General features: G+C 65.7%; 48 protein-coding genes and 8 pseudogenes (1 of these 56 only partly in view). 39 read left to right on the top strand and 17 right to left on the bottom strand.

Annotated elements, in window-relative coordinates:
* Nucleotides 1–447: the start of an acyl-CoA dehydrogenase family protein gene (locus ACG83_RS30600; protein WP_054569734.1), read on the bottom strand. 705 nt of this gene lie to the left of the window's left edge; only the first 447 of its 1,152 coding nucleotides appear in the window; its start codon is at nucleotides 445–447; its stop codon lies off the left edge, out of view.
* A 305-nt stretch (nucleotides 448–752) separates the two neighbouring features.
* Here ACG83_RS30600 and ACG83_RS30595 point away from each other — a divergent pair, with 305 nt between their 5' ends.
* The 9 genes from ACG83_RS30595 (at nucleotide 753) to ACG83_RS30555 (ending at nucleotide 10,043) form a co-directional block, all read left to right on the top strand.
* Entirely contained in the window at nucleotides 753–2,195 is a 1,443-nt protein-coding gene (locus ACG83_RS30595; protein ID WP_054569733.1) for an aldehyde dehydrogenase, read from the top strand.
* A 17-nt stretch (nucleotides 2,196–2,212) separates the two neighbouring features.
* Nucleotides 2,213–2,611 (top strand): MaoC family dehydratase N-terminal domain-containing protein, encoded by a 399-nt coding sequence (locus tag ACG83_RS30590; protein ID WP_083473764.1) that lies wholly within the window; start codon nucleotides 2,213–2,215, stop codon nucleotides 2,609–2,611.
* Nucleotides 2,608–3,012 (top strand): MaoC/PaaZ C-terminal domain-containing protein, encoded by a 405-nt coding sequence (locus ACG83_RS30585; protein ID WP_054569731.1) that lies wholly within the window; start codon nucleotides 2,608–2,610, stop codon nucleotides 3,010–3,012. Before ACG83_RS30590 ends, ACG83_RS30585 begins: the two co-directional genes overlap by 4 nt.
* 13 nt (nucleotides 3,013–3,025) lie before the next feature.
* Nucleotides 3,026–4,201 (top strand): acyl-CoA dehydrogenase family protein, encoded by a 1,176-nt coding sequence (locus ACG83_RS30580; protein WP_054569730.1) that lies wholly within the window; start codon nucleotides 3,026–3,028, stop codon nucleotides 4,199–4,201.
* 165 nt (nucleotides 4,202–4,366) lie between these two features.
* Complete coding sequence (locus tag ACG83_RS30575; protein WP_054569729.1) at nucleotides 4,367–5,773, top strand: OB-fold domain-containing protein; 1,407 nt, start codon at nucleotides 4,367–4,369, stop codon at nucleotides 5,771–5,773.
* A complete protein-coding gene (locus ACG83_RS30570) occupies nucleotides 5,773–6,972 on the top strand; it encodes an acetyl-CoA acetyltransferase (protein WP_054569728.1) in 1,200 nt (399 codons plus the stop codon). Before ACG83_RS30575 ends, ACG83_RS30570 begins: the two co-directional genes overlap by 1 nt.
* Entirely contained in the window at nucleotides 6,969–8,768 is a 1,800-nt protein-coding gene (locus ACG83_RS30565; RefSeq protein WP_054569727.1) for an NAD(P)/FAD-dependent oxidoreductase, read from the top strand. Before ACG83_RS30570 ends, ACG83_RS30565 begins: the two co-directional genes overlap by 4 nt.
* 6 nt (nucleotides 8,769–8,774) lie before the next feature.
* Nucleotides 8,775–9,608: a mycofactocin-coupled SDR family oxidoreductase gene (locus tag ACG83_RS30560; RefSeq protein WP_054569726.1), complete on the top strand. Its 834-nt coding sequence runs from the start codon at nucleotides 8,775–8,777 to the stop codon at nucleotides 9,606–9,608.
* A 216-nt stretch (nucleotides 9,609–9,824) separates the two neighbouring features.
* A complete protein-coding gene (locus ACG83_RS30555; RefSeq protein WP_152991569.1) occupies nucleotides 9,825–10,043 on the top strand; it encodes a hypothetical protein in 219 nt (72 codons plus the stop codon).
* 333 nt (nucleotides 10,044–10,376) lie between these two features.
* Here ACG83_RS30555 and ACG83_RS47665 read toward each other — a convergent pair whose 3' ends face one another.
* Entirely contained in the window at nucleotides 10,377–10,505 is a 129-nt protein-coding gene (locus tag ACG83_RS47665; protein ID WP_255354792.1) for a hypothetical protein, read from the bottom strand.
* Between the two features lie 536 nt (nucleotides 10,506–11,041).
* Here ACG83_RS47665 and ACG83_RS30545 point away from each other — a divergent pair.
* From ACG83_RS30545 to ACG83_RS45570, 8 genes and pseudogenes are all read left to right on the top strand, one after another.
* Entirely contained in the window at nucleotides 11,042–11,341 is a 300-nt protein-coding gene (locus ACG83_RS30545; protein ID WP_054569723.1) for a hypothetical protein, read from the top strand.
* A 26-nt stretch (nucleotides 11,342–11,367) separates the two neighbouring features.
* Complete coding sequence (locus ACG83_RS30540) at nucleotides 11,368–12,012, top strand: TetR/AcrR family transcriptional regulator (protein WP_161934812.1); 645 nt, start codon at nucleotides 11,368–11,370, stop codon at nucleotides 12,010–12,012.
* 231 nt (nucleotides 12,013–12,243) lie between these two features.
* Nucleotides 12,244–13,452: an amidohydrolase family protein gene (locus tag ACG83_RS30535; protein WP_054569721.1), complete on the top strand. Its 1,209-nt coding sequence runs from the start codon at nucleotides 12,244–12,246 to the stop codon at nucleotides 13,450–13,452.
* A gap of 12 nt (nucleotides 13,453–13,464) precedes the next feature.
* Entirely contained in the window at nucleotides 13,465–14,652 is a 1,188-nt protein-coding gene (locus tag ACG83_RS30530; protein WP_054569720.1) for a thiolase family protein, read from the top strand.
* Between the two features lie 25 nt (nucleotides 14,653–14,677).
* Nucleotides 14,678–15,142: a Zn-ribbon domain-containing OB-fold protein gene (locus tag ACG83_RS30525; RefSeq protein WP_054569719.1), complete on the top strand. Its 465-nt coding sequence runs from the start codon at nucleotides 14,678–14,680 to the stop codon at nucleotides 15,140–15,142.
* Between the two features lie 113 nt (nucleotides 15,143–15,255).
* Nucleotides 15,256–15,514: pseudogene (locus ACG83_RS47105) on the top strand (IS630 family transposase); the annotation flags it as partial.
* Nucleotides 15,484–17,583 carry an acetate--CoA ligase gene (gene acs / locus ACG83_RS30520; protein WP_083473710.1) on the top strand — a complete coding sequence of 700 codons (2,100 nt, stop codon included), beginning with the start codon at nucleotides 15,484–15,486 and terminating at the stop codon, nucleotides 17,581–17,583. The pseudogene ACG83_RS47105 and the gene acs, both read left to right, overlap by 31 nt.
* Before the next feature lie 484 nt (nucleotides 17,584–18,067).
* Nucleotides 18,068–18,217 (top strand): hypothetical protein, encoded by a 150-nt coding sequence (locus ACG83_RS45570; protein WP_161934811.1) that lies wholly within the window; start codon nucleotides 18,068–18,070, stop codon nucleotides 18,215–18,217.
* A gap of 659 nt (nucleotides 18,218–18,876) precedes the next feature.
* Here the strand turns inward: ACG83_RS45570 and ACG83_RS30515 are convergent.
* The 3 genes from ACG83_RS30515 to ACG83_RS30505 form a co-directional block, all read right to left on the bottom strand.
* Nucleotides 18,877–20,637, bottom strand: a complete 1,761-nt coding sequence (locus tag ACG83_RS30515; RefSeq protein ID WP_235498294.1) for a diguanylate cyclase domain-containing protein — start codon at nucleotides 20,635–20,637, stop codon at nucleotides 18,877–18,879.
* 490 nt (nucleotides 20,638–21,127) lie between these two features.
* Nucleotides 21,128–21,418, bottom strand: coding sequence for a hypothetical protein (locus ACG83_RS30510; RefSeq protein ID WP_083473123.1), 291 nt, complete (start codon nucleotides 21,416–21,418; stop codon nucleotides 21,128–21,130).
* A gap of 35 nt (nucleotides 21,419–21,453) precedes the next feature.
* Nucleotides 21,454–22,353: an IS5 family transposase gene (locus ACG83_RS30505; RefSeq protein ID WP_054565812.1), complete on the bottom strand. Its 900-nt coding sequence runs from the start codon at nucleotides 22,351–22,353 to the stop codon at nucleotides 21,454–21,456.
* A gap of 426 nt (nucleotides 22,354–22,779) precedes the next feature.
* Here ACG83_RS30505 and ACG83_RS30500 point away from each other — a divergent pair.
* Nucleotides 22,780–23,281: pseudogene (locus ACG83_RS30500) on the top strand (dihydrofolate reductase family protein).
* A gap of 400 nt (nucleotides 23,282–23,681) precedes the next feature.
* On the opposite strand, the gene ACG83_RS30495 reads toward ACG83_RS30500, so the two are convergent.
* Complete coding sequence (locus tag ACG83_RS30495; RefSeq protein ID WP_083473709.1) at nucleotides 23,682–24,905, bottom strand: ABC transporter substrate-binding protein; 1,224 nt, start codon at nucleotides 24,903–24,905, stop codon at nucleotides 23,682–23,684.
* Between the two features lie 1,130 nt (nucleotides 24,906–26,035).
* Between ACG83_RS30495 and mftA the strand changes: the two genes are divergently transcribed.
* From mftA to ACG83_RS48120, 3 genes and pseudogenes are all read left to right on the top strand, one after another.
* Nucleotides 26,036–26,200: a mycofactocin precursor MftA gene (mftA, locus tag ACG83_RS46225; protein ID WP_063793256.1), complete on the top strand. Its 165-nt coding sequence runs from the start codon at nucleotides 26,036–26,038 to the stop codon at nucleotides 26,198–26,200.
* Nucleotides 26,201–26,234: 34 nt separating this feature from the next.
* A pseudogene (gene mftB, locus ACG83_RS30490) lies at nucleotides 26,235–26,516 on the top strand (mycofactocin biosynthesis chaperone MftB); the annotation flags it as partial.
* A gap of 128 nt (nucleotides 26,517–26,644) precedes the next feature.
* Nucleotides 26,645–27,031, top strand: a pseudogene (locus tag ACG83_RS48120) (alpha-hydroxy-acid oxidizing protein); the annotation flags it as partial.
* 287 nt (nucleotides 27,032–27,318) lie between these two features.
* On the opposite strand, the gene ACG83_RS30480 reads toward ACG83_RS48120, so the two are convergent.
* The gene (locus tag ACG83_RS30480; RefSeq protein ID WP_054569717.1) at nucleotides 27,319–27,519 is read right to left on the bottom strand and encodes a hypothetical protein; all 201 of its coding nucleotides are present in this window, start codon (nucleotides 27,517–27,519) and stop codon (nucleotides 27,319–27,321) included.
* 314 nt (nucleotides 27,520–27,833) lie between these two features.
* Here ACG83_RS30480 and ACG83_RS30475 point away from each other — a divergent pair, with 314 nt between their 5' ends.
* The 3 genes from ACG83_RS30475 to ACG83_RS30465 all read left to right on the top strand — a co-directional run bounded on the left by ACG83_RS30475 (nucleotide 27,834) and on the right by ACG83_RS30465 (nucleotide 30,764).
* Nucleotides 27,834–29,123, top strand: a complete 1,290-nt coding sequence (locus tag ACG83_RS30475) for an amidohydrolase family protein (RefSeq protein WP_063793255.1) — start codon at nucleotides 27,834–27,836, stop codon at nucleotides 29,121–29,123.
* A 20-nt stretch (nucleotides 29,124–29,143) separates the two neighbouring features.
* A complete protein-coding gene (locus ACG83_RS30470; RefSeq protein ID WP_054569715.1) occupies nucleotides 29,144–29,821 on the top strand; it encodes a hypothetical protein in 678 nt (225 codons plus the stop codon).
* A 61-nt stretch (nucleotides 29,822–29,882) separates the two neighbouring features.
* Nucleotides 29,883–30,764: an SDR family oxidoreductase gene (locus tag ACG83_RS30465; RefSeq protein WP_054569714.1), complete on the top strand. Its 882-nt coding sequence runs from the start codon at nucleotides 29,883–29,885 to the stop codon at nucleotides 30,762–30,764.
* A 70-nt stretch (nucleotides 30,765–30,834) separates the two neighbouring features.
* On the opposite strand, the gene ACG83_RS30460 is transcribed toward ACG83_RS30465, so the two are convergent.
* The gene (locus tag ACG83_RS30460) at nucleotides 30,835–31,464 is read right to left on the bottom strand and encodes a TetR/AcrR family transcriptional regulator (RefSeq protein WP_083473708.1); all 630 of its coding nucleotides are present in this window, start codon (nucleotides 31,462–31,464) and stop codon (nucleotides 30,835–30,837) included.
* Nucleotides 31,465–31,626: 162 nt separating this feature from the next.
* Between ACG83_RS30460 and ACG83_RS30455 the strand changes: the two genes are divergently transcribed.
* The 12 genes from ACG83_RS30455 (at nucleotide 31,627) to ACG83_RS30400 (ending at nucleotide 47,234) form a co-directional block, all read left to right on the top strand.
* Nucleotides 31,627–33,219 carry an AMP-binding protein gene (locus ACG83_RS30455; protein WP_369812932.1) on the top strand — a complete coding sequence of 531 codons (1,593 nt, stop codon included), beginning with the start codon at nucleotides 31,627–31,629 and terminating at the stop codon, nucleotides 33,217–33,219.
* 30 nt (nucleotides 33,220–33,249) lie between these two features.
* Nucleotides 33,250–34,086 carry an enoyl-CoA hydratase gene (locus tag ACG83_RS30450; protein WP_054569711.1) on the top strand — a complete coding sequence of 279 codons (837 nt, stop codon included), beginning with the start codon at nucleotides 33,250–33,252 and terminating at the stop codon, nucleotides 34,084–34,086.
* A gap of 67 nt (nucleotides 34,087–34,153) precedes the next feature.
* Nucleotides 34,154–34,636: a cupin domain-containing protein gene (locus tag ACG83_RS30445; protein WP_235498292.1), complete on the top strand. Its 483-nt coding sequence runs from the start codon at nucleotides 34,154–34,156 to the stop codon at nucleotides 34,634–34,636.
* On the top strand, nucleotides 34,636–35,475 hold the full coding sequence (locus ACG83_RS30440; RefSeq protein ID WP_054569709.1) for an enoyl-CoA hydratase-related protein: 840 nt from the start codon (nucleotides 34,636–34,638) through the stop codon (nucleotides 35,473–35,475). Before ACG83_RS30445 ends, ACG83_RS30440 begins: the two co-directional genes overlap by 1 nt.
* Before the next feature lie 641 nt (nucleotides 35,476–36,116).
* On the top strand, nucleotides 36,117–37,337 hold the full coding sequence (locus ACG83_RS30435) for an ABC transporter substrate-binding protein (protein ID WP_235498291.1): 1,221 nt from the start codon (nucleotides 36,117–36,119) through the stop codon (nucleotides 37,335–37,337).
* 497 nt (nucleotides 37,338–37,834) lie between these two features.
* Nucleotides 37,835–40,552 (top strand): branched-chain amino acid ABC transporter permease/ATP-binding protein, encoded by a 2,718-nt coding sequence (locus tag ACG83_RS30430; RefSeq protein ID WP_054569707.1) that lies wholly within the window; start codon nucleotides 37,835–37,837, stop codon nucleotides 40,550–40,552.
* 7 nt (nucleotides 40,553–40,559) lie between these two features.
* Entirely contained in the window at nucleotides 40,560–41,255 is a 696-nt protein-coding gene (locus ACG83_RS30425; RefSeq protein ID WP_054569706.1) for an ABC transporter ATP-binding protein, read from the top strand.
* Nucleotides 41,256–41,977: 722 nt separating this feature from the next.
* A complete protein-coding gene (locus tag ACG83_RS30420) occupies nucleotides 41,978–42,811 on the top strand; it encodes a mycofactocin-coupled SDR family oxidoreductase (RefSeq protein ID WP_054569705.1) in 834 nt (277 codons plus the stop codon).
* Between the two features lie 265 nt (nucleotides 42,812–43,076).
* Nucleotides 43,077–43,445 carry a nuclear transport factor 2 family protein gene (locus tag ACG83_RS30415; RefSeq protein ID WP_054569704.1) on the top strand — a complete coding sequence of 123 codons (369 nt, stop codon included), beginning with the start codon at nucleotides 43,077–43,079 and terminating at the stop codon, nucleotides 43,443–43,445.
* A 323-nt stretch (nucleotides 43,446–43,768) separates the two neighbouring features.
* On the top strand, nucleotides 43,769–45,304 hold the full coding sequence (locus tag ACG83_RS30410; protein ID WP_054569703.1) for an acyl-CoA synthetase: 1,536 nt from the start codon (nucleotides 43,769–43,771) through the stop codon (nucleotides 45,302–45,304).
* A gap of 102 nt (nucleotides 45,305–45,406) precedes the next feature.
* The gene (locus ACG83_RS30405) at nucleotides 45,407–46,372 is read left to right on the top strand and encodes an alpha/beta hydrolase fold domain-containing protein (protein WP_054569702.1); all 966 of its coding nucleotides are present in this window, start codon (nucleotides 45,407–45,409) and stop codon (nucleotides 46,370–46,372) included.
* Between the two features lie 40 nt (nucleotides 46,373–46,412).
* A complete protein-coding gene (locus ACG83_RS30400; RefSeq protein WP_054569701.1) occupies nucleotides 46,413–47,234 on the top strand; it encodes a mycofactocin-coupled SDR family oxidoreductase in 822 nt (273 codons plus the stop codon).
* A 19-nt stretch (nucleotides 47,235–47,253) separates the two neighbouring features.
* Here the strand turns inward: ACG83_RS30400 and ACG83_RS47100 are convergent.
* From ACG83_RS47100 to ACG83_RS43065, 3 genes and pseudogenes are all read right to left on the bottom strand, one after another.
* Nucleotides 47,254–47,834: pseudogene (locus ACG83_RS47100) on the bottom strand (IS5 family transposase); the annotation flags it as partial.
* 113 nt (nucleotides 47,835–47,947) lie between these two features.
* Nucleotides 47,948–48,658 carry an IS6 family transposase gene (locus ACG83_RS30390; protein WP_054569984.1) on the bottom strand — a complete coding sequence of 237 codons (711 nt, stop codon included), beginning with the start codon at nucleotides 48,656–48,658 and terminating at the stop codon, nucleotides 47,948–47,950.
* Between the two features lie 74 nt (nucleotides 48,659–48,732).
* Nucleotides 48,733–49,137 carry a MoaD/ThiS family protein gene (locus ACG83_RS43065; RefSeq protein ID WP_083473763.1) on the bottom strand — a complete coding sequence of 135 codons (405 nt, stop codon included), beginning with the start codon at nucleotides 49,135–49,137 and terminating at the stop codon, nucleotides 48,733–48,735.
* Here ACG83_RS43065 and istA point away from each other — a divergent pair.
* On the top strand, nucleotides 49,115–50,656 hold the full coding sequence (istA, locus tag ACG83_RS30385; RefSeq protein ID WP_054569983.1) for an IS21 family transposase: 1,542 nt from the start codon (nucleotides 49,115–49,117) through the stop codon (nucleotides 50,654–50,656). The genes ACG83_RS43065 and istA overlap by 23 nt on opposite strands.
* Nucleotides 50,656–51,447, top strand: a complete 792-nt coding sequence (gene istB, locus ACG83_RS30380) for an IS21-like element helper ATPase IstB (protein ID WP_054569700.1) — start codon at nucleotides 50,656–50,658, stop codon at nucleotides 51,445–51,447. The genes istA and istB overlap by 1 nt, the downstream gene beginning before the upstream one ends.
* Before the next feature lie 124 nt (nucleotides 51,448–51,571).
* Here the strand turns inward: istB and moaA are convergent, their stop codons facing one another.
* The 6 genes and pseudogenes from moaA to ACG83_RS30355 form a co-directional block, all read right to left on the bottom strand.
* Complete coding sequence (gene moaA, locus ACG83_RS30375; RefSeq protein WP_054569982.1) at nucleotides 51,572–52,636, bottom strand: GTP 3',8-cyclase MoaA; 1,065 nt, start codon at nucleotides 52,634–52,636, stop codon at nucleotides 51,572–51,574.
* A 17-nt stretch (nucleotides 52,637–52,653) separates the two neighbouring features.
* Complete coding sequence (locus ACG83_RS30370; RefSeq protein ID WP_235498289.1) at nucleotides 52,654–53,142, bottom strand: molybdenum cofactor biosynthesis protein MoaE; 489 nt, start codon at nucleotides 53,140–53,142, stop codon at nucleotides 52,654–52,656.
* A pseudogene (locus ACG83_RS43060) lies at nucleotides 53,052–53,621 on the bottom strand (aldehyde dehydrogenase family protein); the annotation flags it as partial. The pseudogene ACG83_RS43060 and the gene ACG83_RS30370, both read right to left, overlap by 91 nt.
* Nucleotides 53,622–53,838: 217 nt before the next feature.
* Nucleotides 53,839–54,179, bottom strand: a pseudogene (locus tag ACG83_RS30365) (lipoyl synthase); the annotation flags it as partial.
* A gap of 63 nt (nucleotides 54,180–54,242) precedes the next feature.
* Nucleotides 54,243–54,614, bottom strand: a complete 372-nt coding sequence (locus ACG83_RS30360; RefSeq protein WP_152991566.1) for a CBS domain-containing protein — start codon at nucleotides 54,612–54,614, stop codon at nucleotides 54,243–54,245.
* Between the two features lie 38 nt (nucleotides 54,615–54,652).
* On the bottom strand, nucleotides 54,653–56,836 hold the full coding sequence (locus ACG83_RS30355) for a molybdopterin-dependent oxidoreductase (RefSeq protein WP_054569697.1): 2,184 nt from the start codon (nucleotides 56,834–56,836) through the stop codon (nucleotides 54,653–54,655).
* A gap of 615 nt (nucleotides 56,837–57,451) precedes the next feature.
* Here ACG83_RS30355 and ACG83_RS30350 point away from each other — a divergent pair.
* A pseudogene (locus tag ACG83_RS30350) lies at nucleotides 57,452–57,631 on the top strand (IS6 family transposase); the annotation flags it as partial.
* Nucleotides 57,632–57,671 lie beyond the last annotated feature (40 nt).

Here is a 57,671-nt window from a genome sequence, read left to right as displayed (position 1 = left end):
GTACCCCGATCCGCGCGCCTCCGCAGTCACGGTGAACGTATCCGGGTCCCAGCGGTGATCCGCCTCGGCCAGGCACCACGCGGCGGTCTGCTCGCCGGTGACGAGCCCGGGCAGCACCGCATCCCGCAACTCGTCGGTGCCGAAGTTCGCGACGGCGAACGCGACGATGGCGCCCGGCAGGAACGGCCCAGGTTGTATCAGCCGGCCGAGCTCCTCGGCGATGATCGAGGCATCCCGGATCGGTTCGTCTGAACCGATCCCGCCGAACTGCTCGGCCACGAGCATCGCGGGCAGGCCAAGTTCTGCGGCGCGACGCCACGTGCCTTGATCGAATCCGGCCGGATCCTCGATCAAGGCACGTACTGCGGCAACGGAGGATTCCTTGGCCAGGAATCCGCGCGTAGTCTCCCGCAACATTGCCTGCTCGTCGCTCAGCTCGATGTGCACGACGCCTCCACTTCCAGATCAGGCGGGACGTACTGGGTCGTGCCGCGACGTACTCGGTCGTGCCGCGTGCGTCACGGACGCGTCTGGCTGACCAAGAGGGTGCGACGCGTCGTGGGTCAGGTGGTGTCCGGCTCCGGTGGGGCCGACCCGTTGACCGCCTACGAGCACCGGACTAAAGTGACATTAGCACATGTCAAATAGCTTGGTTCCGGCGGTTTTGTGTGGCGAGCCTGTACCCAGCAGCGGCCGGATCGGCCTGCGCTGCGCGGGCGTGTGCACCCCATCAACGGCTTGCAGGAGGACCCGTGGGCGAGCGCCTGATGCACCGCAAGGAGTTCTACATCGGTGGCGAGTGGGTCGCCCCGGCGGTGGACGAGCACCTGGATGTCGTCTCGCCGTGGAGCGAGAAGGTCGTCGGAAGCGTCCCGGTGGCGACCACCGAGGACATGGACCGCGCCGTCTCGGCCGCGCGCCGTGCGTTCGAAGGTTCCTGGGCGCAGACCTCGCGTGCCGACCGCGGCGAGATCCTCAAGGCTGTCGCCGAGAACGTCCGTAAGCGGGTGGTGGATCTCGTCGATGCGCAGGTCGAGGAGATGGCCATTCCGGTGGCTTCGGGCTACCAGCAGAACGAGATGATCGCGCCCCTGTTCGACTACTACGGCGAGCTGGCCGTCAACTACCCCTTCGAGCGCCACGAGATCATCGGTCCCAACAAGGCCGTCATCGTGCAGGAACCGGTCGGTGTCGTCGGCGCGATCGTCCCGTGGAACGGCCCGACATGCCTGGCAGCGTGGAAGATCGCCCCGGCGTTGGCCGCGGGCTGCACCGTGGTGCTGAAGCCTCCACCGGAGGCCCCGGTGAGCTCCCTTGTACTGGCTGAGATCCTGCACGAAGCCGGACTGCCGGCGGGTGTGCTGAACGTCGTTCCCGGCGGGCGCGAAGTCGGCGAGTACCTGGTGACCCACAAGGACACCGACAAGATCTCGTTTACGGGGTCGACCGGCGCAGGCAAGCGGATCATGTCGTTGTGCGGGGACCAGATCAAGCGGGTGTCGCTGGAGCTCGGCGGCAAGTCCGCCGCCATCTTCCTGGACGATGCGGACCTGCAGATGATCCTGCCCAGATACGTCCGCGGCGCGATGCACAACTCCGGGCAGGTGTGCGCGATGCTCAGCCGTGCGCTGGTGCCGCGTCATCTCTACGACGACGCGGCCGAACTGGCTGCACGGACAGCGGCGACCTTCAAGATCGGCGACCCGCACGACGACGACACCGTGATCGGTCCGCTGGTGGCCAAGCGGCAGCAGGACCGCGTGCTCGGCTACATCGACATCGCCACCAGCGAAGGCGCGCGGATCCTCACCGGGGGCAAGGCACCCGCCGAGATGGCGACGGGCTTCTACGTGGAGCCGACCGTGCTGGCCGGCGTCGAGCCCCACATGCGGGTCGCGCAGGAGGAAATCTTCGGTCCCGTTCTGTCCTTCATCCCCTACGGCACCGAGGAGGAAGCCGTCGCTATCGCCAACGGCACCAGCTTTGGGCTGACCGCCGCCGTGTTCGGAGGTGACCAGCAGCGGGCGATGGCTGTGGCCCGTCGGTTGCAGGCCGGCAGCGTGAGCGTCAACGGTGGCTATGGCCCCTACCCACGTACTTCCTTCGGCGGCTTCAAGGAATCTGGCCTCGGACGGGAACTGGGTACCGAAGGTCTGGGTGTCTACCTCGAGCCGAAGTCGATCGCGTACCGGTGATGACGAATCGGTTCACGATGAGCCTGGAGCGCGGCAAGATCCGTGAATTCGCCAGGGCAACCGCCAGCACCGCACCGGAATATCTCGACGATCCGGCCCCGCCGGTTCCGCCGACCTTCCTACGTACCTCGACGTTCTGGGAGCCCGAAGGCCTGCCGGCACCGACGAGCGAGCTGAACCTGGACAACAGCCGCTGCCTGCACGGCGAGGAGGAGTTCGAGTTCTTCGGCCCCCCTCCGCGTGCCGGCGCCGAACTGACCGTAGTTTCCCGGCTCGAGTCGGTGACCGAGAAGCAGGGTCGGCGCGGCGGGACGATGCGGGTGTTCGTCAGCGTCCAGGACTTCACCGACGCCGACGGACGGCTCGTCGCGCGGCGCAGGACCACCGGTATCGAGACGGGGAAGGCTCCGGAGTGACCTACGCGGAAAACGATGTCCTGCCCGAGCGTGAGTTCGGCCCGCTCACGCGTACGGACTTCGTCCGCTACCAGGGCGCCAGCGGGGACTTCAACCCGATCCACCACGATGAGCAGTACGCACGTGCGGCCGGCTTCCCTGGCGTCTTCAGCGTGGGGATGCTGCAGGCCGGCTATCTCGCCACATTCGTCACCGACGCCTTCGGCCCGGCGAACATCCGACGGTTCACGGTGCGGTTCCGCGAGCAGGTCTGGCCGGACGACGTGCTCACGTGCAGCGGGAAGGTCACCTCGATCGCCGCGGCCGATCCGGCTGGTGAGGTGCTTGCGGAGCTCGAACTCTGCGTGACGACACAGAAGGGCGCCATCGCCATCGCAGGCTCGGCGACCGTCGCCGTCTGAAACCGGAGAGATTATGGACTTCTCGCTCACCGAAGAGCAGCGCCTGGCGCGCGACTCGGTGCGGGCGTTCGTCAACAAGGAACTGATGCCGTTAGAGTCCCAGTTCCTGCGTGACGAGCGGGAAGGCCGTCGCGGGCTCACCGACGAGCACCTCGGGGAACTGCAGCAGAAGGCGAAACGATCCGGCTTCTGGGGGATCGACACGCCCGAGGAGTACGGGGGAGCGAACGTCGGTCCGATCATCAGTTCGCTGATCCGGATGGAGCTCTCCCGCACCTGCATCCCGTTCACGTTCGGGGGCCAGGCCGATCATCTGCTACTCGCGTGCAACGAGGAACAGAAGCAGGAGTACCTGATTCCGATGATCGCCGGCGACCGCATCAGCAGCTTCGGAGCCACCGAACCCGGCGCAGGCTCGGACCTTCGCCAGATGCGCACGCGTGCCGTGCGTGACGGCGACGATTGGATCATCAACGGCGAGAAGACCTTCATCACGATGGGCAACGTCGCCGATTTCGTGATCATGTTCGCTGTCACCGACCCGGACAAGGGCAGCGAGGGTGGGGTGACGTGTTTCCTGGTCGATCGCGAGATGGGCTACACCTCGGAGCAGATCTACACGATGGGACGGATGCAGCGGGCGCCCGCGACGCTGTCGTTTCAGGACGTACGCGTGCCGCACCGCAACATCCTCGGCGAGGAGGGATGGGGCTTCAACCTTGCCCAGCAGTGGATCGGCCGGGGCCGCATTTCGATCGCCTCCGATGCCATCGGGGTCTCGGAACGACTTCTGCAGATGGCGATCGACCACGCCAAGAACCGCGTCTCGATGGGGCACCCCATCGCCGAATACCAGGCCATCCAATGGCAGATCGCCGACTCACATGTCGAGATCGAAGCCCTGAAACTGCTGACCCTGCTCGCAGCATGGCGCGCTGAGGCCGGCCGGGACGCCCGACACGAGGCAGCCATGGCGAAGCTCGTCGGCGGCATCACCGCCAACCAGGTCGCCGACCGCGTCCTGCAGATACACGGCGGCATGGGCTACACCAAAGAACTGCCGATCGAAATGTGGTACCGCGAGGTGCGAGCCTGGCGGATCTACGAGGGAACCGATGAGATCCAGCGCCGCGCCATCGCACGGAATCTGTTCAAGGGCCATGTGAAACTCGGCAACATCGGCGCCTGAAAAGTTTCACAGCCCGGCTTCGATACTCCTTGACGAGCATCAAGCCGTACCTTAAAGCGACAGTGATCCATGCAGATGGCACCTCGCTGCTCGGCCGCTCTCCGGCCAACCACGCCGCGACTGCGGCCGAGGATCTACTGCAGAACAAGCGAAGCAGGAGGCAACATGGTCGGCCTGGTGGCCTATGGGGTGTATCTGCCCCGCTACCGCCTCAAGCGTTCCGAGATCGGAGCCGTGCTCGGCGCGGGCGGGGGGAAGGGCACCCGGACCGTCGCCGGTTACGACGAGGATCCGACCTCGATGGCTGTCGAGGCGGGACGTCGTGCGCTGGCTTCGGCCGGTTCCGCCGTCGCGCCGCAGCGGCTACTGTACGCGACGACCCGCCCGCCCTACCTCGAGAAGACGAACGCCAACACCGTCCACGCTGCGCTCCGGCTCGACCCGGCGGTGCTCACGGTGGACCTGGTCGGTTCTGTCCGCGCCGGCGTCGGTGCCGTGCTGATGGCCGCCGAGAGCCCGGTGCCGACGCTCGTCACACTCAGCGACGTGCGTACCGGCCTGCCTGGCGGTGCGGACGAGCGCGACAGCGGCGATGCCGCCGCAGCCCTGCTGTTCTCCGCGGATCAGCCCGTCCTGGCCGACCTCGTCGCCCACGCCACGTGTACCGAGGAGTTCCTCGACCGGTGGCGGCTCGAGGGCGCTACCTCCACCCGGGTCTGGGAGGAGCGGTTCGGTGAGCACGCCTACCTGCCGCTGGCCGAGACCGCCTACGCGGACGCGTTGAAGCAGGCCGGGCTCACTCCGAGCGAGGTCGACGTCCTGGTCGTGGCAGGCACACACGCCCGCGCGGTGAAGGCCTTCTCCGCCGGCGCAGGAGCCCAGCGGGTGGCCGACAACTTGGCCGGCACCGTCGGGAACTCCGGTGCTGCGCAGCCCGGCGTGCTCCTCGCGTCCGTTCTGGATGATGCCCAGCCCGGACAGACGATCGCGCTGGTCGTGCTGGCCGATGGGGCCACGACGATGATCTTCAAGGTTGCCGACGCGATCATCGACTACCGTCCGGCCCGGACGGTCGCCGAGCAGATCGCCGCGGGAGACGACTCACTCCGCTACGCCGACTTCCTGAGCTGGCGGGGTCAGCTGACCAAGGAACCTCCGCGCCGTCCGGACCCCGAGGGGCCCGCCGCACCGCCGTCGCTCCGTTCGCTGGACTACAAGTTCGGCTTCGTAGCGGTCCGTTGCGGGGCATGCGGCTTCGTGCACCTACCTGCCGTGCGGGTCTGCGTCAACTGCCACGCCGTCGACCGGATGGTCGAGGTTCCGCTTGCGAGCACGCTGGGCACCGTCGCGACGTACTCGATCGATCACCTCGCTTTCTCGCCCGCCCCGCCGGTCATCGCTGCGGTGGTCGACTTCGACGGCGGCGGTCGTTACCGCTTCGAGCTCACCGACGCCAAGCCAGAAGACATCTCCATCGGCTCCCGGGTGGAGATGACGTTCCGCAGGCTGATCACCGCCGGCGGCATCCACAACTATTTCTGGAAGGCCCGCCCGGTCGGGAAGGAGTCCTGATGGCATCGCGAGGAATCAGAGACCGTGTCGCCATTGTCGGCATGGGGTGCACGCAGTTTGGCGAGCACTGGGACCGTGGCACGGAAGATCTGCTGATCGAGTCGACGAACGCCGCGATGGAGTCGGCGGGCATGACCCGCGACGACATCGACGCCTACTGGCTCGGCACGCAGAAGTCGGGAATGTCCGGGCTGATCCTCTCCAAGGCGCTGCGCATCGACGGCAAGCCGGTCACCCGCGTGGAGAACTACTGCGCCAGCGGGTCCGAGTCATTCCGCAACGCGTGCTACGCAGTCGCCTCCGGCGCGGTAGACACCGCCATGGCGGTGGGCGTCGAGAAGCTGAAGGACACCGGCTTCTCCGGCCTCGTCCCGGCCAGCATCCCGACCGACGGCACGACGCCGTCCACCACGGCGCCAGCGCTGTTCAGCCTGATCGTTCCTGCCTACGCCAAGCGATATGGGGTCGACGAGGCGGAGATCAAGGAGGTCCTCACCCGGATCGCCTGGAAGAACCACTACAACGGAGCGCGTAACACCCGGGCCCAGTTCCGCAAGGAAGTCTCGAAGGAGACGATCGCCAAGGCCTCCCCGATCGCGGGCATGCTCGGGATCTTCGACTGCTCTGGGGTTTCGGACGGCTCGGCCGCAGCGATCGTCGTGCGTGCAGAAGACGCCTACAAGTACACGGACAAGCCGATCTTCGTGAAGGGACTGTCGCTCATCGCCGGTGCGGCTCGCGGCAGCATCGACCCCGAGTACGACTTCACCACCTTCCCAGAGGCTGTGAAGTCGGCCGCGGACGCCTACGCCCAGGCGGGCGTCAAGGACCCGCGGGCCGAGATCGCCATGGCCGAGGTGCACGACTGCTTCACCCCGACCGAGCTGGTTTTGATGGAGGACCTCGGATTCGCCGAGCGCGGCTTCGGCTGGAAGGAGGTGCTCGCAGGAACCTTCGACCTCGACGGCGAACTTCCTGTCAACCCGGACGGCGGCCTGAAGGCCTTCGGTCACCCGATCGGAGCTTCCGGACTACGGATGATGTTCGAGTGCTGGCTGCAGCTGCGCGGTGAGGCTCCGGAGGAACGCCGCATCGCCAGCGTCGGCCGGGGCCGGAAGCTGGCCGTGACCCACAATCTCGGCGGACAGCCGGGCGAGTGCGTCAGCTTCGTCTCCGTGGTCGGCAGCGAACCTTCATGACTCAGAACCCGAAGGCCGATCAGGCGCAGCTCGCCCAGCGCTACGCGGACGAACGAGCCAAGCGGATCGCCGACGCCTACCAGTACCGTCCGCTGTCGCGGGCCGGACAGCTGGCGCGATTCGCGGAGGATCCCAACCGGCGCAATGCACCGGACCGGACGCCGATGGAGGCGGACGTCGAGGTCCTGATCGTCGGCGGCGGCATCAGCGGCCTGGTCTCCGCGGCCAACCTGAGCAAGGCGGGCATCGAGGACTACGTACTCGTGGAGAAAGGCGCTGACTTCGGCGGAACCTGGTACTGGAACAGGTACCCGGGCGCCCGATGCGACACCGAAGCCTACATCTACCTCCCATTTCTGGAAGAGACCGGTTACGTCCCGTCGGAGCGGTACACGGCCGGCGCGGAGATCCGCGGCTACCTCCGGAAGGTCGCCGACCACTTCGGGATCGCCCGGCGGTCCTACCTCGCAACCACGGTCGTCGACGCAACCTGGGACGCCGAACGCCTGCGGTGGATCGTCCGGACGAGCGTCGGTGACACCTGGTCGGCCCGGTTCCTCATCCTCGGCGGCGCCGCTCAGCACATGATGCGGATGCCGGACACCCCAGGACTGGAATCCTTCGAGGGCCACTCCTTCCACGCCGGCCGGTGGGACTACGACTACACCGGCGGCGGCCCGGACGGCGAGCTTGCGAACCTTCGTGACAAGCGCGTCGCGCTCATCGGCACCGGCGCGACCGGCGTGCAGATCATCCCCTTCCTCGCGCAGGACGCGCAGCAGTTGTACGTCGTGCAACGCACGCCCTGCGCGGTCGACCGCAGGCAGGACGGACCGACGGACGAGGCATGGTTTCGTAGTCTGCCGGAAGGCTGGCAGCGGAAGCGCATGGAGAACTTCGAGGCGGTGCTGCGCGGCGAGGCTCCCAAACCCGGGTTGGTCGGGGACCAGTGGAGCGAGATCTGGGGGCCGCCCGAGCTCACCGGGGACGAGACTCCGGAGCAGGTGAAAGCGGCGAACGCCACGGAGGACTTCGCGCAGATGGAGCGGATCCGCCAGCGCGTGAGCGACATCGTCCGCGACCAGTCCGTCGCGGCGAAGCTGAAGCCGTACTTCTACCGCCGCTGCAAGCGGGCGACGTTCAACAACGACTACCTCGACGCGTACAACCGTCCGAACGTGCAGTTGATCGATACCGACGGCCGCAGCGTCGAGAAGATCACCGCCCGCGGTTTCGTGGTGGACGGGACCGAGTACGAGGTCGACTGCATCATCTTCGCGACCGGGCAGTTGTTCCAGACCGCGATGTACCTTAGCGGCGAGTTCCCGATCAAGGGACGTACGGGCGCGCTGCTCGCCGACGAGTGGGCGCACGGAGCGCGGAGCCTGCACGGGATCATGGCGACGGACTTCCCGAACCTGATGATGATCGGCAGTCTCGTACACAGTGGACCAACCGTGAACGCGATCCTGCCCATCCTCGAGCAGTCCGCTCATGCCGTACATATCATCAGGAGCGCCGCCGAGGCCGGCGTCGCCGCGGTCGAGCCCACTCCAGAAGCCGAGCATGGTTGGTGCCAGCAGGTCGCCGATCTCGCCCCGCTGGTCAACGAGGAGGAGACCTGCACGCCCGGCAACAAGATCCACGTCGTCGACGGCAAGTCGCTGGCCCATGTGGCGTACGGCGGCGGACCCTTCGCGTACTTCGAGATTCTCCACACCTGGAGAACGCAGGGGTCTTGGAAGACCGATCTCCGGCCGGTGGAGTCGCTTGAGCCGACAGTGCAGAACGGCTGACCCGGCATGGGCAGAGTGCAGGGCAAAGTCGCGCTGATCACCGGCGCCGCGCGGGGACAGGGCCGCGCGCACGCGCTGCGTCTGGCCGAGGAGGGCGCGGACATCATCGCGGTGGACCTCGCTGGCCAGATCGGCGCGGTGCCGTACGAACTGGCGGGACCCGCCGACCTCGCCCTGACCACCAAACTCGTGGAGGAAATCGGCGGGAGGATCGTCAGAGCCGAAGCTGACGTACGTGATCAGGCAGCCCTCGACGCGGCTGTCCAAACGGGGGTTGAGCAGTTCGGCCCGATCGGGATCGTCGTCGCCAACGCCGGCGTCGGCCAAGCAGGCATCCGCCTGCGCCACCTGTCAGAGGAACCGTGGCGTACCACGATCGACGTGAACGTGACCGGGGTCTGGCACACCGTCAAGGCGGCAGCGCCGTCGATGATAGAGGCCGGAGCAGGCGGATCGATCATCATTACTTCGTCGTCTACGGCGATCAAGGCACGGACCAACGTGGGCGCATACGTCGCTTCGAAGCACGCTCTGACGGGCCTGATGCGGACTATGGCGCTCGAATTGGCGCCACACCGAATTCGAGTGAACACCGTCAATCCGACGTCTGTCCCGACACCGATGCTGCTCACCGACCGCATGTTCCGGCTGTTCCGGCCCGACCTCGACCAGCCGCAGATCGATGACGTCGTCGACGGCTTCCGGTCACTGAACGCCCTACCCGTCCCATGGGTTGAGACGAGCGATATCAGCAACGCGGTGCTTTGGCTCGCCTCCGACGAAGCGCGCTGCGTCACCGGCGCGGTGCTACCCGTGGACGCCGGTTCCGTCCTGCTCTGACTCGGACCCCTTCCTGCCAGGTCGAAGTCGGTGAACCCCTTCCGAGCGCCCTGCTGGGGCCACAGAACGTCTGGGTGACCGACGGGAAGATCCGGTACTGGGGCGGGTGTCTCTGGACGGCTGTCCCAGCGAAGGGCGCTGAAGAGATCCGAACCTGGTTCTTGATTCCATAACTGGGTCGAAAAATTCTCTGGGTGAGACTGTCAGGGTGACCAGGTGGCCCAGCAGTTGGAGCCGATGGACGAGCCGGCGGGTCTCGCGCTCGGGATCTTGTCGGCGTTGGTGGCCGTCGGGGCCGAGGTCCTGGTCGGTGGTCTGGTCGTGAAGCAGGTGCCAGGCAGCATGGTGCGTGAGACCGCGACCGAGGATGATCTCTGTGGCGGATTGGGGCCAGTTCGGCCGAGCGGAGCCACGGCGGCGGGAAGCGGAGAATGAGTCCGGGCCGGTCGCGGGGCTGGATCGAAAGACCGGATGGACGCTGGGGGAGCGGGCTGGTGCGCGGTCGCAGGACAGGATGCAGCGGCTGCTGCGCGGGGCGGAGTGGGACGTCACCGGGCCGGGGATAATGCCCGCGGCCCTGTCCGGCTCGATGATCCCCGCAGGGTGCTGGCCGTCGATGACACGGGCATCTTGAAGAAGGGCGCCCGGCCGATGGGAGTGCAGCGTCTGTAGTCGAGGACTGCGGGTCGGCGGGAGAACGGCCAGGTCGGGACGTTCCTGGCCGACCGGTCCCGGTGGCGGCATGCTCTGATCGATGTGATTGGCGCCTCACGTGACGCGCTCACCGGTCGCTTCGACGACCACCAGGTCTTCCTCTGCACCACCGTGCTGCACCGCATTGACGCTGCGACCGGCCACCATCGCTGACCTCACCTCCCGGACCGAGGTCGAGATCACCCCATGCACAGCCGCGGTCGAGCACCTCGACGGCATCCCCGGGATCAACACGAATCGTGCAGATCGTCATCGCCGAGACCGGTCGCGACATGACCCGGTTGCCTACCGCCGGGAGCCAGGCATCCTGGACGGGGCTGGATCCGGGAACAATGAGTCGGCCAGCAAGCGCTCTCTGGCCGCACCCGCGGCGGCGACATCTGGCTGCGGGGCCCTCGGAAAACTCGCCTCCTCCGCGTCCCGGCCGAAGACCATCAACGTGTCCGCCCGCTACCGCCAGATCGCCGACCGCCGCGTCAGCAAGCGTGCCCCGCCGCGGTCTCCTACACCGTGATCCTGATCGCCTGGCACCTGCTCCACGACCCGAGCATCAACCGGGACCTCGGCCCCGACTGCTACCAACGCCGACAAGATCCCGAGCGCGAGACCCGCCGGCTCGTCCATCAGCTCCAACAGATGGCCCACCGGGTCACCCCGGCGGCCTCACTCAGGGTAGTTTCCAATCTGCTGTCAGCCTGGATGGCTCTCGAGCGGCGGCATTGGCCGACCGCGACATCGAGGCGGCCAACGTGCAGCGGGTCTCGCTTCCCGGCAAGCGTCTGGCCGCCAAACCCGCCCGGACGGTGCTCACTCTCACCGAGCAGATCAGACGCATGGACCGGCTCGTCGACGAGGACTCCCCGCCATCTCCCCAGATCGGACTCACGTCGGCAAACGACGACGAGCTCGCGAACATCAAGATCGGCCGCTCGTCGCGGCATCACCCTCTGCTCTGCTGGACGCACGAAACGAGTTCACCATTGAGGGTAGTCTCTATTCACGAGGTGGGCCTCCATTGATGTGGCGAGCGGACGGGATGGCAGCGATGGCCGAGAAGGCGGCGCGGAAGTACGACTCTCCGCTGCGGCAAGGGCAGGCCGAACGCACGCGCGGGGTGATCCTCGATGCGCTGAGTGAACTGCTGCGCACGCACCACTGGGACGACGTGACGACCAAGCTGCTGGCCGGACAGGCTGGTGTCGCCCAACAGACGATCTACCGCCACTTTCCGGACCGCGAGGCGCTCATCGCCGCGTTGCGGGCCCGCACACAGAACCCTCACCCCTACTCCGGCCCGCCCGCCAGCCTGGAGGAGTGGGCCAGCCGGCTTGAGGTCGGATTCCGGGACGCGGATCAGCACTTTCTGGCCGAGGTCACGGCAAACACCCTTTTCAACGCGGATACTCGCCGCTTCGCGCACCGACCGGAGGCGCGTTCGACGTTGTTCTCCGCCGCTGTTGAAGGGAGCTTCCCCGAACTCGGCGAGGACGACCTCCGTCGGGCCGCGGCCCTGATGCGCATCCTCGGTTCGACCCAGACCTGGCTGCGCATGCGAGAGGAGTTCGGGCTGGACGGATCGGCGTCCGGTCAACTGGTCAAGTGGGCGATCAACGTGTTGGTTCGCGAGATCAAGGCAGGGAACCTGCCGCCTCGCGAGAGGCCTGCGGAGTCGACCCAGGACGCCGAGTGACACCCGGACGTTGACCTGCGACGCCGGCTGACGGTCCTGCCGGACACCCCTCCCTGTCGCCTCTATTCATGTTGACAGGTCGGCAGGTGCCTCTCTATTCTTTGGAGAGGCGACGGTAGGTGCTCCCTATGTGAGAGGGGGCGATAAAGCCCGTGTGCCGATCCTGATGAATCAGCTGGTCGGCAGGTTCGTCCACCAGTCGACGCGGAATCCGTGACAACGATGAGGGAGATGGGCGTGACGTCGAGCCCTGCAGCTGTCCGCATTTTCGATGCCGACAACCACTATTACGAACCGTTCGAGGCGGTGGCCGAGCGCCTCGACTCGGAGACCCGCAAGCGTGTGATCGACTGTGCGATCGTGGACGGTAAGAAGCGCCACGTTGTCGCGGGGAAGGTCGACTTCCAGATCGTCAACCCAAGTTTCGACCCGGTCGCCAAGCCAGGCGCGCTGTGGGAGTGGTTCCGGGGTAACCCGCGCGGTCTTCCGGCCCAAGCGTACCTCGAGGACCGCGAGCCGATCCCCGCGTACTACCACCACCCGGATGTTCGGGTGACGTTGATGGACGAGCAGGGCATCGACCAGGTCTGGCTTTTCCCGACCTCGGCCGTCCTGTACGAGGAGCCGCTCTCGCACGACCCTGGCGCGGTGGCCATCTTCGCCAAGGCCTTCAACGAATGGCTGCTCGAGGCGTGGAGCTTCAACTATCAGAACCGGATCTTCTCGGCTCCGTACGTCAGCCTCGCGGTAGTCGAAGAGGCCGTCAAGACCGTCCACTGGGCGGCCGAGAACGGCGCCACCACGCTGGTCATGCCGCCTCGCGCCGCCCGGACGGCGGATGGGTTCCGCCGTCCCGCCGACTCCGAGTTCGACCCGTTCTGGGCGGCCCTGTCCGAAACCGGGCTGACGCTGATCATCCATGCCGGCAACAGTGGCTACTCCTACAACGGGTACGCCGATACCCGCGTCGCGTCCTCCCACGGCGACCAGTCCCGCTTCGCCTCGGACATCCAGATCTGGCGCGCGCTGCAGCAGGACCGGCCGATCTTCGACATGATGGTGTCATTCATGTACGACCGGCTGTTCGAGCGCTTCCCGAACGTGCGCGTCGCCTCGGTCGAGAACGGTTGCAAGTTTCTCCCGGACCTGTTCAGCAAGGCCCAGGTGATGAAGAACAAGCTGCCGGGCAGCTTCAAGGAAGACCCGGTCGAATTGTTCAAGAGGAACGTGTGGGTCAACCCATTCTGGGAGGACGAGCTGACACAGCTGGTCGACCTCGTCGGTGCCGACCGTGTGCTGTTCGGCTCGGACTGGCCGCATGTCGAGGGCCTTCCGAACCCGGCGGACTACCTCGTCGAGACCAAGGATCTGGACGAGGCAGCCCGCGTGGCCGTCATGGGCGGAAACGCGCGGAACCTGAACACGCCGCGTCCTGCCTGACGGCAGCAACCGGTGACTACGCAGGGGACAGCGCGCACCGCCATCGTCGGCGTCGGACACTCGGCCGTTCACCGCCGCGACGAGGTGAGCCTCGGTCTGCTCACGCTGGATGCGTGCCGCGCCGCCATCGCTGACGCCGGCTTGCAGCCATCCGATATCGACGGCGTCGTCGTCGACCCGGTCCAGCCCTTTGACGGGGCGGGTCGGGTCGACGGCATAAACCTGATCACGCCGCAGTTCGTGATCTCGGCGCTGGGTCTGGACGTCACTTGGCATGCCGCACCGGAATGGACGAGCACCCTGGGCGCGGTGATCGAGGCCTCCAACGCCGCAGCCGCGGGCAACTGCGGAGCGGTGCTGGCGATCCGTGCTTTGCACAATCCCAGCGGTCGGTACGGGCAGGCCGCCCCCGAGTTCGCCGAGGACGGGTTTCAGTACACCGCTCCCTACGGTGTCGATGCACCCGGCCGCTTCGCGCAACTGTGGACGCGGTACATGCACGACTACGGGACGCGCCGAGAGCAGATGGCGCCGTACGTCGTGCAAGCGCGACACAACGGGCTGCTCTGGGAACACGGGTACTGGACACAACATAACCCCGTACTGCTCACCGAGACGGACTACCTGTCTAGCCGGATGATCAGTGACCCGATCTGCGTGCTGGACTGCGACATCCCGGTCCAGGCAGCTGCGGCGTTCGTGATCACGCCGGCCGAGCGCGCGCCGGACGGTCCGCACCAGCCAGCCTATCTTCGCGGTTGGGCCGTCCCGCGCCGCGCGGCCGGCGCCGCGCACATCATGACCCTGGACGAAGTCCGCGAAGCATCCACACTGTTCGCCGAGCACCTTTACAAGAACGCCGGCATCGGCCCGGACGAGGTTGACGTGGCCAACCTGTACGACGGTTTCAGCATCTTCGTTCCGCTCTGGCTGGAGACCCTCGGATTTTGCAAGGAGGGCGAGGGCTTCGACTTCATGACGCCGGACCGAATTGGGCTGGGCGGCGCCCTCCCTGTCAACACCTCCGGCGGCAACCTCGGGGCCGGTCGGACGCACGGCGTCGCACAGGTGATGGACAGCGTGCTCCAGGTGATGGGCAGGTCAGGTCCCCGACAGGTCGCGGGCGCAGAAGTCGTCCTCGCAACGGCGGGCGGATTCCCGGGCAGCGGCCGTGGAGTCGTGCTCACGGCTGAGCCCTGAGCAGGCCCGGCGAAGGAGAAATGTCATGACGATGGGCGACACGGAACCGACGCCGCGCAAGCCGATCCCGGTACCCGATATCTTGTCGCAGCCGTTCTGGGACAGCGCCGATCGCGGACAGTTGGCCATCCAGCGCTGCGCCGATTGCGAGCGCTACTTCCACCCGCCGGTCCCGCTGTGTTTCCGGTGTGGCTCGGTGGCCTTGCGGTACGCGCAGGTCAGCGGACGGGGCCGTGTCTACACCTTCACGGTGACCCGCCAGGCACGTAACCCCGCGTTCGCCCGCCTGGAGCCTTACGTGGTGGCATGGGTCGAACTCGAGGAGCAGGACAACATTCGACTGATCTGCAACATGCCGTCGGATGATCTCGGTCGAGTAAGCATCGGGGCCGCGGTCGAGGTGTACTTCGAGCCAAACGGAATGGGCAGGAAACTGCCGCAATTTCGACTGGTGTCCGAGGTGCTCAGCGGTGGAGGTAGCTGCGCATGACGGTGACGGCTGCGTACTTAGGGATCCGCAGGGCCCACTCCAGATCGGGCAGATCGACCTCCTCGCCCCTGATCCCGGAGAACTGCTCGTTGTGCGATAGGGGTCTTCGCTGACTGGCCCGCCAGCCACGGCTCCACCTGCACTCCACCCCGTCCTCGGCGTCATGGATGAACCTGGTCGAGCGCTGGTTCGCTGAGCTGACGACCCGCGACGCTACGCCGCCCGGCGCACCGCTCCGTCGTCGCGCGGGAGAAAGACATCCGCATGTGGATCAACGCGCGGAACAAGGATCCCAAGCCGTTCACCTGGACCAGGACCGCCGACGAGACCCTCGTAGCCCTATGCCAGCGCATCAACGACTCAGGACACTAGGAGGACGTGTGACTACCGTAGGCTCAGCCTTGACAGGCACGCAGCCGGGTTCCCTGGAAGCCGAGCTGGAGCGGCTGTTAGCGGTGGAGAGCTTCGGGCCGCCGGCGGAGTTCACCCGCAGGCGCCCGGTCGAGGCCGACGCTGCGGCCGCCACCGCCGACCCGGTGGCGTTCTGGGCCACCAAGGCACGCGAGCTGCTGACCTGGGAAAAGCCGTTCACGTCGGTCCTGAACGACGCGAACCCTCCATTTTACAAGTGGTTCGAAGACGGCGAGCTGAACCTGTCGGCCAACTGCCTCGACCGGCATGTCGCCGCGGGTAAGGGCGACCGGGTCGCATACCACTGGGCCGGCGAGGAGGGTGAACGGCGCGCCGTGACCTATACCGAGCTGCTCGATGAGACCCAGCGGCTGGCCAACGGCCTCGTTTCGCTGGGCGTCGGGCGGGGCGACGTTGTCGGCATCTTCCTACCGATGATCCCGCAGGTCGCCGCCGCGATGCTCGCCTGCGCACGGATCGGCGCGGTGCACAACGTCGTCTTCGGCGGCTTCGCGCTGTCCGCGGTCCGGGAGCGGATGGAGGTCTCCGACGCGAAGGTCCTCATCACCGTCGATGGCGCGCGCCGCAAGGGCCGCACCTCGCCGGTGAAGGCCGCGGTCGACGGCGAGATGGGAGACCTGAAGAGCCTCGAGCACATCGTTGTCATCGAGGCGGTCGGCGCCGCAGGTCTTGGCGGCGAGCGGGCACCGATGACAGCCGGCCGGGACGTCTGGTACGAGACGCTGCTCGCTGCGGCCGACCCTGTGTGCCCGCCCGAGCCGATGCCCGCCGAGGCACCGCTGTTCATCCTGTACAGCTCCGGCTCGACGGCCAAGCCCAAGGGCATCCTGCACACGACCGCCGGCTACCTGGTCGGTACAACCTACACATACCAGACGGCGTTCGACGTGGACCCGGAAACAGACGTCTACTGGTGCTCCGCCGACATCGGCTGGATCACCGGCCACTCATACAGCGTCTACGGCCCGCTGTCCGCCGGGGCGACCTCGGTGATGTACGAGGGCGCGCCGGACTACCCGGACTTCGATATTTGGTGGCGCCTCATCGAGGAGTTCAGAGTCACCATCTTCTACACCGCACCGACGGCGATCCGGGCCTGCATGAAGTGGGGCCCGCAGTACCCGGACCAGCACGACCTGTCCTCGCTGCGGCTGCTCGGCACCGCGGGCGAACCGATCAACCCCAAGGCCTGGCTCTGGTACCACACGGTTATAGGCCAGAAGCGCTGCCCGATCGTCGACACCTGGTGGCAGACCGAGACAGGTGCGATCATGATCGCACCCCTGCCCGGCGTGACCGCAACCAAGCCGGGCTCGGCCACGAAGCCCCTGCCCGGCTACAGCCCAGCGCTGGTGACCGAGGATGGCGAGCCGATGGGCGAGGGCGTCGGTGTCCTGGTGGTCACCCAGCCTTGGCCTTCGATGTTGCGCACCCTCTACAAGGACGACGACCGCTTCGTCCAGACGTACTTCTCCCGGTTTGGCCCGACGACCTATCTGGTCGGCGACGCCGCCCGGGTCGATGCTGACGGCAACTTCTGGATCATCGGCCGGATCGACGACGTCATCAACGTCTCCGGCCACCGGCTGTCGACCGCCGAGGTCGAATCGGCGATCGTCGCGCACGAGGCGGTGGCCGAGGCGGCGGTCGTCGCCCAGCCCGACGAGCAGACCGGCCAGGCCATCGTCGCCTTCGTCACGCTCGTGGGCGACCGGGTCGGGGACGACGAGATGGTCGTCGAGCTGCGTGACCATGTAGCGGCCCGGATCGGCAAGCTCGCCCGGCCACGACGGATCATCTGGGCCGACGACCTCCCTAAGACTCGCTCCGGCAAGATCATGCGCCGGCTACTCCGGGACATCGCGGAGGGCCGTGCGCTCGGTGACATCACCACCCTGCGGGACCCCGCGGTGATGACGGCGCTTGCGTCGAAGATTGCCGACGCCGGGCCGGACGACCAGCAGCCTAACGAGCCGCCGGCCGACACGGCCCCGGACACCGAGGTTTAGGAAACCGGAACACCCCATTCTGCCGCGACCGCCTCGCGCGGCCGAATGAACCTCAACCGTGCCGCGGCCGCGCGAACATCACCGCCGATTGTGACCCCCGCGTCAGAACACCGCCCGAGGCAGCGCCATGAGCTCACAGAGACCCCTGCATTGCCGATGACGCGGGTCGATGTTGTAGATCTTGAGGGCGACGAAGCGTTGCAGCCAGCGGATGACCCCACGGGGGGTGTTGCCCTCCTCGAGTCGTCGTCGCTGGTAGGCGCGAGTGCGGGGGTGCAGCGCGTCCAGGGTGATGACAACGAGGTGGAGGCGGCGTTGGCCTAGCGGTTGAGGCGGTGATGGTTGATCTTGCCGGATGCGCCTCGATCGGGCTGGCGGCGAGGGAGGCGCCGCTGGCCAGCCGTAGCGGGTTGTCGCCTGCGGCGATGAGGAGGGCTGCGGCGGTATCTGGTCCCACATTGACGCGGGTGAGAAGGGCGGGTGTGTGACGGGTGAGCAGGTTCAGCTGTCGATCGAGGTCATTGACCTCGACGGTGAGCTGCAGAATCCGGGTGGCCAGCCGGCGGAGCGTGTAGCGCGCGGTGGTGGGGTGTCGAGCGGCGCGCCGTCGTCCAAGACGCGCATCGGCCGATGAGGGGCTCGGGGCCCAGTCCTGTGAGGTATCCACGCAGGGCCGGGTCGCCGTGGACCGGTACGGCCTTGAGTCGGTTGACGGCCTGGGTTCGGACTTTGACCACGGAGGGCTTGGCCAGCCCACACATGCGGGCCATCTCGGCTGGTCCATCGCCGGTTCTCGCGGTCGCGGTGGCCCGGCCGGTGAGGACGGCACTGGCGGCCGCTTCGGCATCGAGGCGTCGGTCTTGCCGCGGCGTCGGCGTACGGCGGGGGCGGGTCGGTTGGCCTCGGAGACGGCGATACCAGCGGTAACCAGATGGCGGGTCAGGGCGGCGCCGCAGGAACTGGTGCCCTCGGCACCGGCCCGGTGGAAGTTTCCGTGTTCGCACGCCCAGAGGAGCGGGTGCGCATAGCCGTCGGCGGTGGTCGGGAAGGTCGCGCTGCCAGCAGCGCACCGACCGGGGTGAGGACCGCGGCGACCCGGTGTGAGGATCGCGGCGACGTGCAGGTCCTTGTGGGTGTCGACCACGAGAACGAACTGCAAGTACCAGAAGACCGCCAGGAACCGGAATCCCGCGAGGTCCGACGTCGTCGATGCATCACCTGATCACGGCCGCCTAGGCAGGACGAACGCCGGCCCCTAGCCGGATTTAGCGGAGCCCCCGCGGTCGGGGAGGGCTACAGGTGCATCCAGGATTGGTGGACCACGCACCTTCCGGGTCCAGCGCGCTTCGCTGCGTACATGGCGATGTCAGAGGCGTTGAGTAGCCGGTCGGGGTCGGCGAGATCGGCGTGGGAGACTGCCACTCCCGCGCTGGCGGAGACGCGGACGGTCGCCACGGTGAGCTCCGCCGGTTCCTTGATCACATCGAGGAATCGGCGCGCGAGTCGTTCGACGTCCTCTGCGGACTCGACACGCTCGCAGATCACGACGAACTCGTCACCGGCGAGGCGGCCGACTACGTCGTCGGGGCGCACCGTCGCGCGCAGCCGTTGCGCTATTTCTCGGAGGAGCTGGTCGCCTGCCCTGTGGCCGTAGGTGTCGTTGATGGTCTTGAAATTGTCGAGATCGATGAAGACAACTCCGATTCGGTGCTGTGTAAGGTCGCGGGCGAGCCGGTCAACGAGCCATGAGCGATTCGGTAGGCCGGTGACAGCGTCGTGGGTGGAGCGATAGCGGACCTCTCGTTCCGCGGCGAATCGTATGGCCGCCGAGCCCAGCACACTCGCGGCGGCGGTGAGGAACTCCTCGTCCCGATCGGTGAATGGTTCCGCGTCCGGGTCGGGGCGATGCGCTGCGACCAGAGCGGAATAGTCGCCTGGTCTGCCGACCGGCGCAGCAAGCGTTCGCCGGCCCGGTGGCAGTGGGAAAGCGGAGCCCATCGCCCCGCCGGCGCGGGTCAGGGTGGACAGCGCGCTCTCGACAACAATGCCTGGCACGGGTGGGCCGGCGCTGGCAGTGGGCTCAATGCCGTGGTCGGTCGTAGCGGTCTCGTTCAGCTCATGGAAAATCGCCCCGGCATCGAGCTGGTCGGCTAGTACGTCGACGGAGCGCTGCCAGAGATCGAGCGGGTCGAGCGTGACGAGGGCCAAATCTGCGAGGTTTGCGAGCCGGTCCTGGCTGGCGCGGGCTAGCTCCCGGTCGGTGACATCGGTGCTGAGTATAGAGATCATCGGGATCTCGCCGGTTGAGTCGGTGATGGGAACGACGTGCAGATCGAGATAATAGCGGCCGTATGCCCGCACGACCCTTGAGCAGGTCTCACCCCGGAAGGCGCGTTTAAGCATCGACAGCCTTCCCCGGGAATCCGAGAAACGCTCGAAGAGCGACGTCGTCTCGGTACCGAAATTTTCCCCCTCGGTTTTCAGTAATGTTTCCTGGGGCTGCGGGAAACGGTCGAAAATGGACATCGTCTCGGCGTCGATACTGTCCTCGGTTTCCTGCAATGAGCGTCCGCGGGTACTGAACCTGATACGGCCCGAGCGGTCGAGCAGGCTTAGCGTGATAGGACTGTTGTCTAGGGCGAGTCGCACGGCGGTGGTGATCTTGTCGTCGCCGGGTGGCTCCTCGATCCGGCTGACCAGGTAAGGCTCGTCATTTCCGAACTGGCTCGTGAGCTCGTTTGTGAGCGTGGAGGTGACCCACACATGGGCGAACTCGCCGTTGGGCCGGCAGAACCTCATGAGGAACGGCGGGAACCGCTCGCCGGAACCGGGGAGCCCGCGACGGATAACCCGGCGTTCATAGCTGGTGAACAGCTCGTAGTCTGGCCGGGACACTAAACGGAGCCAGGAGTGACCGACGATCTCGTCCGGCTCGCGACCCAGGATCTCGCACGCTTTTGCGCTGACGGACCGGACGATTCTGCTACGGGCCCCCGTAATGATGATCCCGATCCGCAGCTCGTCGATCAGGGCCGCTTTGAGGTCCACAGCCATCTTTGGGTCCGCCGTTCTGTTCAGTCTCCGCCTGTGTCAGTCTTCGCCCTCGCTCCTGCTGATCTCATGTCCTCATCGCACACGTGGAAGCCTCCCAAGCGGCCTCTACCCGCCGAGATGGGTCCAACACGCGTCCGCCGCATCGGCCTATGCTCCAGGGAGGCCGAACGCCCATACACGCACCAGGCTAACCATCCACGCGGAACACGAACCCGGCATCTACCTCACGCCGCATCTCCCACCGCAGGACTTTTTCAAGATTGGAATGACTCGACGGTCGTAAGCCGAAATTGAACATTTCGCCGGCTTTGGCGCCTTTGCGGTAAGTGGGTCGGGTGTATGGCTCGCCTGTGGCGAGGACTCGCCCGAGGTCCTGGCGGGTGGCGGGATGCCGGATTTTCGAGCCGGCGGGCCGTCCGGGGCCTGGTCGTGATGGTTCGGTGCACGGGGCTAGGGCCTGTTTTGGAAGTGGGTTGAGCTGGTCGGCGGGTTAGCGGCTGGTCATCCAGGCTGTGAGGTCGCCGGCGATGGCCGCGGGGTTGGTCGTGTGGGTCTTGTTGTGTTCACCGGTGCGGTGGTCGTGGCGTTCGACTTCGTAGGTGAGGGAGTCGAGCAGGACGGCGGAGGTGAACCAGGGCGGGTCGTCGGTGTCGGGCTGGATCACGACGAAGGTGTTGCCGGCCAGGTCCAGGGACGCGATCAGCCTGGTCAGGACCCGTGCGGAAGGGTCATCGACATGGTCGCCGTTCTCGCTGTCGGCGCAGTAGTGTTCGGCGGCCACGGCCCTGCCCTTCTGTTCCGCTGGCGGTTGCGGGTTCAGCATGACAGTCCGGTCCCGGCCGCCGGACGGAGCCATTCGCCGATCACGGCGAGGTGGAGGGTGGCCTCGTAGCGGACCGCGAGTTTGTCGAACCTGGTCGCTACGGCCCGGTGGCGTTTGAGCCGGTTGATCCCGCACTCGACGGCGTGGCGGGCCTTGTAGTCCTCCCGGTCGAACCGGGGTGGGCGTCCACCGGCGGAGCCGCGTCGTTTCCGGTTCGCGATCTGGTCGGCGGGCTCGGGGATCGTCGCGGCGATCCCGTGACGGCGTAGCCAGGTCCGGTTCGCGCGGGAGGAGTAGGCCTTGTCCGCGCGGACCCGCACGGGCCGGGTCCGGGGACGTCCCCGACCTGGGCGTGGTACCCGGATCCGGTCGAGGACGACGGTGAACTGGGGGCTGTCCCCGCGTTGCCCGGCGGTGACCAGCACCGATAGGGGTTTCTGTCCTTGTTCGACCACCAGGTGGATCTTGGTGGTCAGTCCGCCGCGGGACCGGCCGAGCCCGTGGTCGGCCGGTTCGACGGTCACGCCGCCGGGTGGTTCCTTCTGGGTGTCGCCGTCGCGGCGGGCGCCGGCGGCGTGCTGGTGGGCGCGGCAGACCGTGGAGTCGACGTTGACCTCCCAGACGATCAGACCGGCCGCGTCCGCGCGGGTCTGTAACCGGGTCACGATCCGCGCCCAGACGCCTTCCCGTTGCCAGCGGCGGAACAGGCCGTAGACCGTCTGCCAGGGCCCGTACCGGACGGGGAGATCCCGCCATGGTGCGCCTGTCCGGACCCGCCATCGGATCCCGTCGATCAGCCTGCGCTGATACCTCGCTGGACGTCCCCGTCCCGCCACCGGAAGCAACGGCTCCAGCGCTGCCCACTGCTCATCCGAAAGATCCCCACGACCCACAGCGGATCATCACCACGGTGAAGATCCGCCACGAACCGGGGTTCCAAAACAGGCCCTAGCGGTGAGGTTGTGGTGCGGATGTTCGAACCCGCGGCGGACCCTGGCGAGGGTGAGTCTCCTGGCGGCAGGGGTTTGTCCCACGGGCAGCGCAACTCGGCGACCAAGGACCGAGCCAGCCGGAGTTGGGTGTGGGCGGCGATGACGATCTAGGTTGAGCGGTCGGCAGTTTCGGGGGCGCGCAGCTCAGATGCGGTCCAACAGCCAGATCGGTTTCGGTTCGCCGCCTTTGGGCAGGTGGTTCGTCGGGGACCAGATCACGTGCATCCGATGATCGGCAGCACTCTCTTGTGGGTCGAGCCAAGCCGCTCGCAGTGTCAGCCGTGGGTGCAGCTGATCCTAGGGTTGCGCGGTCGCGGCCCATATGGCCTGCGGTTCAAGGAGCTCATCGGCGTCACGCCGAAGCGGCCTGCACCTACGGACGAGAATGACCAACCCGGACTGCTGTTCGACTGGTTGACCAGCGGTGACGTCCCGTTCGACGAGAACGGCGAGGTGAGGGTGTCGCAGACGTCCCACGACTGCACCCGGTCGGATCGGGGTGACACTCGTCGGCCGCCACGTCTTCGACATCACGGATGGCTGGGACCCCGAGGCGCCGTTTCACTTCGTCGGCGGCGTCGAGGCAGCCGTTGCCAGGGCACAGGAGCTTGCGGGCGACCGCGTGGTCGAGGTCGCTGCCGGTGAGGTCGGTGGCCAGGTGCTTGCCGCGGGTCTGGTCGACGAGGTGCGCATGGACGTCGTACCCGTCGTGTTCGGGTCCGGCAAGCGCTACTTCGGGTCGGTCCACGCGCAGCACCTGCTGGAGGATCCTGACGTGATGATCCAGGGCAACCGGGTACTTCACCCGCGCTATCGGGTGCGCTGTTGACCGATCTGAGCAGTTACGCGAAGAATTCTGCTGCGGACCGTCACACGGGACCGGGCCTCCGGCTGCTTCTATGCAGGCCGGAGGCCGTTTCTCGATCGGTGTGAAGTCGTGGCCAGACGGGGGCACAAAACGATGTTAAACGCCAAGCTCGAGTGGACCTGACCAGCACTCCTCATTTAGTCCTCATTTCCCGTAGTCGATAATCATCTACGGGCGACACCGGCAACCACCCGCCCGCGCGAAGATCAGATGCAGGAGGAGAACAAACACAATTCTCCAGCTCTGCATCGTCGTATCACCCCGGGTTACGGGACGTGCCGACTTCTGGTGCCCAAAGGGTATTCGCCGCGCTGTGTCGGGTCCTGCGCGTCGTGTCACTCCGTGTCCTGGGAGACACGGCTCAGTTGAGTCGGCTCCCACAGAAATTGGTGTTCACTACCTCCATGCCGGTACCGGTCGAGTTCACCTGGATGAACGAGTAGCATTCCTCGGCCTTGCCAAAGTCCGCCTCAAAATCAATCTTGTTGAGGAGGCCTCCGGCATCGTAGTCCTTCACCGCGCGCAGGCCATCAATGAAGCCCTGCCGCGTCGGGCAGGCTCCGGCCTCCTGCAAACCGCGAACAAAGATGTCCCCGATGAGATAGCCCAGCAGCGCCAAGGTCTGGCCCGAGTCCCGGGACTCAGGCGCGTAGGCGGACATGGCTTTGCGGTAGGCCGTGTTGGCCGGTGACTCTACCTCCAGCGGGAGGTAGTTGGTGACCGTCGTCATTCCGGCAAGCTGGGAGCCATACTGCGCGAGCAGGTCCTGGCTGGGGGCCTCGCTGCTACTGACGATGACCTTGATGTTCAGTCCTCGCTGGCGAACGGCCGAGACGATCTTGGCTAGCCCCTTCACGTCGAGGCTTCCGATGATCGTGTCGATGCCATTCGTTCTGATAAGCCGGATGGCCTCCTCGACCTGGGTAGCCGATGGATCGTTGTCACCGGCCACCATCGCGGCAGGTATCCCGAGAGCGCTGAGGCTGATATTGAACTGGTTGGCGAGCGGTGTCGAAAGCGTCGCGTCTAGGCCGTTATAGAAGATCAGTGCGCGGGTTCCGCCGCGCTCCTTAACGAACTTGCCGAAGGTATCCACGGCGCCGTCGGGGAAATTGTAGGCGAAGGTGAACATGTTGCGGTACTTGGCCCACACCTTCTCGGACGCAAGGCCCACGACCGGGATCTCGGCCTTCGCCAGATAGTCGGCTCCGCCGGACGCCACTATGCTGCCTTCGAGAATACCGAAGACCTTGGCCTGCTCAACCAACTCGCGGCTGACCGATAGATTCACCGAGGCTCTGGCCTCGTCGCTGCGCAGTGTATAGATGAGGTGGCGCCCGTTTATGCCGCCGGCAGCATTTGCTGCCCCAAATCGTGCATCAATCCCGGAGCGAAACGCAGTGAAAATATTGGACGTGACGCCGGAGTCAGGATATATGAGGCCGACGTTCACTTGATTTCTGGTCACGCCGGGGGTGGTGCAGTCCGCTCCGGCGGTCGACATCGTACCTTCCCGGCAGCCCGATAGCACCATCACGCCGAAAAGGGCGATAGCACAGCACGCCGCCAAATACTTGATCTTCACTATTGATCATCTCCCGAGGTCGATATGGACCCGCATTAGATATCGTCCTTGCCGGTCCGCGAAAGACCTCCATGCCGAAACCACTGCAAATTGAGTGTGTTTCGCCGTCAGCTTGGTGGAAAGCCGGCTCTGATCGGCCGGACCTTACCTAACTAGCGGCCAGTCGCGGTCGGGATACGTTGGTGTTGTTCTTCCATTGCTCCTTGGGGTTCCGGTGACCGCTTTCGCCGCTGACTCAGAGGGCGATTGCCACGGCCGTCGCAGCCCCGGAGAGAGAAGATCGATCTGGCAGGGTAGATACGGGCCTTAGGCGGCCAGAGTGGGCTGCATCCGCCATGGATGGCGTGGGCGCCAGGTAGTCGTCGCTCCGCGGCTACCCAAGGGCAACTGAGGTCGGCGGCGTGCAGAAAGGCATCCTACGGGTATGCGGCAGCGTACATGAGCTGCGGCTGGGTGGAACCCCGCCTGGCCTGGTGCCCACCCCACACGTTTCTCCGCTCGTCGCCGCGCTGGTCTCAGCAGGGGGCGAGCGCGGTGACCGGGAGCTACTCCTGACCCATGCTGCGAGCCCACGGTGGGCCACCTCCGTCCCGCACCCGGTGCTCGGCGACCAGTACATCGGAGGCCTGCGAACATCCGTAGTGCGGCCGGTGCTCTACCTGTCCTTCAGACTCGACGACGAGGGGATGCCGGAAGGTCCGCGTTGGAGGCTGTGCCCTCTGCTTGTTGCGCTCGTTGGCCGTGACCGTCGTCCTTGCCGCCTCGAGTAGCAGCTCGGATCCATCAAGGGTGCGGTTGATCGAGCGTGCAGCCGGCTTGGCGTGTTGGGCGGTTACCAGCACCCGCTCGCGCTCTCTGGCGGCAGTCAGGATTCGCGCGATGGGGGACAGCGTCTTTCTCTGGATGTGACCACCGCCCCGGGCCGCCTGCCAGTTGGTCGGGCACTCCCTGTGGTAAGCGGACTGCCACCGTGGTCCGGCAGGTGACCGCGGAAGCGGGATGTATAGGGATCGGGCATGGGCCGGCGCCTGGTGGAGGAGACAAGGCCTATATTTCGGCGCTAAGTGCCGTCAAAGTCCCGCGCCGGGGCGCCGGCGGAACGCAGGCAGGCTGCAGCACGAGGAGGCACCATGCGCAGGCCCAGCACCCAGGTCGAGGCTGAGCAGGTCGGCACCACCGGCCCCGCCGCCCCCACCGGCCCCGCCGCGCAGATCCACCACGGCACCGAGGCACCGCTGGTCGAGGACACCCTGATCGAGGAGGTCTCGATCGACGGGATGTGCGGTGTCTACTGACACCCTCACGGACCGCACCCTCAAGGACCGCGCCATCGAGGACCAGACCCTCGACGCGGCCTGGGAGCTGTCCCGGTCCGTTGCGCTGCGCCCCGAGTCGTTCGGGGCGCTCGCGTACCACTTCGGCAACCGCCGTCTGATCTTCCTGAAGCGCAGGGAGCTGGTCGAGGTGGTGCGAGGCCTGGGCGACGCGCCCGACGCCCGCACCGCTCTGCGCCGAGCCGGTGTCCCCGCCGAGCAGTGGCCGTCGTTCGCGGCCGCGCTGCGCGGGCTGGCCAACGCCGACGTGATCCGTCCTCGACAGCCAGCAGCAGAACAGCCAGAGGGAGAACAGGGAGAACCCAGATGGCCATGCCACTGGTGGCGCGGTTCGAATGTGGTCTACATTCAAGCAAGAGCAAGAAGGTGGATCATGGGTAACACTTGGATCGAATCAGTCACCGAAGCGCACTGCTGGCCGGTTCGGAAGCCGGTGTGACCTACCGCGACAACACCGGCGCGTTCGACGAGCTCGGTTTCGCCCCGCACGTGGCCGGGCTGAAGGAAAAGCGTGAGCTGGCGACGACCGTCCTCGGCCAGGAGATCTCGCTGCCGGTCATCATCTCCCCGACCGGTGTCCAGGCCGTCCACCCCGACGGGGAGGTCGCCGTCGCCCGGGCCGCCGCGGCCCGCGGCACCGCGATGGGCCTGAGCTCGTTCGCCAGCAAGCCGCTGTCGGAAGTCGTCGCCGCCAACCCGCGCACGTTCTTCCAGATCTACTGGATGGGCACCCGGGAGTCGATGGTCCGCCGGCTCGAACGTGCCCGCGAGGGCGGCGTGGTAGGCCTCATCGGACTCACGCGACTCCTGCACAGCGGCGGCGTCCAGCTGACCGAAGTCAATCGGCCAGACCATGCCGCGGGCCGTAGCCAGGGCAAGACCGACAGTGTCGATGCCGAGGCAGCCGCGCGCCGTTCTGGCAGGCAGGGCGCTGGTTGTGCCGAGGAGCGCCGACGGCCCGGTCGAAGGGATACGCGTGCTGCGCGTGGCGAAGGTGTCCGCGGTGAAGACCCTGATGAGGCAGGCCACGACCCGACAGCAGCCGTCGGCGGCCAGGCGCAGAACGCCTCGGGAGCGTCCTAGCGCTTCTCCAGCTCGATCACCTCTTCCAGCGGGACGGCGAGCGCTTCCCACAACTTCTTGGCCTGTTCCTCGCTGAGGTCCTTCTCCCTTTTCGGCGGCGGGCGCCCGATCGACCAGGGAATCAGCGGCGACGTTCCAGTCAGCGCTCCCGGCCGCATCGGCCTCGCCCGCACCGCGTCCAGGAGTCGCTGCCACATCCCGCCCGCCGACCAGCGCCGGAACCGCCTGTAGGCCGTGATCCACTCACGGAACTCCTCCAGGGGATCACGCTAGGGCAACCCCGCCCCCGGGAGGCAGGAGTGGTGCTGGACGCTCCCACTCCGCATCCACCAAGCCACTTCGAGTATGCCACTCAACGTGAGAAGCCCGGTGCTTACTGTTAGTGGATCCGCGAAGCAGGCTCCAGTCGCATCAACACTTGAATGTAGACACCTTGGTGTCTAAACTGACAACCATCCATTCTAGATCGCGGGGCGCCCGCCTGGCGGACCACACGAAGGAGATGCGTCACATGGATCATGCCGCAGAACGATATGTGGTGATCAGTGCAGACACCCACTGTGGCGCTGACGTTCAGGGGTACAAGCCGTACCTCGACAAGAAGTACCACGACGACTTCGACGCGTGGGCCGCTACCTACGACGATGCCTGGGCGCAGATCGACCCGGGCGTCGGCGGCCACAAGATCGGCGCATCCTCGCTGATAGACGACGCCAACTGGTCGTCCATGAAGCGCGTGGAGCAGCTCGAAGCGGACGGCATCGTTGCCGAGGTGCTCTTTCCGAACACGACGCCGCCGTTCTACCCCTCGGGCGCGATCACAGCGGGCGCTCCCGGCTTCCAGCCGAAGGACCGCCGCGAGTACGAGTTCCGCTTCGCAGGCATCCAGGCCCACAACCGATGGGTCGCCGACTTCGCGCGCGAGCTCCCCGGGCGGCGTGCCGGCCTGGCACAGGTGTTCCTCAGCGACATCGACGACACGGTCGCGGAGATCGAGCGGGCGCACGCGGACGGACTGAAGGGAGTGTTGCTGCCCCCGGACACGTTCATGCAGCTGCAGAGCCTGTACTACCCCCGCCTGGACCCGATTTGGCAGAAGTGCGCCGAGCTCGGCATGCCGGTCATCCGGCACGGTGTGGTCGCTGGCGAGGGGGTCTCGCCGGAGACGGGTATCGCCGCGGCCGCAGTCGGCGTGATGGAGTCGATTTACTTCTCCCAGCGCGGGCTGATTTCCATGCTGCTGTCGGGTGTGTTCGAGCGTCACCCGTCCCTGAAGTTCGTGCTGACCGAACTCGGCGTCGCGTGGGTGCCGCAGATGCTGCAGATGCTGGACGGCTTCTACGACGACGCGCGGATGCCGAAGACGATCTCCAACATGTTCGCCGCGGACGCGGTCCAGGCGCTGTCGAAGCGCCCGAGCGAATACTTCGCGTCCAACTGCTTCACGGGCAGCTTCTTCGCCGAGGCAGACGTCGCCGTACGGCACACGGTGGGTATCAACAACATCATGTGGGGCGCTGACTACCCGCACAGCGAAGGTACTGTTCCCTTCACCACCAAGGCGTTGCGCGCCAACCTGCCGCAGGTGCCGGTCGACGAGGTTCGACAGCTTCTGGCAGGCAACGCGGCCGACGTGTATGGCTTCGACCTTGACTACCTGCAGCCGTTCGCGGACAAGGTCGGTCCGACGGTCGGAGAGGTCCAGACTCCGCTGTTGCCCGGCGAGTTGCCCGAGTACCCCGACGATTCGGTGTGTCCGACATTCCTCGGCTTCGGGCTCGTCGAGGCGAACCTCACCTGAACCGAAAGCAGGCAACGAAGATGACGACCAACGATCCCACCGCTGACGACGTGGACGACGCCTTGGCGCCGGACGGCTCGCGGCGTATGTTCAAGTCCGAGCGCGGCCCGTTCCAGGTCTTCACCGCTCCGGCAATCCTCGCGCCGCCGCAGCCGGAAGAGATCACCGACGAGATGGTCGAAGGATTTCTGAACTTCTTCGACTACTCGGACCTGGTGAACAAAGGCGAACCTGAGGTCGAGGTCCGGGAGGCGGTCAAGCAAATGAGCCGCGCCTCCATGCCGGGCATGACCTCGGTGCCCCTGTTCGACCAGGGCGGGCCGAAGGGCATGAGCTTAGTCTGGGTGTGGTTCGGCCCGAACTACAAGCTGTTCCGCCACGGCCACCCACCGCTCGGTGACTGCCTGTACCTGGTGGTGGCGGGCTCGCTACATCTCGGCCACCGCGAGCTCGGACCAGGCGACGGTTTCTTCGTCCCGCACGGCATGTTGTACAGGTACCGGGCCGGTAGCCAAGGCGTCCAGGTCCTCGAGATCCGCGCGGGCACCGAAGAACCGTTGGGCACGCCGGGATCCTTCCGGATGGGTGAGCCATCGGTGAAGGCCATTCGCAAACTCACTGAGGACCTGATCGAGCACCAGTCCGAATGGAAACACTGGCCGTCCCGGATCGGCGAGGATTCTTCCGCTGACTGGTAGAAGGCCAGCACCAAACGACCTCCGGCGTTCTCTGGACGCCGCAATACAAGTTGGAGGAAGCGTGGGCAAGCTGAACGGACGAGTAGCAGTCATTACCGGCGCCGGTCGTGGCCTGGGACGTGATCACGCCCTCCTGTTCGCTACTGAGGGCGCCATGGTCGTCGTCAACGATGTCGGCGGAGAAGCCAGCCCGGCTCACGACGTTGTTGCCGAGATTCGTGCGGCCGGCGGCGAGGCTGTCGCGCACACGGAGAGCGTCACGGAATGGGACGCGGCCAAGCGCCTGGTCGACATGGCCGTCCGCACGTTCGGAGATCTGCACGTCGTGGTGAACAACGCAGGAATTCTGCGTGATCGTATGCTCGTCAATATGACCGAAGACGAGTGGGACTCGGTCATTTCCGTCCACCTGAAGGGCCACTTCTGCGTCACACGTCACGCGGCGGCCTACTGGCGCGAGCAATCCAAGGCGAACGCCACGGTTGACCGGTCGCTGATCCACACGACCTCGACGTCTGGACTGTTCGCCAACCCGGGGCAGGCCAACTACGGAGCAGCCAAGAGCGGCATCGCGTCATTCTCGCAGATCGCGGCGAAGGAACTCGGCCGGTTCGGGGTCCGCTCGAACTCCGTGGCGCCCGTGGCCCGCACGCGGCTCACGTTGAGCATCCCCGGCGTGGGGGAGAAGATTGCCGAAGTCCCGGAGGGGTTCGACAAGTGGGACCCTGCCAACGTGTCGCCCCTCATCGCCTATCTGGCGACCGAACAGTGTGAATTCACGGGCGAGACCTTCAATGTGATCGGCGGCCAGATCACCCGGATCCAGTCCTGGACCTCGGCGGAGCAGCTGGCGAAGGAGGAGCGGTGGTCCGTCGACGATCTAATCGAGGCCGGACCGAGTCTGGTCGGCAAGGGGATCGACAAGCCCGTAATGGCGGGCTGATTCACATTGCTCGAATGTGGTCTGCCAGAGGTCGCTGGCACAGTCGGGCAGTCGACAGCGGTCAACTTGGTCAGGGGAGATTGAGCCGCCAGTACAGCCCGACAAGAGCGTCAGCGAGCCGCTCCGGTGTGATCTTGATCAGCCCTTCGGCCCACGACACCAGCAATTCGGAGGCCGCACCGGAAAGCATGATGGCCTTCACAACCGCTTCCTCGGTGCTGGTGCTAGCGAAGGCGGCTGGGTCGGCACCGGACCACCTGTAGAAGTTCTCGGCAGACCGCATCATCAGTTCGTGTCGTCGCGGAGCCGCGCGCCCACCCTTGCCCAAGCCTTCGACGTACAGGATCCGGATCTTGCGCGGATCCTTCAGCATCGAGTCGAGACTCGCCCGAAGTGCGACGGTAATTCGTGGCATTCCGTCTTCGGGGGCATTGCCGAGAGCTGCATCGATGTCGCGGTCGATAGAGTCCATAGTGGCGTCAAGTACCGCCTGGAACAGGTCGTCCAAATCGGAGAAGCTCTCGTAGAAGTACCGCTCGGTGAGCTTGGCCTCGACGCACACGTCCTTCACCCGGACGGGTTCGGAACTACTACTACCGAACAAGTTCATGCCGGCTTCGATCAGTTTCTGGCGCCGTCCGGCGATTCGCTCCTCGCCTGCCACGCCTCCGTAAACGCGCTTCGTACCCGAAACTGTCATCGCTGCTCCTATCGCTTGATCGATCGTGTCCGAGTAAAACGCCTCCTGGAGTTCGCCCAGTCGGAGCTGCCCGTCCGGTACTTTTCACCGCCCAGAATATTGCTATGAGGCCGCCAGAATTGAACCAAAATGTGAAACTCGCTACAGTCAAAAAATTCTGCGATGAATAGCGGCGCGCCTCCCCAAGAAAGGACTTCTGGCCGGAACATGTCTTTGGTGACCTCCAAGTGGGCTCAGGAATGCCCCGGAGCGATGGCCTTGGTCGACGAGCGTCGGGTACTGTCGTGGGCCGAGCTGGATGGGCTCGTTAACCGCATGGCAAACGCTCTGAATTCCGTTGACCTCGGTCAATCGCGGCGAATCGCTGTATTCGCCGAGAACTCTGCTGAGGCGTTGCTGGCGCACCTCGCCGCGAGTTCGGTCGGGGTCTCGACGGTGCCGGTCAACTTTCATCTCACTGCTGCAGAGCTTGCCTACATCCTCGAGGACTCCCAAGCCGCTGCGGTGTTCGTGGGCCCGGAGACCGCCGTGGTCGGCATCGAGGCTGCCGCGGCGGCGGAGGTCCCCGTTGTGATCGGGTGGCGATGCCCGCCGTTGGCTTCGTTGACGCAGTGGGAAGAGTGGATCACGGCTGCCAGTGCTGGCGAACCGCTGTCTGATATGCTCCACCACCCAATTCTATATTATACCTCCGGCACGACCGGCCGACCGAAAGGCACGGAGGCGCCGACTGCGGGCTTGGCCGTCGGCGCGACCGTAGGTGAGTACTTCCAGAAGCTTCGTGCGGACGGGCCACCGCCATCAGGTCGTCCGGCACTGGTAGTGACCCCGTGCTACCACAACAGTGCCATTCGCACGCTGCGTGATCTTGCCTCTGGCACACCGGTCGTTGTGATGGGCCGGTTCAACCCGGAACAGACGCTGCAGGCCATCGAACGCGAGCGGGTCGAGTCGATCGTGATGGTTCCGACCCACTTCCAGCGCTTGTTGGCCCTACCCGAACAGGTTCGCCGCAAATACGATACGTCGAGCCTGAAGAAGGTCATTCACACCGGCGCCGCCTGCCCGGTTGAGGTCAAGCGCCAGATGATGGACTGGTGGGGTCCGGTTCTGGTGGACGTTTACGGCAGCACCGAATCCGGTACGACCAACAGCATCACCTCGCAAGAATGGCTCGAGCGTCCGGGCTCGGTCGGCAGGACCGTCGCCCCGTTCGAGCTCGTCGTGATCGGTGACAACGGCGAGCAACTCCCGTCCGGCCAGGAGGGGAAGCTCTATTTCCGGGATACCACGGGGCGGGGTGTCGCATATCATAACGATCCTGAGAAGACCCGTGCCGCGCACCTCGAGCCCGGAGTTTTCACTCTCGGCGACATCGGCTATGTCGACGATGGCGGCTACGTGTACATCACGGACCGCAGTTCAGACATGGTCGTCAGTGGTGGAGTCAATCTCTACCCGGCCGAATCCGAACAGGTATTGGTGACCCACCCAGGCGTTGCCGATGTCGCTGTGATCGGCGTACCCAATGCGGAGATGGGGGAGGAGCTCAAGGCGTTGATCGTCCCGGCCGACGTCGGCGATCCGCCCTGTGCTGAGGAGTTGGATGCCTTCTGCCGAGAGCGACTGGCCGGCTACAAGCGGCCACGGTCGTACGAGTTCGTCGCCGATATCGGTCGAACCGCGATGGGAAAGGTCAACAAACGCAAGCTGCGAGCGCCGTACTGGCCCACCGGACGCACCATCGGTGGGTGAACGATAGCTGCCCAAGGAGAAGGAAACGCCATGGATCTCGACATGTTGACGACGGTCACGTACGAGACGATCGACGGCAACATCGCGCGCATCACGCTAGATCGTCCGGAGGTGCGCAACGCGCAGAACCGTCAGCTCATCTATGAGCTCAACGAGGCGCTCACCGCGGCGGCGTTCGACGACGAGATCAAGGTCCTGATCCTCGCGGCTAATGGGCCGCACTTCTCGTCCGGTCACGATCAACGGGACACGAAGGACTACGACGGCCCGCCGGTCGGGATCGCGGGCGGGTTCGCCAAGCCCGGCGCCGAAGGCCTGATGGCCCGCGAGGAAGAGGCGTTCCTGAACATGTGTCGGCGTTGGCAGCAACTCCCGAAGCCGACGATCGCGCAGGTGCAGGGCAAAACCATCGCCGGCGGGCTGATGCTCGCGTGGGTCTGTGATCTGATCGTCGCGAGCAAGGACGCGTCGTTCGTCGACATCACGGTGGCCATGGGTGTCAACGGTGTCGAATGGTTCGCTCACCCGTGGGAGCTCGGGATCCGTAAGGCGAAGGAGATGCTGTTCACCGGAGAACCGGTCAGCGCGGTCGACGCGCATCGACTCGGCATGGTCAATCGGGTCGTCCCACGCGAGGAACTTGCAAACGCCACTTTGCAGCTTGGCCGCACGATCGCCACCAAGCCGAGCTTCGGGCTCAAGCTGGCCAAGCTCTCCTGCAACCAGACACTGGATGCGCAGGGGTTTTGGACGGCCCAGCAGGCTGCGTTCTCTCTGCAGCATCTAGGTCACAGCCACAACCAGCTGCTCTTCGGGTCCACCGGTGATCCGAGTGGGATGAAGATCAAGCCGGCCAGCTCAGGGTGAAGGGAAATCTCACATAATGGTCCGACGGGTAGTTACCGGGCACGACGGGGCCGGTAAGTCCGTCTTCGTGTCAGATGAAGACGTCCCGCCACTCACGGCGGCGCTGCTGGCCGGCGGTGCGTTCTACCGGCTTTGGGGTGCCGACGAGGCACCAACATTTCCCGACGACGGTGCGCCGGCGCCGCACGACGCCTACTTCCCGCCGGTCGGCGGCTACCGCTTTGCGATGTTCATGCTGGCTGCGGGTTCCCGCGAGACTCCCCCCGATCTCGATCTGCAGGCCGCGAAACACGAGATGGACCAGAAGCTACCGGGACTGACGGAACTGATGGACCCCGACGAGCCTGGCATGCACGCGACGGACACCGTCGACCTGGGGATCGTGGTCTCTGGCGAGTTGGCGCTCGAGCTGGACAATGCGGCGCGCACCGTGTTGCGGGCGGGCGACACCTTTGTACAGAACGGCACGCGGCATCGCTGGCTCAACGCGGCGACCGAGCCGGTGCTCGTGGCGCTCTTCTCGACGGGCTCGAACCGGAAGGAACGCTGATGGACGACCTCCTCTTGTACGTGGTGGCCGACCGGGTCGCCCGGATCACGCTCAATCGTCCGGAAAAGCGAAACGCGCTTAATCTCGGCATCCGGCGCCAGCTCGTCGACGCGCTGCGCGAGGCCGAACGGGACGATGACGTCGCGGTTGTGCTCCTGGACGCCGCGGGCCCGAGCTTCTCGGCGGGCTACGACCTCTCGGACCCGAAGACCGATACACCTCCCGGGTGGGTCGACTCGGTGCACTTCAATTCGTGGAGCGACCAGTTCGGCCGCAGCGTGTTCCGCGACTGGATGGTCATCTGGGACCTCATGAAGCCGGTTGTCGCCAAGGTGCAGGGCTACTGCCTGGCCGGCGGCGCCGAACTGATGTCCATGTGCGACATCGTGTTCGTAGCCGATGACGCCGTGATCGGCTACCCGGCCATGCGGGCCCAGTCGACACCGGACGCGCCGTTCTTCCCATGGAAGCTGAGCATGGCGCAGGCGAAATACCTGCAGCTGACCGGCAACTCGGTCTCCGGCAAGGAAGCTGCGGAACTGGGCTGGGTGGCCAAAAGCTTCCCTGCGGACGAGCTCGACGATCAGGTGCAGCGGCTGTTGCGACCGCTGTCACAGGTCGATCCTGCTCTGCTCGCGGCGAACAAGGCCTCGCTGAACCAGGCATACGAGCAGATGGGCATGCGCGCCCACCTCGGCGGAGCATGGCAGCTGCACGGGCTGAGCGCCCGTTACCGGGAACGCTCGGGTGAGTTCAAAGAGATCTCGGGCCGGGACGGGGTCAAGGCCGCCACCGAGTGGCGGGACGGCGCGTTCCGGCGTGAGGGCTTCACGCCCTGAAGCCCCTGAGGAATGCTTCGGCGGTGGAAGTGGTCAGGCGTGTTCCGGCCGGAATCAGTCCGGCGGGGGTGTCGACACGGCGACGGCCGACTGCAGTGGTCATCGGCGATCAAGTGGATGACCCGCTCCCATGACGTCTAGCCGGCCTCGATCAGACCCAGCACAGTCACCGACCGATGACGGGGGCCGGAAGCGTTCCGCGATCCAAGCCGACATCGTCATAAGATCCATCCCGACCGATGATCGAGGCACGTCCGGATGCTCCTGCTGATCAATAATCCGGACCGAGGCCGGCAGACTTCGCGGACAACAAGACCTCGAGAACGCGGTGAGGGATGAACATCATGTTCAAGCCCTCGTGTTCAGAAGCGAGCTCCATGCTGCTGACTGCCGCCTTCGGCTTCGAGGCCACGTTTTGTTCATGCTCTGCGGCAGTCCTCGGTTGGCCAGGCCGGCGTGACGCCACCTGCGCGGACCGTGGCTGAGACTTGCGTAGCCGCGTCGCGCCCGATGTATCGCACTCGCGCCATTCGGTGCATCGGGCGCATGAATATCGGTATCCCGAGTAGAACATACCTACGGGGAAATTAGAGAGGGTCACTGCAGTGACAATGAGAAAATGGCTGCTACGGGGGGCTCCCGTGGTTGCCTTGCTGGCCGCGCTTTCGGCATGTTCATCCAACGGGGGTGGTAGCCACGCCGGCAGCGACTCTTCGGCGTTAGATGGCGGAGTATCCGGCACCGTGAATGCGCCAGGAACTCCGATCAAGGTCGGGGTCATCTGCATGTGTTCAGGTGTTTTTGGCGCGAGCGTCGTCGGTGCCTCCGAGGTCGCGCAGGCATGGGCGAAGAACGTCAACGCCACGGGAGGGATCGACGGTCATCCGGTCGATCTGGACCTGCAAGACGATCAGGGAAACCCGGGCACCTCGACGACTATCGCCCAGAAGATGATTTCTGAAGGCGTCGCTGTAATCCTCAACCTCACCGGTTTCGATGCGGCGTGGGCCACGAACGTAGCGGCTGCGAAGATTCCAGTGGTCGGCGGCATCTACCAAGACAGCATATTCGGCACCAACCCGTACTTCTATCCGACGGGGCAGAGCCAGGCGTCGGCGATTGCTTCGGTAGCCTCCGTTGCCAAGCAGGCCGGTGCGAGGAACCTCGGAGTCCTCTACTGCGCGGAGTCAACGGACTGCCAGCAGATCGTGGGTCACCTGAAGACAGCAGGGCAGCGGGTGGGCGTCCCCGAGGTGTACAGCGCCGCGGTCGCGGCGACCGCGCCCAACTACACGGCGCAGTGTCTTGCGGCCCAGCAGGCCAAGGTGGAGGCCATCGTGTTCGCTGGTGACGCGAAGACGGCCGCGCGTATTGGCTCGGACTGCGATCGGCAGGGCTACGCCCCGACGTTCTTGATGCAGGGTCTCGGCTACAGCAAGGAATTCCGCGAGGCCACGGGATTCGGTAAGTCCCTCTGGATGCCGTTCCCGATGCTGCCGTACTTCGCTGACGTGCCGGCGATGCAGAAGATGAACGCGGCGGTGGACAAGTACTACCCGGATCTGCGCGCTGGCGATGACGTGATCTGGGCCCAGCTTGGGGCACAGACCTGGGCCGCGGGCATACTGATCGAGCATGCCGTCAAGGCCAGCGGTGCCGACACGTCCGCAACTGTGGACGCGGCAACCATGCTCAAGGGCCTGAACTCCATCAAGGGGGACGATCTTGATGGCTTGACCTCCCCGTTGACGTTCACCGCCGGTCAACCGCATACCGTCAACTGCTGGTTCACGGCGAACGTCCGGAACGGCAAAGAGAGCCTGCTCAACAACGGAAAGAGCACCTGCAGTTCGGCTTCGTGACGAGAGCAGTATCCCGGTTGGGAAGTGGTGCGGGGGCCGGCCTTCCTGGCCGCCGCCCCCGCACCGGTGGGAGAACAACCTGGCTTCGTGAGCTCGGGGTAGCGCGGGTTGTCGATCTCGGCGGCCGGCCTGGGATAACGGATGCAGCAGCGTCGGCGCCCGTGTGTCCACAGCCCGATCCCGTGCTGCCGCAGGTCGCGCGTGCGTAGGGAGCACCGGTCGGCGCGTCGCACACCTTTGAACACTCTGCCCAGGCCGAGCGCTCGGGAGTGGGTACACGACCCCGGTCACCGATAGCCGCAGAGCGGGAGGACTTGATCGCCCGGACTACAAACGGTTTTATCGCACGTCACGGCCCTGATCGTGCACCCGGGGCAGGGTGTAGGTACACGCCGTATTGACTGGTAGCTCCGTTCCTGCAGATAACGCATGGTTTTCTGGCTGACCCCGTGTGACCACAAGCTCCGGAACCCGGGAACCACCGAGGGAATTCTTTGATGGATCAGTTCCTCCCTTTCATCGTCATCGGCCTGGCCAGTGGCGCAGCCTACGGACTTGCCGGAATTGGTCTAGTATTGACCTACAAGACTTCCGGAATTCTCATGTTCGGCTACGGCGCTGTCGCGGCCCTCGACGCTTTTCTCTTCTATTACCTGCATGAACTGAACGGGATGGGATGGCCGATTGCGGCCGCCATCGCCGTGCTGGTGTTCGCACCGCTGCTAGGTCTTCTGCTGGAGATCGTCGCCCGGTCGCTGCGGGATGCCAACGAGACTGTGAAGGTTGTTTCCACGGTCGGTGTGATCCTTTTGGTTAACGGCATCAGCCTGCTGTGGCATCCGGTCAATCCGCCATCGTTCGACCACTTCCTGCCGCAGGACACCGTACAGATCTTCTCCGTCCGCGTGACCTGGGAGCAGATCATTCTCTTCGCAGTCGCGACGGCAATGGCCACCGTTCTCTACTGGTTCTTCCGCCGAGTGCGTTTCGGCATGGTGATGCGGGCCGTGGTCGACAATGGCGATCTCGTGGCGATGACTGGAGACGACCCGGTCCGCGTCCGACGCTTGGCATGGGTCATCGGCAGTGTCTTCTCTGGCGTTGCCGGGCTCATGCTGGCTCCCGGCCAGCTGGTAGACGGGGCGACCATGGCGACTCTCGTCTTCGCCGCCTTCGGCGCTGCGGCGATCGGTGCCTTCACCAACCTGCCGCTCACCTTCCTGGGCGGCCTGGTAGTCGGCGTCGCGAGCGCGCTGCTTCTCAAGTATTCGGCGACGACCCCGTGGCTTGGCGGACTGCCGCCCGCGCTGCCGTTCATCATCTTGTTCCTCGTGCTGATCGTGATCCCGCGCCGCCACCTAGTGCAGCGGCGTCTGGTTCGTGCCACCCGGGCACAGGTCCGTTACCAGGCACCTGCCAGGGTTCGCGTCGTCGCCGGGGTCATCGCCGTCGGCCTGCTTGCGATCGTCCCGTTGGTCCAGGCCGAGCGGATCCAGGTCTGGTCGGCAGCGCTGATCAATGTCACCCTGCTTCTCTCGCTTGGGCTGCTGGTCCGGCAGTCCGGTCAGGTCTCGCTGTGTCACGTCTCGCTCGCCGCTGTCGGGGCTGCCGCGTTCGGGCACTTCGCCACACTCAACGGTCTGCCCTGGTTGGTGGCATTGCTGCTGGCCATGCTCGTGGCGATCCCGGTGGCGGCGATTGTCGCGATTCCCGCGGTACGTGTCTCGGGTGTCTTTCTCGCTCTGGCCACATTGGGCTTTGGGATCCTAGTTGAACAGGTGTTCTATGCCAGGAGTTTCATGTTCGGACCGTCGAGTGTGGGCATCGCCGCACCCCGGCCGCACATCTCGATCGGCGCCTGGGATCTGTCCACCGACAGGGGCTTCTACTACGTTCTATTGATCTTTACTGCTCTTGTGGCACTCCTGCTGACCGCCGTGGGACGCACGCGTCTGGGACGCCTGCTCGAGGCCATGTCGGACTCGCCGCTCGCCTTGGAGACGCATGGAACGACGTCCAGCGTCCTCAAAGTTATCGTGTTCTGCCTGTCGTCGGCGCTGGCCTCGTTGTCCGGCGCGTTCACCGCGATGCTCTACCACTACGGCGTCTCGAACTACTTCGTGCCGTTCAACTCCTTGATCCTGGTAGTGCTCGTTGTCATCGTCACGCTCGGTAGCCCGTGGTACGCGCTCATCGGCGCCATCGGCTACACGGTGATTCCCACGTACATCACCGGGCAGGCAACCACCAGCGTGCTCAACCTGCTCTTCGGCGTGGGAGCTGTCGCTGCAGCGTTCGGCGTCCGGGCCGCGGGCACTCCGGCACCGGTCCGGATGCTGCTGGAGAAGTTCGGCGGGCGTGGGCCCGAGAAGTCGACGACAGCCGCTTCGCCAGCGTTCGTTCCTGCCGCGCCGCAGGGGCGCCACGACCGTGAGCGAATTGGCCTGGTACTCAAGGACCTACATGTACGGTTCGGCGGTGTGCACGCAGTCCAAGGCGCGAGTCTCGAGGCCCCGGCCGGGCGCATCACCGGTCTGATCGGCCCCAACGGTGCAGGTAAGACGACCACCTTCAATGCATGCAGCGGTCTGGTTTCGCCTACGTCTGGAAGCGTGTTCCTGCACCGCAATGACGTCACCCGATTCGGGCCTGCGGAGCGGGCGCGTCGGGGCCTGGGCCGGACCTTCCAGCGAACGGAGTTGTTCGACAGCCTGACCGTACGTCAGAACGTGGCGATGGGTAGGGAGGCCGCGTCGGCAGGTCGCAACCCCCTGTCGCTGGTGTTCGCCTCTGCTCGCTCCAACCGGGAAACGGCGGCAGCGACGGACTATGCCCTGAACCTGACGGGCCTGACCGGAATCGCTGACGACCAGGTCGGACTGCTTCCGAGCGGTCAGCGCAGGCTGGTAGAGCTGGCGCGTGCCCTCGCTGGTCCGTTCGACGTGATCCTGCTCGATGAGCCATCGTCGGGCCTTGACGACAGGGAGACCGAGCGGTTCGGCGAGGTGCTGCGGACAGTCACCCGTGAGCGGGGGATCGCAATCTTGCTTGTGGAGCATGACATGACTCTCGTTCGCGCGGTATGTGACTACGTGTATGTCTTGGACTTCGGGACGCCGATCTTCGAGGGCACGCCGGACGAGATGCATCGGTCCGAGATCGTGCGCGCCGCGTACCTCGGCGATACCGCGCTCTTCCTTGAGCCAAGTGAGTGAGGTACCCATGCTGACCATGAGATCTGTCACCACCGCCTACGGAGGGACGACGGCACTGAAAGATATCGATCTCGAGCTCGGCGCTGGTGAGGTACTGGCGCTCCTCGGCCCAAACGGCGCAGGCAAGACCACACTGCTGCGGACGGTGACGGGCTTCGTGAAACCCAAGGCCGGCAGGGTGTGCCTGGGAGATCGTGACATGACCGGTGCCGCACCGTACCAGTTCGCGCGCGCGGGAATCTGCCACCTTCCCGAGGGACATGGAGTCTTTCCCTCGCTGACCGTCCGCGAGAACCTGGTGGTTCAAGCCCGGGGGCGCCGCATCGACGATGCCGTCTCGGAGGCCACCTCCCTGTTCCCCATCCTCGGCAAGAGGCTGAAGCAAATGGCTGGAAGCCTATCCGGCGGCGAGCAGCAGATGCTGGCGCTAAGTCGGGCCTACCTGACCAAACCCACTGTTGTCGTCGTGGACGAGGCATCGCTGGGACTGGCGCCGATTATCGTGGACGAAATCTACGAGGCGCTCAGCGTCCTGGTCGGCCGCGGCCTCTCGTTGATCGTGGTCGAGCAGTACGTGAAAAAAGTGCTGGAACTCGCCCAGCGGGTCGCCGTCCTCAGCCGCGGCGAGATCGTCTGGTCGGGCGCGGCATCCGACACCAACGTCGACGAGGTCTACGACCGGTACCTCGGCGTCGAAGCCTAGAGCTGATACGACAGGTCCCTTGACGATCATATAGCCGAAACGTAAACTGACACTGCATCTTTCCGGATGCCGGGTTCTACCGGTTCCACACCCAATGTGCTCATGGGCAAAGGGATTCGCTGCGTAGCCACGTCCATGCCCCCGGCGGGCGCGCAGTGCGGCAGAGAAGGCTGTGCGATGAAAGTCGATCTACTGGCGCGGCACGGAACGTGGCGGACGCCACCGGATCCGAGCGGTGGACCGCCGATGTGACGATCGCCGACGGCCGCGTGGTCGAGATTGGAAACCTGTCCGCGCTGAGCGCAGAGATGGAGATCGATGGGACGGGCCCGGTGGCTACCCCGGGCGTTACCGAAGCCCGTTGTCACTACGATGTGCGGATTTTCTGGGATCTCTATTGCGCCGCGTCCGGCCGGCATGGCCTGGCGACAGCGCAGATCTCCAACTGTGTATTCCGTCTGGCCCTATGTCGACGGAACTACGCAACCGTGGCTTCAAGATGCTCGTCCGGACTGCGTAGATCAGGCTTGCGACCGTGGAAGTCGGTGTCCCCTGCGACAGAGGTGGACACTGCATCCTCGTCAACTCCAGGTCTGGTTGGTGGGCCGGCCGAATTCGAAGCGCGGTTGTCCGCCCTGATGTCGCTCCGCAAGACGGTGCCTTCATCCTCGCTGCGCTGAGTGCACTTTCGTGGAAGTCTATCTAGGAAAGGGAAACGAATTATGGCTGGACGCGTAGCGGGAAAAGTCGCATTCATCACGGGGGCGGCTAGGGGGCAGGGCCGCAGTCACGCGGTACGACTGGCTGGGGAAGGCGCCGACGTCATCGTCATCGACAGCTGCCGGGATTTCCCGGGGGTGCCGTACGACGGCCCGACGGAGTCGGATCTCGCTGAGACGGTGAAGCTGGTCGAGGAGAGCGGGCGCCGTGCAGTATCCGCGGTTGTGGACGTTCGTGACTTCGGCGCGCTGAAGGCCGCTGTCGACACCGGCGTGAGCACTCTTGGTCGCCTGGACATCGTCAGCGCCAATGCGGGCATCGGGGGCTCGCCGTGCGAGACCCACCTCATTGAGGAAGACAACTGGCAGCAGATGATTGACATCAACCTGACCGGCGTCTGGCACACGGCGAAGGCTGCGGTGCCGCACCTGATCGCTGCCGGTGGCGGTGCAATCATCATGACGAGTTCGGCCGCGGGGCTCAAGGGATTCATGAACGTTGCGCACTACGTCGCCGCCAAACATGGCGTCGTCGGTCTCATGCGCACGATGGCCTTGGAGCTGGCCTCGCATGGTATCCGGGTCAATTCAATTCACCCGGGATCGGTCGATACTGACATGATTCAGAACGAATCTACTTACCGGCTTTTTCGTCCGGACTTGGAACATCCGACGCGCGATGATTTCGCGGCAACCTATACGACGCTCAATGCGCTGCCCGCCCCTTGGGTGGATTCGGTGGACATCTCGAACGCACTGCTGTTCCTTAGTTCAGACGAAGGCCGCTACATTACGGGCGTTCCGTTGCCGGTCGATCTGGGCTTTGTGGTCAAGTAGCAAGAGTCGTTTCAGTAATCTTCGTCGCTTTTCAGTGATGGCCCCCTCCTCGCCCGTTCCTGTACGTGGAACTGTCACGTCGACTCCAACTTCTTGGCCAGATCACAGGATGATGGTCAGCGACAGCTGGGCCACACTAACCTACGAGTTGAATTGACGGTCGAACTTGCGACATCGATCAGCTGCGAGCCGGGTATCGATGCCCTGGCGACTAGTCAGAGCGCGTCAGAAATGCTAACCGACTTCCATTAATCAGGGGAACATAGTGCCAGATGTAACTGCCATCAAGGCGGCCGTCGATGGCTACGTGGGCGCGCTCGCCGCAGGCGACGTCGACGCTATCGCTGAGCTCTTCGCCGACGACGCGAACGCGGAAGATCCGGTGGGTTCTCCTGTCCACGTCGGTCGGGAGGCGATCCGCGGGTTTTTCGACGGCAATCCTCGCCCGTTGTCGATCGAACTGGTCAACCTCCGCGTAGCGGGAAATATGGCGGTGTTCTTGCTGAGCGCCGTGATTGAGGTCGACGGCAACAAGCTGATTGTTGAACCGATCGACGTCATGACGTTCGATGACAACGCCAAGATCCTTACGATGCGTGCCGTTTGGGGTGCGGAAAACGTGCGTCCGGCCTGAGTCGAGTGGGACAATCTAGATTGATAGTAACGAGCGTTGTTGGTGTGGTTCCTGTGCTTCCCGATTGAAGAGTGAGATCTCCGTTGGCATGGAGGTGTCTAGCTGGTAGCCCCGCCTCCATTGATCGATAGTCTTGCGCAAGACGTGTCATCTACGCTCAATCGTGCTCTGGGGGACGTAGACGATCATAGTCGGCGCTTACCCACAGCGTGCGCACGATCGTGCAGTTGTTCTCATGTTCGTAACGGTGCGGGCGGAGCTTCAGACCGTGGCGGGGAAATCACTATCGACAGCGAGCAGCACATCTGACATAATCTATTGTCATGTTCCCTGAGATTGCATCGGCTTTCCCTGACCGTCCGGCGTTGGTGATGGCGGGTTCGGGCGCCACAACCACATTCCAGCAGCTCGAGGACCGGTCGAACCAGTTGGCGCACCTGTTCCGTGACCGCGGGCTCGGGCGGGGGGATGCACTGGCGATCCTCATGGAGAACCATCCTAAGTTTCTCGAGGTGTGTTGGGCGGCGCAGCGTGCCGGGCTCGTGTACACAGCGGTGAACCGGCACCTCACTTCCGAGGAGGTCGCCTACATCGTTTCGGACTGTGGCGCCAAGGCGATCGTGACGAGCGAGGCCCTGGCGTCCGTTGCCACCGACCTGCCGGCCGACGCGCTGGCCGCTGCGAGCGTGCACTTTATGGTCGACGCTGTCGCACCGGGATGGGAATCACTCGAAGCTGCTATGGCCAAACAGCCCACCACGCCGATCGCCGACCAGTGTGAGGGCGACTTCATGCTCTATTCGTCGGGCACGACCGGCCAGCCGAAAGGCATCCTCAGAGCCCTGACCTTTGCCCCACTGGGCGAACTCCAAGTTGGCTTGAGCCCGATCATGGACTCGATGGGCATAGACAGCGAGGCCATTTATCTGGTCCCTGCACCGCTGTTCCACTCGGCCCCGCTGGGCTGGTCGCGGGCACTGCTGCGTCGTGGCGCGACCATCGTGATCATGGAAAAATTCGGCGCTGAACGACTGCTCGCAGCGGTCCAACGCTACCGCGTGACCCACGCCCAGCTCGTCCCGACCATGTTCGCCCGCCTACTGAAACTGCCCGAGGAGGTCCGCGACAGCTACGACGTGTCCAGTCTCAAGGTCGTCGTGCACGCCGGCGCACCATGTCCTGTCGAGGTCAAGCGGGCCATGCTCGACTGGTGGGGCCTGATCATCCACGAGTTCTGGAACTCCACCGAAGGCGCTGGATTTACCTACATCACGCCGAAAGAATGGCTCGCATATCCCGGATCCGTAGGTCGGCCCGTCCGCGGTGCACTACACATCCTCGACGATGACGGCAAGGAAGTTCCTACCGGGGAGGTCGGACAGATCTGGGCGGAAGGCACCCCTCCCTTCGTCTACCACAACGACCCCGAGAAGACTGCCGCGTCAGCCGACTCCCGTGGCTGGCGGACCGTTGGCGACGTCGGGTACCTCAACGAGGAGGGCTTCCTTTTCCTCACCGACCGCAAGGCTTTCACGATCATTTCCGGTGGGGTGAACATCTACCCGCGGGAAGCCGAGGATGCCCTCAGCCTGCACCCCAAGGTCACTGACGTCGCCGTGTTCGGCATCCCCGACGACGAGATGGGCGAGCAGGTCAAGGCCGTCATCCAGCCGACCTGCTGGTCCGACGCCGGACCCGACCTCGAAGCCGAGCTCATCGCCTACTGCAGGTCCCGCCTCGCCGGCTTCAAGTGCCCGCGCTCGATCGACTTCGAACGTGAACTGCCCCGCAGCGACACCGGGAAGCTCTACAAGCGGCGACTTCGCGACAGGTACTGGCCGGCCGCGCGGCCCGCCTGAACCACGCTTTCCCACACCGATTTCCTGCCCGCAAGACGGCTTCAACCGAAAGGCAACCAGCGCCACTGCGCCCCTCGGCGCACACCAACCAAGGAGATTCCCATGACCACCACGACCGCCAGGCCGCCATTCGACCCCGAGCTGGCCACGGTGCTGGACCAGCTAGCCGACCAGATGCCGCGTGTGACGCCCGAGACGCTCCCGCTGCTGCGTCAGACCCCCGCGCCGAACGACCTGTCCGAGGCCCGGCTCGCCGAGGCGGGCCTCACCCGCCGGGACTTCACCATTCCGGGCCACGACGGCGCCGAGATCGTCGTCACCGTGATCGCCCCCGCCGACCACCCGAACGCTGGCCCGGGCTTTTACCACATGCACGGCGGCGGCATGGTCATCGGAGACCAGACGTTCGTGCCGCCGTCCATGCTGGCGTGGGTCGCCATGTTCGACGCGGTGATGGTGAGCGTCGACTACCGGCTCGCGCCGGAGTTCCCCGACCCCTACCCCGTCGAGGACTGCTACGCGGGGCTCGTCTGGACCGCCGAGCACGCCGCCGAGCTCGGCATCGACCCAGACCGCCTGCTGATCGCCGGCACGAGTGCGGGTGGCGGGCTCGCCGCCGGGACCGCGCTGCTCGCGCGTGACCGCAAGGGCCCGGCACTGATCGGCCAGATCCTGAATTGCCCGATGCTCGACGACCGTCACCAGACGGTGTCGATGCAGCAGTACGACGACGCCGCGATCTGGGGCGGCGCTGACGACATCTTCGCCTGGGGCGCCCTACTCGGCGAGCGCCACGGGACCGACAACATCTCGATCTACGCCGCGCCCGCCCGTGCGACCGACCTGTCCGGGCTGCCCCCGGCCTACGTCGACTGCGGGGCGGCGGAGGTCCTCCGCGACGAGGGCGTCGCCTACGCGACGGCGCTGTGGGCCAGCGGGGTCCAGGCCGAACTGCACGTGTGGCCCGGCGGGTTCCACGGCTTCGAGGCCGTGGTCCCGCACACCGCGCTCGCCCAGGCCGCGACCCGTGCGCGCAACAACTGGATCACCCGCCTGCTCGCGCGGTAGCGCCGCGGTCCCTAGCGAACACGACACCAGGAGAAGACCCATGGCGGGACGAGTCGAGAACAAGGTCGCGTTCATCACCGGCGCCGCGCGGGGCCAGGGCCGGGCGGCGGCGGTCCGCCTCGCCGAGGAAGGCGCCGACATCATCGCGATCGACGTCGATAAGCAGCTCCCCGAAGTGCCCTACCCGACGGCGACGGCTGAGGACCTGGCCGAGACCGTCCGACTGGTCGAGAAGCTCGGCCGGCGCGTCGTCGCGGACACCTGCGACGTGCGGGACGCCGCCAAGCTGGCGTCCGTCGTGGCGGCCGGTGTCGCCGAGCTCGGTCGGCTCGACATCGTGCTGGCCAACGCCGGCGTCGCGATCCTCGGCCCGTGGCACACAGTGACCTCGGAGTCGATGCGCGCGACCGTCGACATCAACCTGATCGGCACCTGGAACACGGTGATGGCCGCGCTCCCGCCGATCCTGGCGGCGGGCAACGGCGGGTCCATCATCCTCACCAGCTCGGCGAACGGCCTGAAGGCCGGCCCGTGGACACTGGCCTACAGCGCGTCGAAGTACGCGCTGACCGGCATGGCCAAGAGCTTCGCGATGGAGCTGGCGAAGGACAGGATCAGGGTGAACAGCGTCCACCCTGGAGCTGTGGACACCCCGATGGCCGAATTCACGAGTGCACCCGGCGGCTTCATCGAGACGGGTACCGCCGAGAACCCCAACCTCCTCGGCATGTGCAACTCGTGGCTGCCGGGCCTCATGCCGGCCCGCGAGATCGCGAACGCGGTGCTTTTCCTCGCATCGGACGAGACCGCCTGGATCACCGGCCACGCGCTGGCCGTGGACGGCGGTGGGACCCAGTACTAGCTAGGCCGTGTCCGGCTGATCATGGTGGTCGGAGCCAGAGCCGTAGGGCTGTGGCGGCGACCGTGCCATGGAAGACGTAGGCGCGTTTGTCGTAGCGGGTGGCCACAGCCCGGTTTGTGTTTCAGCAGGTTGATGCACCGCTCGACGGTGGTACGGCGCATGTACGCCTCGGTGTCGAAGGAGAGCGGACGTCCACCGCGGCGGCGGTTGGCCTTCTGGTCGGTCTTCTCCGGGATCGTCGCGGTGATACCCCTGCCGCGCAGGTAGGCCCGGTTGGCGCGGCTGGAGTACGCCTTGTCCGCCAGCACCCGGTCGGGTCCTGGGCCGGCCAGGACCCGACCGGAGCATGCGGACGCGATCCACGACCGCGGTGAACCGGGTGGTGTCCGCGACCTGACTGGCGGTGATCAGAATGCTGACCGGCCGGCGATACTCGTCGGCTCCCAGGTGAATCTTGGTGGTGAACCCGCCGCGGCGACGGCCGAGCCTTGGCCGGGGGCATCGTTCAGGGGCACCTGGTTTTCCCGGTTCCCGGGGCCGTTGTCTCGGTGCGCCGGCAGCATGCCGGTGGGCGCGACAGATCGTCGAGTCCACGCCCAGCTCCCACGTCCCACCGGCCTCGGTGGGCAGGTCGGTACCCCCCGCGGCGTAGCCCACCGGGGTCTGTTGCATTGGGGGAAGGCAGGGCGTGGTTGGCCCTGTCGAGCGGGTGATCAGATCGCGAGGGTGAGCTCGGTAAACGCGGCTGTCAGCCGTGCGTGCGGGTCAGTGTCGATCCCGAGTTCGTAGTGGCCGCGGCGGATGTTCTGGACGAACGCATGCCCTACGCTGATCGTCTGGGCAGAGCGCAGGCGTTTCAACCCGCGCATGGGTCGGAGTCTGGCTTTCAGGCGGCTGTGGTCGGATTCGATCCGGTTGTTCTCCCGCGCGGCGGCGACGTGCCAGGCGCCGGGAAGCAGCTCGTCGAGGACCCGAGGGCAGACAGGGGCCTTGTCGGTGGTGACCTCGACCGGCCGGCGGCCGTGAGACAGCACTGCGGTAAAGAACTTTCGGGCCGCAGCCTGGTCGCGTCGTTCGCTGGCGAGGACGTCGATGACCTGTCCGTGCTGGTCAACCGCTCTGTACAGGTACGTCCACCGGCCAGAGATCTTGACGTAGGTTTCGTCGACGAACCACCTGTCCCCAGGGCGGTGCCGACACGGCCGCGCGGCGTCGACCAGCAAGGGCGTGAAGCGTTGGACCCACCGGTACACAGTTACGTGATCAACCTCGATGTCGCGCTCAGCGAGCAGCTCCTCGACGTCCCGGCACGACAGCGCGAACCGTAGGTACCAGCGGGACGCCAGCACGATCACCTCGGGCGGGAACCGGAACCCGACGAACTCCGACGTCGGAACCGGTGGACGGACACGACGTCGGCGCATCGTTCGATCATGACTGATCCGCAGCCGCGTGATGGCGGACTTCGCCAATGCAACACTGCCGAGGCGACGATCTACTAGCCACCAGCGAACGGTGGGAGCACGTCCAAGGTAGAGCCCGGCTCGACAACGGTCCGCGAGTTTCGAACCGCTACTTCATTGAGAAGAAAGGTGCTACACCGAAGAACTTGGCGTAAGCGGTCGCCGTGGCGTCCCTGGACACGTTCAAGGATCTCGGCGATGGTGGCTCTGTCGGACAGCTCCACGGCATCTTCCTTCACACCCGCCGCAGCGGCCGCCGCCGCGAAATACCGCACGGTGACCTGCTTTGACGGTGGCCAGTGAAAAATCCCTGTAGGCGGCCATTTACGGCCCCACCGGTGGCCAGTGACCTCCCCGCTGGCGGCCAGATACCTCCCCGGTAGTCCGGCCGGGAAGCCGGTCGACCAGGCTCGATCGGTGAAGACAAGCAGGGAGATCATGGAGATCCTGGAGGCATACGACCTCACGGGCAGTTACCGTGCCGCGGCCGAGCTGGCCGGCTGCGACCACCACACCGTCGCCCGGTATGTCCGGATGCGGGAGGCTGGGCAGTCCCCGGTCGAGCGTGAGCACCGCGAACGGCCGATCGACGAGTACCTGCCCAAGATCGAGGAGTTGGTTGTCGCGTCGGGCGGACGGGTCCGCGCCGACGTGGTGCACCAGCGGATCACTGCTATGGGCTTCACGGGAGGTGAGCGCACCACCCGGCGGGTGGTGGCGCAGGTCAAGCAGGCGTTCGCCGCCGGCCGGCGGCGGGTGTTCCGGCCGTGGATCACCGAGCCGGGGCTCTGGCTGCAATGGGACTGGGGCGAGGGCCCTCGTATCGGTGCCCGGCGCACCCAGTTGTGGTGCGCGTGGCTGGCCTGGTCACGGTTCCGGGTGGTGATCCCGGTATGGGACAAGACACTGCCGACGATCGTGTCCTGTCTGGACGCGACACTGCGCCGGATCGGTGGGGTGCCCACGTATGCGTTGACCGACAATGAGAAGACCGTCTCGGTGGACCATGTCGCCGGGATCGCGGTGCGCAACCCCGAGTTGGTGCAGGTCGCTCGGCACTACGGGCTGACCATCCGCACCTGCGTCCCCGCCGACCCGCAGACCAAGGGCGGGTCGGAGGCCACCGTGCGCATCGCGAAGGCCGACCTGGTGCCCACGACGGCGAACCTGCTGCGCGAGTACCGCACCTTCGGCGAGCTGGAGACCGCCTGCCGACAGTTCTGCGTCGAGGTCAACGACCGGCCGCACCGGGAGACCCGCCGCCGCCCGGTCGAGGCGCTGGCCGAGGAACGAACCCGGTGCCATCCGCTGCCGCAGCAGCCGTTCACCATCGCGTTCGGCACCACCCGGCGCGTGAACTGGGATGGGACGATCTCGGTGGAGGGTGTGCGCTACTCGGTGCCGCACGAGCTGGTCGACACCCGGGTCTGGGCTCGTTTCCACGGCGATGAGCTGATCGTGACCGCGGTGAGTGAGACCGGGCCGGCCGAGGTCGCCCGCCACCCGCGGTCAACACCGGGAACACCGTCCATCCGGGACGAGCACTACCCGCCGCGGCGTGACAAGGAGGCCGAGCGGACCCCGAAGGCCACCTCCGCGGCCGAGGCCGCGTTCCTGGCTCTCGGGCCGGGCGCGGCGAGCTGGCTGACCGAGGCCGCCGCGATCGGCGCCCGCCGCATCCGGGCGAAAATGACCGAGGCCGTCGCGCTGGCCAAGCTGCACGGCCAAGCCGAGGTCGACAAAGCGCTGGGGACCGCGGCGATCGTGGGCCGGTTCGCCGAGAACGACCTGATCCGGATCCTGGCCCACCAGACCGGCCGCAACCACGGCGCACCCACCCGCGCCGGCGAGGGCCACAGCCTCCAGCCAGGAACGTCGGCCTGGTCGAACTTCGGCCTGCCCCGCACCGCAGCCGACGACGCCGGCCGCGCCAGCGACGCCGAGGCGGGTGAGCCGTGATGGCCACACCGCTGCGCACGGTCTCGGGCTCGGCCGGCGACCCGCTGGCCGAGGCGATCGAGCTGACCCGCCGACTGAAACTGCCGCACCTGCGGCGCGCCCTGACCGACCTGGTCCCCACCGCCAAGGCCCAGCGCTGGGACCCGGCTGAGGTCGTGCGCGTCCTGCTCGCGGAAGAAGCCGCCGGCCGGGACGCAGCCAATCTACGGACCCGCCGCAAACGCGCCGCGTTCCCGGCTGGGAAGACCTTCGGTGACTGGGACGAGACCGCCTCCTCCATCCCCCGCCCCACCCAAGAAGCACTGAAAACACTGGAGTGGTTGCAGCGCAAGGAAAACCTTTGCATCTGCGGCCCATCGGGAACCGGCAAAAGCCACTTCTGTGAAGCGCTCGGCCAGGCCGCCGTCGAGGCCGGGATGACCGTCGCCTGGTTCACCATCGAAGACCTCGGAGTACTGGTCCGCCGGCACCGGGTCGATGACTCGATCACCCGGGCGATGACCCGGCTGCTACGCACCGACCTGATCATCGTGGATGACATCGGCCTGCTACCAGTCTCACCCGACGCAGCCGAGGGCTTCTACCGCCTGGTCGATGCCGCCTACGAACGCCGGGCACTCGCGGTCAGCAGCAACCTGCACCCCTCCGGATTCGACGAGATCATGCCCAAGACCCTGGCCACCGCCACGGTCGACCGGCTCCTGCACCACGCCCACATCGTTATGACACAGGGTGACAGCTTCCGGCTCGCCCAGGCCACCTCCGGGAAGGGGGTGAAGGCGTTGATCTGATCGGCACCTCATCCACGGCGGGGAACTATCTGGCCGCCGTTGGGGAGGTATCCCTGGCCGCCAGTGGGGACAACCGCAGGCCGCCTACGGGGAGAACGAAATGGCCGTTGACACTGCTTCATACTCAACCTCCGATCGCGCTCATGGGGCGCCGGGATTGGAAGAAGCCTGGATCGTTGATGCCATGACCGGCCGCCTTCGCCCACATGGTGTCCTGCCATGCTCGTACGATCGTGTCGTCGTCGGCACCGCAGCGTAGGAGGGCGCGCAGGTCAGTCTCCGTGGTGGCGAAAAGGCAGGACCGGATCTGACCGTCGCCCGTCAGCCGCGTACGGTCACAGCCTATGCAGAACGGTCTCGTGACAGTGCCGATCACGCCGACTCGTCCCGGCCCTCCGTCAACAAGCCAAGACTCGGCGGGCGATGCACCGCGATCACGCGTATCGGGCTCGAGTGCGAATGCGGTCCGCAGGCTGGACACGATCTCCTCCGCTGTCACCATCTCGTTGCGGTCCCAGGCGCGCTGCGCGTCCAGTGGCATCTGCTCGATGAAGCGCAGCTGGTACCCCTTTCCAAGGGCGAACCTGAGCAACGCAACCGCCTCGTCTGAGTTGATGCCCCGCACCAGCACACTGTTAATCTTGATCGGGGAGAGGCCCGCGGCCCCGGCCGCTTCCAGACCCGCGAGCACGTCCGACAGACGGTCACGGCGCGTGATCGATGTAAAGCGGTCTCGGTGCAGGGTGTCGAGGGACACATTGAGACGGTCGAGACCCGCGCCCGCCAAAGCTATCGCGCGACGCTCGAGGCCGATTCCGTTAGTGGTCAACGAAATACTGGGTCTAGGCACCAGTCGGGCAGATGCAGCGACGATGTCCTCCAGTCCCCGGCGCAGAAGGGGTTCGCCGCCCGTAAAACGCAGTTCGCGCACCCCCAGGCGCGTCACGGCGATGGTGATCAGCCGCAGAAGCTCATCGTCGGACAGCAGCTGGGCGGCCTGCATCCACTTCATACCCTCAGCTGGCATGCAGTACATGCACCGCAGATTGCAGCGATCCGTCAACGAGATTCTCAGGTCGGTAGCCACTCTGCCGAATCGGTCGACAAGGGCTGGGGTGTTGGGGCGTGCCGGGTCAGGCGCAGCCTCATGCGCGCCATGGTGGCCAAGGGTTGATGAGAGCTGCGGCATGCCTAAGTCGATGATCGTCACGCGGACCCCACCCACTCGTCGTTGCCGTCGGTGAAGACCTGGCGCTTCCAGACGGGAAGCTCGTGCTTGATCTTCTCGACCAGATGTGCGCATGCGTCGAACGCCTGAGCTCGATGGTCCGCTGAGGCCGCACGCACGATCGCGACCTCCCCTACAGCCAGGCGCCCGACGCGGTGGCTGAGCGCGACCGCGTGCACGCTGTGACTGCTGCACACGACCTCTCTCGCAACGCGGAGTGCCTCGGCATCCGCCGTCGGATGCGAGGTGTACTCCAGGCGCGAGACCTCGCGTCCGGCATCGTGGCATCGGACCCTTTCCACGAAACTGACGCACGCGCCCGCTTCACTCGTATCGACCAAGCCCTCGATCCCGGCGATGCCGAGCGGGGCGTGGCTTACGTCCGCGCGTACGATGGCGCAGTCCTTCGGGGCTTTCTGCGTCGACGAAAGGTCCAGGGCTTCCGTCTCGACTTGGGGCTTCGCCACCAACGTGACTTCCCTCCCATGCGAAAGATGAGGATCTGGTGCGGAGCCGGCGCCAACCGAGACATGATAGGCACCCGCTCCCGCGAGTGGGTCACCAGCTGAACAGGGTCGCTGCCTCGTCGTCCGGGAACAGGTGCGAGCGGATGATGAAACGCAGAAGCACACTTATTGACAGTCGATGTCGTCGGCGGGGCGGGCAACGGATTCTCACTCGAAGCTTTGCGAGGAGTAATCCAGACCCGACCGGCTTGAATCGCGCGAGCGGCCCGGTATCCGGCATTGCCGTCGCGGGTCCACACGGCCGCCCCGAGCCCGTACAAGCTGTCGTTGGCGATCTCGCCGGCCTCGTCGAGGTCGGCGAAGCGCGCGGCAGAGACCGCCGGGCCGAAGATCGCCCCCTGGGACACCCGCATCGAATTTTCACCCTCAACCACGGTGGGCTGAACGTGGCGGCGGTCGGAGAGCTCGCCCCCGAGATCGACCAGATGCCGCGGCGTATGCGCATCCACGCTATTGAGATCTCCATGCTTTCGTCATTGGCGCTCATCTACCACGGTCACCTCGATCTTCTGCCCAAAGGTTGCCGCGTGCCGTCATTCAGGCGGAATGCGCTACACAGTCCAACTGCCGCGACCCGCGCCCGGCCTCGCCAGGCGGCCGCAGATCGAGGTTGCGAGCACCTACGGCACCCCTCGATTAATTGTCGCTCGCAATCACAGACAGCATTTCGAGAGGTTTGACATTACACAGGACGCGGGCTTGCTGGTAGAGCCGGCCCCGGCGCGGTAGGACGAGCGGACCAGCGGCCCCGACATCACGCCGGCGAAGCCGAGCGACTCGGCCCGCCTGGCCCAGCTGACGAACTCGTCCGGCTTAACCCACCGTTCAACCGGATGGTGACGCGGCGTGGGCCGCAGGTACTGCGTCACGGTGAGCAGGTCGCAGCCAGCCGCGCGCAGTTGCGCCATGGTGCCGGCCACCTCGTCGTCGGTCTCCCCGAGGCCAAGGATGAGGTTCGACTTCGTGACCAGCCCGGCCGCCAGGTTGTACGAGCTGCTCGACTACGCGTCATACAACCGGTTCGACGAGCAGATATTCACTTATCGGGCCTGGCGCATCGCTGCAACGCCCTCATCAGTACAGAAACCCGCGAGGGAGCTCTTCAGGCACAGCAGCCCGAGGAGCCGACCGGCCTCCCCCACCACTGCAAGCCGACGCAGGCCAGCGGCCACCATGGCCTCGCGCGTTCGGGTCAACGGCGCGCGAGGCGATATGGTCCGGCCCGACAACGTCCCGAGAACGCAGGCAGGCTCGCCGGGAGCGGCTCCCTTGAGATCCGCACGGCTGACGGTTGTGACCAGCTGAGCACCTCGCACGAGCAGCAGCAGATGGGTCTTCGGGCTGGACTCGAACGCGGCAGCCGCCGCGGCCACCGTGAGGTTGACCGGGTGGACAGTCGGGTAACGCAGCATGGCATCCCCGACGGTCCGCGCCTCGACCCATGCGGGAATCAAACCTCCGCCACGGCCGGCACCCGCTCGATGTTCACGTACACGGCGTTCAGACCGGGACTCTGCGACAGCGGATCGATCTCCCTGTTCGGCACCAGCAGGTTCCGGTTCGTCCCGTACCTCAACGGTTCCGCCCCGCCGGAGGGATCGTAGACCCCGGATCCCCAGCCGTGCTCACAGGCGATGACGCCAGGACGCATCTCGTCCGACACTCGGGCCGGGGCGACGATGCTGCCGACCGCGCTGCGTACGCAGACACTGTCGCCGTCCATGATTCCGTACGGCGCGGCGTCCGCGGGGTGAATTTCCACCACGTTCGTCCGGGCCCGCCGGTGCAACGCAGGATTCTCGTTCAGCCACGAGTTCATCGATTCCTTCCTCCGGCGACCGATGATCTGCAGCGGAAAACCAGCAGGTGCAACGGGCGGCGGCATGCCGCACAGGCGCGCCACTTCGGCAACGAACTCGGGGACAGCAAGGGCGATGGTCTTGTGCGCCTCCGGTAGTGCGGCTTCCAGCCCACCGTACTCTTTTTCGTCGTACACCCAGCCGTGTGGATGGGCCAGAATGTCCCTCCATTTCAGACGCTTGCCGGACCTGACCAGGCCCCACTCGATCCACTTCGGCCGGAACGCCAAAGACGGCCTGCGGGTCAGTCTGGCCAGCGTGCGGGTCGCCTTGACGAAGGTGTTGAAGCCCCGCTTGCCGAACATCGGCCGGCGCATCGCCAGCGCCAGGTCGACGAAGATTTCCCACGCCTCCCGGCAACCCGGAGGCGGATCGACCACCTTGAAGCCATACTGAGTGAAGGGCCTGTCGAACAGCGAGTGCAGCAATGCCTGTAATTCGGCCCGTTCGAGCCAATGGACATCGGGCAGGATCCAGTCAGCGTGGCGGTGACTCTCACGCTGGACGAGGTCCACGACGACGAGCAGTTCGAGTGAGGCAAGAGCCTCGTCCAGCGCGGCTCCGGCTGGTCCTGAGATCACCGGGTTCCCCGCGACGATGAACATCGCCTTGATCTGGCCAGGTCCCGGTGTGCTGATCTCGTCGGCGAGTTCGGCCAGGGAGTGGAATCCCGCGACCGGCGGCAGCCCGCGGAGGCGACTGCGATGCGTGGCCGGCGGCGCGAACTTGTCCCAGAGGCTGACACCGTCCACATAGCTGCGCTCGAAGCAACGGCCGCCAGGAACGTCGATCCGTCCGGTCACGTGGTTCAGGACGTGCGAGAGCCACTCGGTGACGGTCCCGGTCACGGTCTGTGCCACGCCTGTCCGGGTCATGCAGAACGCTGTTGGCGCGGCGGCAAAGCGCCTCGCCACGTCAGCGATGAGGTCGGCCCCTACTCCGGCGTGGACGGCAAGGTGCTCGATCTCTACCCCGTCGGTCAGTTTGCGCAGCTCGGCCACCCCGGAGATCTGCGGGCGCTGGTTGGTCGCGACCCACCCGTTGTCCAGCAGTACCTTGAGGACGCCGAGAAGGAACGCCCAGTCCCCGCCGGGGCGAATCGCCACGTGGGTGGTGGCATTGGCGGCCGACTCGGTGCGCCTGGGATCGACCACGATCAGATCGGCGCCGCGCTCCTTTCCAGCCAGGATGCGGGCCCAGCCGTTCGGCACGACGTCGACCCAGTGCATGCCACTGACCTCGGGGTTGGCGCCCACCAGCAGAACGCACTCGCTCTTGTCGACGTCGGGCACCAGGGCCAGGAATGGCACGCCGTAGAGCCGCTCGCTCACGACATGCACATTGTTCTGGTCGACCGAACCGACCCAGAAGCGATTCCCCGATCCGATCGCGTCCATCAGGCCCGGGAAGAACATCGCCGTCGCCGTCGCGGTCCCCGTCGGGTTGCCGTGATACGAGCCAATTGCATCGACTCCGTCGCGTTCGATGATCTTGTTGACGCGCCCGGCGATGTCCGTGATGGCCTCGTCCCAGGTAGCCGGCTCGTAGCGATCCCCGACGCGGCGCATCGGCTGCAGCACCCTACGCGGGTGGCTCAGGATGTCGGCTGCCGTCCTTCCTTTGGCACAGAAATCCCTCCACGTATACGGATTCTCCTTGTCTGGACCGATGCGCACGATCGTGTTCGTGGCATCGTCAACCCTTGCCTTCACCCCGCAACTCGCCGCGCAGATGCGGCAGTGCGTGATGACGACCCGTTCGCCGGGCTGCTCCATGCGTCCACACTCCCTTGCGACACCCCAAGACATCTGACAAGGTTCAATGTCAGTTAACTGGGAGGGGAGAGTTTCGTCAAGGGTCGATGCCAGCGTCGGCGCAGCCCTATGGTGACGCCGCGGCCTGCCGCCGAGGGTCGCACCCGTGCCATTCCAGGTGCGACGAGGTCGCAGCCCGGTAGACCGCCACAAGGTCGGGTATCCTGGCCCGGGAACAAAGCGCCAAGTGGACGTACATGGACGTCCACTAAGATCAGCCGCGAGGCCGATCGGCGGTCGGGGTTCGCCTCCCATGCGCGCACGCCTGGTTGAGGCAGGTCAGAGCTCCGTAGCCGCTACTCCGGCGCGGGGCTCTGATCCATCCCCCAACCAATCCAGCTAAGGCCACCGATCGCGCTCCAGCCACCTCAGACACTCGGCCACTGCCATTACCCAGCAAACTCTCGGTAACCAGCGGCCAGCCCACCACGGCGAGCCCGATGACCACCGACAGCCAACGAGACGGCCCGAATCGATACTGCAATCGAACTCTTCTTGATCCCTTTTTCCTACACAGGCAGTGTTGCATCGGCGAAGTCCGCCATCACGCGGCTGCGGATCAGTCATGATCGAACGATGCGCCGACGTCGTGTCCGTCCACCGGTTCCGACGTCGGAGTTCGTCGGGTTCCGGTTCCCGCCCGAGGTGATCGTGCTGGCGTCCCGCTGGTACCTACGGTTCGCGCTGTCGTGCCGGGACGTCGAGGAGCTGCTCGCTGAGCGCGACATCGAGGTTGATCACGTAACTGTGTACCGGTGCAGAAATGGCCCTATCGCGGCCGGCAGTGCGCTCCGGG

This window comes from Frankia sp. R43 (assembly GCF_001306465.1).
In the GTDB taxonomy this organism is placed as follows: domain Bacteria; phylum Actinomycetota; class Actinomycetes; order Frankiales; family Frankiaceae; genus Parafrankia; species Parafrankia irregularis.
Note: the sequence above shows the minus strand (reverse complement) of the source record. Positions and strands in the feature narration are given on the sequence as shown.

Bases quoted from the DNA above. Each gene is read 5' to 3' on its own strand.
- ACG83_RS30590 (WP_083473764.1), top strand. From the start codon at position 2,213: ATGAGCCTGGAGCGCGGCAAGATCCGTGAATTCGCCAGGGCAACCGCC.
- ACG83_RS30580 (WP_054569730.1), top strand. From the start codon at position 3,026: ATGGACTTCTCGCTCACCGAAGAGCAGCGCCTGGCGCGCGACTCGGTG.
- ACG83_RS30575 (WP_054569729.1), top strand. From the start codon at position 4,367: ATGGTCGGCCTGGTGGCCTATGGGGTGTATCTGCCCCGCTACCGCCTC.
- ACG83_RS30570 (WP_054569728.1), top strand. From the start codon at position 5,773: ATGGCATCGCGAGGAATCAGAGACCGTGTCGCCATTGTCGGCATGGGG.
- ACG83_RS30565 (WP_054569727.1), top strand. From the start codon at position 6,969: ATGACTCAGAACCCGAAGGCCGATCAGGCGCAGCTCGCCCAGCGCTAC.
- ACG83_RS30560 (WP_054569726.1), top strand. From the start codon at position 8,775: ATGGGCAGAGTGCAGGGCAAAGTCGCGCTGATCACCGGCGCCGCGCGG.
- ACG83_RS30540 (WP_161934812.1), top strand. From the start codon at position 11,368: ATGGCCGAGAAGGCGGCGCGGAAGTACGACTCTCCGCTGCGGCAAGGG.
- ACG83_RS30535 (WP_054569721.1), top strand. From the start codon at position 12,244: ATGGGCGTGACGTCGAGCCCTGCAGCTGTCCGCATTTTCGATGCCGAC.
- ACG83_RS30525 (WP_054569719.1), top strand. From the start codon at position 14,678: ATGACGATGGGCGACACGGAACCGACGCCGCGCAAGCCGATCCCGGTA.
- acs (WP_083473710.1), top strand. From the start codon at position 15,484: ATGCCAGCGCATCAACGACTCAGGACACTAGGAGGACGTGTGACTACC.
- ACG83_RS30515 (WP_235498294.1), bottom strand. From the start codon at position 20,637: ATGGCTGTGGACCTCAAAGCGGCCCTGATCGACGAGCTGCGGATCGGG.
- mftA (WP_063793256.1), top strand. From the start codon at position 26,036: ATGCGCAGGCCCAGCACCCAGGTCGAGGCTGAGCAGGTCGGCACCACC.
- ACG83_RS30480 (WP_054569717.1), bottom strand. From the start codon at position 27,519: ATGTGGCAGCGACTCCTGGACGCGGTGCGGGCGAGGCCGATGCGGCCG.
- ACG83_RS30475 (WP_063793255.1), top strand. From the start codon at position 27,834: ATGGATCATGCCGCAGAACGATATGTGGTGATCAGTGCAGACACCCAC.
- ACG83_RS30470 (WP_054569715.1), top strand. From the start codon at position 29,144: ATGACGACCAACGATCCCACCGCTGACGACGTGGACGACGCCTTGGCG.
- ACG83_RS30460 (WP_083473708.1), bottom strand. From the start codon at position 31,464: ATGACAGTTTCGGGTACGAAGCGCGTTTACGGAGGCGTGGCAGGCGAG.
- ACG83_RS30455 (WP_369812932.1), top strand. From the start codon at position 31,627: ATGAATAGCGGCGCGCCTCCCCAAGAAAGGACTTCTGGCCGGAACATG.
- ACG83_RS30450 (WP_054569711.1), top strand. From the start codon at position 33,250: ATGGATCTCGACATGTTGACGACGGTCACGTACGAGACGATCGACGGC.
- ACG83_RS30440 (WP_054569709.1), top strand. From the start codon at position 34,636: ATGGACGACCTCCTCTTGTACGTGGTGGCCGACCGGGTCGCCCGGATC.
- ACG83_RS30430 (WP_054569707.1), top strand. From the start codon at position 37,835: ATGGATCAGTTCCTCCCTTTCATCGTCATCGGCCTGGCCAGTGGCGCA.
- ACG83_RS30425 (WP_054569706.1), top strand. From the start codon at position 40,560: ATGCTGACCATGAGATCTGTCACCACCGCCTACGGAGGGACGACGGCA.
- ACG83_RS30420 (WP_054569705.1), top strand. From the start codon at position 41,978: ATGGCTGGACGCGTAGCGGGAAAAGTCGCATTCATCACGGGGGCGGCT.
- ACG83_RS30410 (WP_054569703.1), top strand. From the start codon at position 43,769: ATGTTCCCTGAGATTGCATCGGCTTTCCCTGACCGTCCGGCGTTGGTG.
- ACG83_RS30405 (WP_054569702.1), top strand. From the start codon at position 45,407: ATGACCACCACGACCGCCAGGCCGCCATTCGACCCCGAGCTGGCCACG.
- ACG83_RS30400 (WP_054569701.1), top strand. From the start codon at position 46,413: ATGGCGGGACGAGTCGAGAACAAGGTCGCGTTCATCACCGGCGCCGCG.
- ACG83_RS30390 (WP_054569984.1), bottom strand. From the start codon at position 48,658: ATGCGCCGACGTCGTGTCCGTCCACCGGTTCCGACGTCGGAGTTCGTC.
- ACG83_RS43065 (WP_083473763.1), bottom strand. From the start codon at position 49,137: ATGATCTCCCTGCTTGTCTTCACCGATCGAGCCTGGTCGACCGGCTTC.
- istB (WP_054569700.1), top strand. From the start codon at position 50,656: ATGGCCACACCGCTGCGCACGGTCTCGGGCTCGGCCGGCGACCCGCTG.
- moaA (WP_054569982.1), bottom strand. From the start codon at position 52,636: ATGCCGCAGCTCTCATCAACCCTTGGCCACCATGGCGCGCATGAGGCT.
- ACG83_RS30360 (WP_152991566.1), bottom strand. From the start codon at position 54,614: ATGCTGCGTTACCCGACTGTCCACCCGGTCAACCTCACGGTGGCCGCG.
- ACG83_RS30355 (WP_054569697.1), bottom strand. From the start codon at position 56,836: ATGGAGCAGCCCGGCGAACGGGTCGTCATCACGCACTGCCGCATCTGC.